This window comes from Cyanobium sp. A1C-AMD (assembly GCF_024346495.1).
GTDB classification, from domain to species: Bacteria; Cyanobacteriota; Cyanobacteriia; order PCC-6307; family Cyanobiaceae; genus Cyanobium_A; species Cyanobium_A usitatum.
Genome location: NZ_JAGQDB010000002.1, coordinates 1 through 55,674 on the forward strand (window position 1 = coordinate 1; position 55,674 = coordinate 55,674).

The 55,674-nt window shown below is 60.0% G+C and carries 57 protein-coding genes, 1 tRNA gene and 1 riboswitch (1 of these 59 only partly in view); of the genes, 22 read left to right on the top strand and 36 right to left on the bottom strand.

Features of this window, described 5'->3' with window-relative positions:
- The first annotated feature begins 134 nt into the window (after positions 1-134).
- Complete coding sequence (gene lptC, locus KBY74_RS00665; protein WP_254941042.1) at positions 135-1,325, top strand: LPS export ABC transporter periplasmic protein LptC; 1,191 nt, start codon at positions 135-137, stop codon at positions 1,323-1,325.
- On the opposite strand, the gene KBY74_RS00670 is transcribed toward lptC, so the two are convergent.
- A complete protein-coding gene (locus KBY74_RS00670) occupies positions 1,228-1,926 on the bottom strand; it encodes a cofactor assembly of complex C subunit B (protein WP_254941043.1) in 699 nt (232 codons plus the stop codon). The two genes, lptC and KBY74_RS00670, sit on opposite strands and share 98 nt — an antisense overlap.
- A 68-nt stretch (positions 1,927-1,994) precedes the next feature.
- On the opposite strand from KBY74_RS00670, the gene psb32 reads away from it, so the two are divergent.
- The 6 genes from psb32 (at position 1,995) to KBY74_RS00700 (ending at position 6,133) form a co-directional block, all read left to right on the top strand.
- A complete protein-coding gene (gene psb32 / locus KBY74_RS00675; protein ID WP_254941044.1) occupies positions 1,995-2,690 on the top strand; it encodes a photosystem II repair protein Psb32 in 696 nt (231 codons plus the stop codon).
- A 4-nt stretch (positions 2,691-2,694) separates the two neighbouring features.
- Positions 2,695-3,840 (top strand): proton extrusion protein PcxA, encoded by a 1,146-nt coding sequence (pxcA, locus tag KBY74_RS00680; RefSeq protein WP_254941045.1) that lies wholly within the window; start codon positions 2,695-2,697, stop codon positions 3,838-3,840.
- Positions 3,827-4,390 (top strand): bifunctional adenosylcobinamide kinase/adenosylcobinamide-phosphate guanylyltransferase, encoded by a 564-nt coding sequence (gene cobU, locus KBY74_RS00685; RefSeq protein WP_396123049.1) that lies wholly within the window; start codon positions 3,827-3,829, stop codon positions 4,388-4,390. Before pxcA ends, cobU begins: the two co-directional genes overlap by 14 nt.
- A gap of 2 nt (positions 4,391-4,392) precedes the next feature.
- Positions 4,393-4,878: a tRNA (cytidine(34)-2'-O)-methyltransferase gene (locus KBY74_RS00690; protein ID WP_254941103.1), complete on the top strand. Its 486-nt coding sequence runs from the start codon at positions 4,393-4,395 to the stop codon at positions 4,876-4,878.
- Between the two features lie 144 nt (positions 4,879-5,022).
- Positions 5,023-6,045: a peptidoglycan DD-metalloendopeptidase family protein gene (locus KBY74_RS00695; protein ID WP_254941047.1), complete on the top strand. Its 1,023-nt coding sequence runs from the start codon at positions 5,023-5,025 to the stop codon at positions 6,043-6,045.
- Between the two features lie 14 nt (positions 6,046-6,059).
- Positions 6,060-6,133, top strand: a tRNA-Met gene (locus KBY74_RS00700).
- A gap of 55 nt (positions 6,134-6,188) precedes the next feature.
- On the opposite strand, the gene KBY74_RS00705 is transcribed toward KBY74_RS00700, so the two are convergent.
- Positions 6,189-6,545 carry a hypothetical protein gene (locus tag KBY74_RS00705; protein WP_254941048.1) on the bottom strand — a complete coding sequence of 119 codons (357 nt, stop codon included), beginning with the start codon at positions 6,543-6,545 and terminating at the stop codon, positions 6,189-6,191.
- 145 nt (positions 6,546-6,690) lie between these two features.
- Between KBY74_RS00705 and KBY74_RS00710 the strand changes: the two genes are divergently transcribed.
- Complete coding sequence (locus tag KBY74_RS00710) at positions 6,691-7,281, top strand: peroxiredoxin (protein ID WP_254941104.1); 591 nt, start codon at positions 6,691-6,693, stop codon at positions 7,279-7,281.
- 101 nt (positions 7,282-7,382) lie between these two features.
- Here the strand turns inward: KBY74_RS00710 and purQ are convergent, their stop codons facing one another.
- Both purQ and purS read right to left on the bottom strand, forming a co-directional pair.
- The gene (gene purQ / locus KBY74_RS00715; RefSeq protein WP_254941049.1) at positions 7,383-8,036 is read right to left on the bottom strand and encodes a phosphoribosylformylglycinamidine synthase subunit PurQ; all 654 of its coding nucleotides are present in this window, start codon (positions 8,034-8,036) and stop codon (positions 7,383-7,385) included.
- Positions 8,033-8,305, bottom strand: coding sequence for a phosphoribosylformylglycinamidine synthase subunit PurS (purS, locus tag KBY74_RS00720; protein ID WP_254941050.1), 273 nt, complete (start codon positions 8,303-8,305; stop codon positions 8,033-8,035). Before purS ends, purQ begins: the two co-directional genes overlap by 4 nt.
- 241 nt (positions 8,306-8,546) lie before the next feature.
- On the opposite strand from purS, the gene KBY74_RS00725 reads away from it, so the two are divergent.
- On the top strand, positions 8,547-8,753 hold the full coding sequence (locus tag KBY74_RS00725; RefSeq protein WP_127431959.1) for a hypothetical protein: 207 nt from the start codon (positions 8,547-8,549) through the stop codon (positions 8,751-8,753).
- A gap of 4 nt (positions 8,754-8,757) precedes the next feature.
- Here the strand turns inward: KBY74_RS00725 and cobW are convergent, their stop codons facing one another.
- The 3 genes from cobW to KBY74_RS00740 all read right to left on the bottom strand — a co-directional run bounded on the left by cobW (position 8,758) and on the right by KBY74_RS00740 (position 11,224).
- Positions 8,758-9,861 carry a cobalamin biosynthesis protein CobW gene (gene cobW / locus KBY74_RS00730; protein WP_254941051.1) on the bottom strand — a complete coding sequence of 368 codons (1,104 nt, stop codon included), beginning with the start codon at positions 9,859-9,861 and terminating at the stop codon, positions 8,758-8,760.
- A gap of 1 nt (position 9,862) precedes the next feature.
- On the bottom strand, positions 9,863-10,492 hold the full coding sequence (locus KBY74_RS00735; protein ID WP_254941052.1) for a HupE/UreJ family protein: 630 nt from the start codon (positions 10,490-10,492) through the stop codon (positions 9,863-9,865).
- A 14-nt stretch (positions 10,493-10,506) separates the two neighbouring features.
- Positions 10,507-10,689, bottom strand: a riboswitch (cobalamin riboswitch).
- A 10-nt stretch (positions 10,690-10,699) separates the two neighbouring features.
- The gene (locus tag KBY74_RS00740) at positions 10,700-11,224 is read right to left on the bottom strand and encodes a pentapeptide repeat-containing protein (protein WP_254941053.1); all 525 of its coding nucleotides are present in this window, start codon (positions 11,222-11,224) and stop codon (positions 10,700-10,702) included.
- Between the two features lie 30 nt (positions 11,225-11,254).
- Here KBY74_RS00740 and KBY74_RS00745 point away from each other — a divergent pair, with 30 nt between their 5' ends.
- The 3 genes from KBY74_RS00745 to ilvD are packed head-to-tail and all read left to right on the top strand — an operon-like array spanning position 11,255 to position 13,943.
- Positions 11,255-11,920 carry a uracil phosphoribosyltransferase gene (locus tag KBY74_RS00745; RefSeq protein WP_315859021.1) on the top strand — a complete coding sequence of 222 codons (666 nt, stop codon included), beginning with the start codon at positions 11,255-11,257 and terminating at the stop codon, positions 11,918-11,920.
- A gap of 24 nt (positions 11,921-11,944) precedes the next feature.
- The gene (locus KBY74_RS00750; protein ID WP_254941054.1) at positions 11,945-12,217 is read left to right on the top strand and encodes a hypothetical protein; all 273 of its coding nucleotides are present in this window, start codon (positions 11,945-11,947) and stop codon (positions 12,215-12,217) included.
- A gap of 55 nt (positions 12,218-12,272) precedes the next feature.
- A complete protein-coding gene (gene ilvD / locus KBY74_RS00755) occupies positions 12,273-13,943 on the top strand; it encodes a dihydroxy-acid dehydratase (RefSeq protein WP_254941055.1) in 1,671 nt (556 codons plus the stop codon).
- Between the two features lie 15 nt (positions 13,944-13,958).
- Here the strand turns inward: ilvD and KBY74_RS00760 are convergent, their stop codons facing one another.
- The 7 genes from KBY74_RS00760 to glpX form a co-directional block, all read right to left on the bottom strand.
- A complete protein-coding gene (locus KBY74_RS00760) occupies positions 13,959-14,345 on the bottom strand; it encodes a hypothetical protein (RefSeq protein WP_254941056.1) in 387 nt (128 codons plus the stop codon).
- The gene (locus KBY74_RS00765) at positions 14,332-14,874 is read right to left on the bottom strand and encodes a CIA30 family protein (protein WP_254941057.1); all 543 of its coding nucleotides are present in this window, start codon (positions 14,872-14,874) and stop codon (positions 14,332-14,334) included. The genes KBY74_RS00760 and KBY74_RS00765 overlap by 14 nt, the downstream gene beginning before the upstream one ends.
- Positions 14,871-15,617, bottom strand: coding sequence for a 6-phosphogluconolactonase (gene pgl, locus KBY74_RS00770; RefSeq protein WP_254941058.1), 747 nt, complete (start codon positions 15,615-15,617; stop codon positions 14,871-14,873). The genes KBY74_RS00765 and pgl overlap by 4 nt, the downstream gene beginning before the upstream one ends.
- A 4-nt stretch (positions 15,618-15,621) precedes the next feature.
- Complete coding sequence (gene gndA / locus KBY74_RS00775) at positions 15,622-17,040, bottom strand: NADP-dependent phosphogluconate dehydrogenase (RefSeq protein ID WP_254941059.1); 1,419 nt, start codon at positions 17,038-17,040, stop codon at positions 15,622-15,624.
- A gap of 130 nt (positions 17,041-17,170) precedes the next feature.
- Complete coding sequence (locus KBY74_RS00780; RefSeq protein ID WP_254941060.1) at positions 17,171-18,466, bottom strand: glucose-1-phosphate adenylyltransferase; 1,296 nt, start codon at positions 18,464-18,466, stop codon at positions 17,171-17,173.
- A 114-nt stretch (positions 18,467-18,580) separates the two neighbouring features.
- Positions 18,581-19,891 (bottom strand): glutamyl-tRNA reductase, encoded by a 1,311-nt coding sequence (locus KBY74_RS00785; RefSeq protein WP_254941061.1) that lies wholly within the window; start codon positions 19,889-19,891, stop codon positions 18,581-18,583.
- Between the two features lie 35 nt (positions 19,892-19,926).
- Positions 19,927-20,931: a class II fructose-bisphosphatase gene (gene glpX, locus KBY74_RS00790; protein ID WP_106501811.1), complete on the bottom strand. Its 1,005-nt coding sequence runs from the start codon at positions 20,929-20,931 to the stop codon at positions 19,927-19,929.
- 202 nt (positions 20,932-21,133) lie between these two features.
- Between glpX and rpe the strand changes: the two genes are divergently transcribed.
- Positions 21,134-21,808, top strand: coding sequence for a ribulose-phosphate 3-epimerase (gene rpe, locus KBY74_RS00795; RefSeq protein WP_254941062.1), 675 nt, complete (start codon positions 21,134-21,136; stop codon positions 21,806-21,808).
- 105 nt (positions 21,809-21,913) lie between these two features.
- Here the strand turns inward: rpe and ccsB are convergent, their stop codons facing one another.
- The 8 genes from ccsB to KBY74_RS00835 form a co-directional block, all read right to left on the bottom strand.
- Complete coding sequence (gene ccsB, locus KBY74_RS00800; protein WP_254941063.1) at positions 21,914-22,828, bottom strand: c-type cytochrome biogenesis protein CcsB; 915 nt, start codon at positions 22,826-22,828, stop codon at positions 21,914-21,916.
- 46 nt (positions 22,829-22,874) lie between these two features.
- The gene (locus tag KBY74_RS00805) at positions 22,875-24,053 is read right to left on the bottom strand and encodes an LptF/LptG family permease (RefSeq protein WP_254941064.1); all 1,179 of its coding nucleotides are present in this window, start codon (positions 24,051-24,053) and stop codon (positions 22,875-22,877) included.
- The gene (gene lptB / locus KBY74_RS00810) at positions 24,050-24,778 is read right to left on the bottom strand and encodes an LPS export ABC transporter ATP-binding protein (protein ID WP_254941065.1); all 729 of its coding nucleotides are present in this window, start codon (positions 24,776-24,778) and stop codon (positions 24,050-24,052) included. Before lptB ends, KBY74_RS00805 begins: the two co-directional genes overlap by 4 nt.
- On the bottom strand, positions 24,775-25,230 hold the full coding sequence (locus KBY74_RS00815) for an LptA/OstA family protein (RefSeq protein ID WP_396123050.1): 456 nt from the start codon (positions 25,228-25,230) through the stop codon (positions 24,775-24,777). The genes lptB and KBY74_RS00815 overlap by 4 nt, the downstream gene beginning before the upstream one ends.
- A 10-nt stretch (positions 25,231-25,240) precedes the next feature.
- Positions 25,241-25,660 carry a DUF309 domain-containing protein gene (locus tag KBY74_RS00820; RefSeq protein WP_254941066.1) on the bottom strand — a complete coding sequence of 140 codons (420 nt, stop codon included), beginning with the start codon at positions 25,658-25,660 and terminating at the stop codon, positions 25,241-25,243.
- A gap of 3 nt (positions 25,661-25,663) precedes the next feature.
- Complete coding sequence (gene typA / locus KBY74_RS00825) at positions 25,664-27,472, bottom strand: translational GTPase TypA (protein WP_254941067.1); 1,809 nt, start codon at positions 27,470-27,472, stop codon at positions 25,664-25,666.
- Positions 27,473-27,579: 107 nt separating this feature from the next.
- Positions 27,580-30,138, bottom strand: coding sequence for a U32 family peptidase (locus KBY74_RS00830; protein WP_254941068.1), 2,559 nt, complete (start codon positions 30,136-30,138; stop codon positions 27,580-27,582).
- On the bottom strand, positions 30,138-30,842 hold the full coding sequence (locus KBY74_RS00835; protein ID WP_254941069.1) for a D-alanyl-D-alanine carboxypeptidase family protein: 705 nt from the start codon (positions 30,840-30,842) through the stop codon (positions 30,138-30,140). Before KBY74_RS00835 ends, KBY74_RS00830 begins: the two co-directional genes overlap by 1 nt.
- 184 nt (positions 30,843-31,026) lie before the next feature.
- Between KBY74_RS00835 and chlP the strand changes: the two genes are divergently transcribed.
- Complete coding sequence (gene chlP / locus KBY74_RS00840) at positions 31,027-32,424, top strand: geranylgeranyl reductase (protein ID WP_254941107.1); 1,398 nt, start codon at positions 31,027-31,029, stop codon at positions 32,422-32,424.
- 32 nt (positions 32,425-32,456) lie between these two features.
- Here the strand turns inward: chlP and KBY74_RS00845 are convergent, their stop codons facing one another.
- Positions 32,457-33,602: a fatty acid desaturase gene (locus KBY74_RS00845; protein ID WP_254941070.1), complete on the bottom strand. Its 1,146-nt coding sequence runs from the start codon at positions 33,600-33,602 to the stop codon at positions 32,457-32,459.
- Between the two features lie 106 nt (positions 33,603-33,708).
- Positions 33,709-35,874 carry a glycine--tRNA ligase subunit beta gene (gene glyS, locus KBY74_RS00850; RefSeq protein ID WP_254941071.1) on the bottom strand — a complete coding sequence of 722 codons (2,166 nt, stop codon included), beginning with the start codon at positions 35,872-35,874 and terminating at the stop codon, positions 33,709-33,711.
- A gap of 82 nt (positions 35,875-35,956) precedes the next feature.
- Here glyS and sir point away from each other — a divergent pair, with 82 nt between their 5' ends.
- Entirely contained in the window at positions 35,957-37,693 is a 1,737-nt protein-coding gene (sir, locus tag KBY74_RS00855; protein WP_254941072.1) for a sulfite reductase, ferredoxin dependent, read from the top strand.
- The gene (locus tag KBY74_RS00860) at positions 37,669-38,037 is read left to right on the top strand and encodes a hypothetical protein (protein WP_254941073.1); all 369 of its coding nucleotides are present in this window, start codon (positions 37,669-37,671) and stop codon (positions 38,035-38,037) included. The genes sir and KBY74_RS00860 overlap by 25 nt, the downstream gene beginning before the upstream one ends.
- On the opposite strand, the gene KBY74_RS00865 is transcribed toward KBY74_RS00860, so the two are convergent.
- Positions 37,995-38,717 carry a M15 family metallopeptidase gene (locus KBY74_RS00865; RefSeq protein ID WP_254941074.1) on the bottom strand — a complete coding sequence of 241 codons (723 nt, stop codon included), beginning with the start codon at positions 38,715-38,717 and terminating at the stop codon, positions 37,995-37,997. The genes KBY74_RS00860 and KBY74_RS00865 overlap by 43 nt on opposite strands.
- 117 nt (positions 38,718-38,834) lie before the next feature.
- Between KBY74_RS00865 and KBY74_RS00870 the strand changes: the two genes are divergently transcribed.
- Entirely contained in the window at positions 38,835-39,827 is a 993-nt protein-coding gene (locus tag KBY74_RS00870) for a sigma-70 family RNA polymerase sigma factor (RefSeq protein WP_254941075.1), read from the top strand.
- 39 nt (positions 39,828-39,866) lie between these two features.
- On the opposite strand, the gene recG is transcribed toward KBY74_RS00870, so the two are convergent.
- From recG to KBY74_RS00920, 10 genes are all read right to left on the bottom strand, one after another.
- Positions 39,867-42,377: an ATP-dependent DNA helicase RecG gene (gene recG, locus KBY74_RS00875; protein WP_254941076.1), complete on the bottom strand. Its 2,511-nt coding sequence runs from the start codon at positions 42,375-42,377 to the stop codon at positions 39,867-39,869.
- Positions 42,326-43,456: a hypothetical protein gene (locus tag KBY74_RS00880; protein WP_254941077.1), complete on the bottom strand. Its 1,131-nt coding sequence runs from the start codon at positions 43,454-43,456 to the stop codon at positions 42,326-42,328. Before KBY74_RS00880 ends, recG begins: the two co-directional genes overlap by 52 nt.
- A gap of 11 nt (positions 43,457-43,467) precedes the next feature.
- Positions 43,468-44,127 carry a translation elongation factor Ts gene (gene tsf / locus KBY74_RS00885; RefSeq protein WP_106501824.1) on the bottom strand — a complete coding sequence of 220 codons (660 nt, stop codon included), beginning with the start codon at positions 44,125-44,127 and terminating at the stop codon, positions 43,468-43,470.
- 53 nt (positions 44,128-44,180) lie between these two features.
- Positions 44,181-44,894 carry a 30S ribosomal protein S2 gene (gene rpsB / locus KBY74_RS00890; protein WP_094559589.1) on the bottom strand — a complete coding sequence of 238 codons (714 nt, stop codon included), beginning with the start codon at positions 44,892-44,894 and terminating at the stop codon, positions 44,181-44,183.
- Positions 44,895-45,036: 142 nt separating this feature from the next.
- Positions 45,037-45,990, bottom strand: a complete 954-nt coding sequence (locus KBY74_RS00895; protein ID WP_254941078.1) for a glycosyltransferase family 2 protein — start codon at positions 45,988-45,990, stop codon at positions 45,037-45,039.
- A gap of 75 nt (positions 45,991-46,065) precedes the next feature.
- Entirely contained in the window at positions 46,066-46,221 is a 156-nt protein-coding gene (locus KBY74_RS00900) for a hypothetical protein (protein ID WP_011129965.1), read from the bottom strand.
- A gap of 35 nt (positions 46,222-46,256) precedes the next feature.
- A complete protein-coding gene (locus tag KBY74_RS00905; RefSeq protein ID WP_254941079.1) occupies positions 46,257-46,949 on the bottom strand; it encodes a DevA family ABC transporter ATP-binding protein in 693 nt (230 codons plus the stop codon).
- Positions 46,949-48,121: an ABC transporter permease DevC gene (gene devC, locus KBY74_RS00910; RefSeq protein ID WP_254941080.1), complete on the bottom strand. Its 1,173-nt coding sequence runs from the start codon at positions 48,119-48,121 to the stop codon at positions 46,949-46,951. The genes KBY74_RS00905 and devC overlap by 1 nt, the downstream gene beginning before the upstream one ends.
- Positions 48,121-49,056 (bottom strand): HlyD family efflux transporter periplasmic adaptor subunit, encoded by a 936-nt coding sequence (locus KBY74_RS00915; protein WP_254941081.1) that lies wholly within the window; start codon positions 49,054-49,056, stop codon positions 48,121-48,123. The genes devC and KBY74_RS00915 overlap by 1 nt, the downstream gene beginning before the upstream one ends.
- Positions 49,053-49,832, bottom strand: a complete 780-nt coding sequence (locus KBY74_RS00920) for a phycocyanobilin:ferredoxin oxidoreductase (protein ID WP_396111412.1) — start codon at positions 49,830-49,832, stop codon at positions 49,053-49,055. Before KBY74_RS00920 ends, KBY74_RS00915 begins: the two co-directional genes overlap by 4 nt.
- Positions 49,833-49,881: 49 nt before the next feature.
- Between KBY74_RS00920 and KBY74_RS00925 the strand changes: the two genes are divergently transcribed.
- Both KBY74_RS00925 and KBY74_RS00930 read left to right on the top strand, forming a co-directional pair.
- Positions 49,882-51,150, top strand: coding sequence for a pitrilysin family protein (locus tag KBY74_RS00925; protein WP_254941083.1), 1,269 nt, complete (start codon positions 49,882-49,884; stop codon positions 51,148-51,150).
- The gene (locus tag KBY74_RS00930; protein ID WP_254941084.1) at positions 51,147-52,451 is read left to right on the top strand and encodes a pitrilysin family protein; all 1,305 of its coding nucleotides are present in this window, start codon (positions 51,147-51,149) and stop codon (positions 52,449-52,451) included. Before KBY74_RS00925 ends, KBY74_RS00930 begins: the two co-directional genes overlap by 4 nt.
- 21 nt (positions 52,452-52,472) lie before the next feature.
- Here KBY74_RS00930 and KBY74_RS00935 read toward each other — a convergent pair whose 3' ends face one another.
- Positions 52,473-52,718 carry an NAD(P)H dehydrogenase assembly family protein gene (locus KBY74_RS00935; protein WP_254941085.1) on the bottom strand — a complete coding sequence of 82 codons (246 nt, stop codon included), beginning with the start codon at positions 52,716-52,718 and terminating at the stop codon, positions 52,473-52,475.
- A gap of 126 nt (positions 52,719-52,844) precedes the next feature.
- On the opposite strand from KBY74_RS00935, the gene KBY74_RS00940 reads away from it, so the two are divergent.
- The 3 genes in view from KBY74_RS00940 to KBY74_RS00950 are tightly spaced (each overlapping or abutting the next) and all read left to right on the top strand, a layout consistent with a single transcriptional unit that may run on beyond the window.
- On the top strand, positions 52,845-53,420 hold the full coding sequence (locus KBY74_RS00940) for a biotin transporter BioY (protein WP_254941086.1): 576 nt from the start codon (positions 52,845-52,847) through the stop codon (positions 53,418-53,420).
- Entirely contained in the window at positions 53,417-53,884 is a 468-nt protein-coding gene (lspA, locus tag KBY74_RS00945) for a signal peptidase II (protein WP_254941087.1), read from the top strand. Before KBY74_RS00940 ends, lspA begins: the two co-directional genes overlap by 4 nt.
- Positions 53,865-55,674: the 5' portion of a transglycosylase domain-containing protein gene (locus KBY74_RS00950; protein ID WP_254941088.1), read on the top strand. 356 nt of this gene lie beyond the right edge of the window; 1,810 of the gene's 2,166 nt are visible here — the first part of the coding sequence; the start codon lies at positions 53,865-53,867; its stop codon lies off the right edge, out of view. The genes lspA and KBY74_RS00950 overlap by 20 nt, the downstream gene beginning before the upstream one ends.

The window sequence follows — 55,674 nt, forward strand, 5'->3', positions numbered from 1 at the left end:
CTGGCTCCTGCCTGCGCCCCTGGCAGCCAAGCTTCTCCTTGGCTGTTGGCCCAGCGATGGGGTCAGCTAGAGCCCGGTCTCGCCCTGATTGAGCCGCAGCCGGTGATGTTGCGACTTGAGCTCGAGTCACCTTTGTGACCACTACTGCTGTGACCACGACTGCCCGGGTGCAGTGGTGCCCCCTGCTGGCCCTGAGCCTGGGTGCCCTGGTAAGCCTGCCTATGCTGCTGGTTGGATGCGGCACCCAGGTCTCTAAGGAGGAGCCGGCCCAGCCTTTTGTCTTCCACTCCCTCAACCTGCGCCAGAAGGATTCCAGCGGACGCCCCCTGTGGGAATTGACCAGCCCGGAGGTCCGCTACGACTTCGGTCGTCGTGTTGCCCAAGCCCGCGACCTGCGCGGCACCATCTATGCAAAGGGCAAACCCCTGTATCGAATAACGGCCAGCAGTGGCACCGTCATTAACGATGGCGAAGTGGTCCAGTTGGAGGGCCCAACCCGGCTGCAGCGCCTTGGGCCCAAGCCACTTGTTGTGACCTCTACTCGTGTGCGTTGGTATCCCAAGCAGGAGCGCATGGAATTGGACCGCAGTCCCCGCGCCTCCCAGGGGGAGTTGCTCGTGTCCGCTCGCCGGGCACGCTTTTGGATCAAGCAGGACAAGTTGGAGTTGAGGGGGGACCCCCTGTTAGAGGGTTCAGGGGCGGTCGGCTTGAAGCTGGCGCTGAGTTCTGCAGATTGGTTCCCAACGACCGGTCAACTGATCGGTCGAGGGCCAGTTCGGGGAGAACGGCGTCTGGCAGCTAGTGGAGTTCAAACACTTTCGGCGCCATCCCTTACCGGTAATTCCCTGCTTCAGCTGATCGACCTACAGGCACCGGTGCAGGTGCTGGATCCTGGCCGCAAGGGCCGTCTAGATGCCAGCCATACCCGCCTCGACCTGGCGCGGGAACGCATTAGCAGTGCCTATCCATTCACCGCTGTGCTGGATCAGTCCCGGCTTAGCGGCACGGGCTTTGAAGCGATTGGTCCTAGTCACATCTTGATGGTTCCCCTTAATTGCCGCCTAAACCAACCAACCGATTCCCTAATCGCCAATAGCTGCAGCTGGAATTGGCAGACAAATAAGGTTGAGGCCCTTGGTGCTGTCGAGCTGCGCCGCAAGGCTCTTGCCCAGGTCACCCGCGCTCAGCGGCTTCAGGGCGTGCTTAATGAGCAGGGGATGGCCGTATTCAGCAGTCCGGGGGCAAGGGTGGAAACTCGGGTGACCTTGCCTCCTCGGGCTCCATCAGGTCCTGATTCCCGCAAGCCGGCTCCATTCGCTCTCTAAGCCGCTGGGACCAACCCTCGAGCCAGGTCAAATCGCTGCGGCTAAAGCAGCGCGGCGACCAGCCAGCAAGCACTACCAAACCCCTTGAGCCAATCGGCTGAACCACTACGGCTGGCACCCCTGGCAGCAGGCTCTCAAATTCAGCACGGCCTGGATAGAGGTTCAGATCTACAAGTGAGATGGCGGAACCTTTTTCTTGGGCTCGCTGGCAGATAGCTCCTGGTTCAAAGGGCACCTGCGCCAGTAGGCCGCGGCGCAGCAAACACTTGTTTTGCCACAGCACCACCACCGCTGCCGCCGGGGTGGCGGTGAGCAACATCTGACTGCCCCAGCCCAATTCTTCCAATAACTCTTCAGGTAGTCCATCTGCGAGCTCCACTCCCTGCACCCCTTCGAGGGCAACTCGGGCAGCCGCTTCGGGCAAGGCTCGGGTCCAGAGCACACCCACCAACATCAGAGCTACCGCCAGGAAGCTGGCCAATACGGCGGCTCGCTCGAGGGCGGGATCGATGCTTCTCGCGGTTGTTTGATTCAGTACAACCAGGGCCAGGGAGGCCACCCCAGAGAGAAAACAGACCCTTGCGGGTGTGGAGGGGGCCATGGGGGTTAAGCAGGAGGCGACAGCTGGGCCCGCAGGCGGCAAACTAGATCCATGTTGGGCCTGAACCGTTGCCCCCTTCCCTGCGTGTGACCCGTCGCATTCCCTTATTGGGAGTGGTGGCAGCCCTGTTTATGGGCTTTGCAGCCTTTTGGATGCCTGCCCCGGCCCTGGCAATTGCCGCAAGTGGTCTACCGGCCTCCGCTCCCCAGGAGCGCATCCTTGACACCGCAGATGTGCTGAGCCGCGCAGCCATCGGCGAGCTCAGCAAAACCCTCGAAAGTTTTTCAGCAGAGCGGGTGGATGCCCACTTGATCACCGTTAACCGCCTTGACTACGGGCTGAGCCTTTCCCAGCTCGGCAATTCAGTGCTGGAGCGTTGGTCCGAGTCGGGGGGCGAGCCCAACCAGGTGCTCTTTTTAATCGACAGCCAGACGAACAGTGCGGCGGTGGTGACCTCTCCAGGCCTGGTTACCCAGCTTGACGCCAGCCTGCTACGCAGCACGGCCCGAACCACGATGGCCCAGCCGATCCGCGATGGTGGTCGCTATCGCCAGGGCAGCCTCGATGCCATGACTCGCCTGCTCACCGTGCTGCAGGGAGGTGAGGATCCCGGCGAACCAATCACTGCTGAGGTTGTCAGCCAGCCCACCAACATCCCCACGAAGGAGGAAACGAAGTCAAGTAATGCCTTCACTTGGATTGTGGTGCTTCTAACGGTTGGCACGATTGTGCCCATGCTCACTTGGTGGGTCTTCTCGCGCTGATCCGATGGCACTAACCAACTGGATGGGGGCATTTGGGCGCGCCCAAGCCCTAGACCTCAGCAACGATCTTGAGCGCGGTTATGAATCCGCCCTGCTCATCCAGAGCATTGAGCTAGAGCACTACAACGACCGGCCCGTACGTCCTGAATTGGACCTGCGTATTCCCAGGTCGGCCCAGGCTCAGTTACTGCGCCGTTTTCGTGCTGCGCTAGAGGTCTGCCGCCAGTCTGTACAAACCTTGCAGACCCACCGAGGCGAGTTGGCCGGTCAGGAAATTCGCCAGTTTCAACTGATTGAGTCTGTAGTTGCCCGCTACGCGGCTAGTAGGGATCCCCTGCCTGCTATCAGTCGCTCCCCGGAGGTGCTGCCCCGCAGCCTGATTGGTGTTGTTGATCAGGTGCGTCGCCAGCTCGACCCCGAGGCGGAAGCGAATGTGGTGGCTGGCTTTCGACGGCGCAGAGACTCCACTCTGGTGTCACTGCGCATCCTGCTACTGCTGATTTTGGTGCCGGTGCTGGTGCAGCAAATCAGCCGCACCTATGTGTTTTCGCCCCTGGTTGATCGATTCGCTCCAGACAACGCTTTTCTTACCTACCCCAAACCAAAGCTTGAGGAGAAAGCCGTAGAGAAATTACGACTTTTCCAGGCGGAGATTGAATTTGATGCCCTCTTGAACGGCAATCCCCTGCCCAGCCGTGATGAGCTGCAGAAGCAGCTGGCGAGCAAGGCTCAGTCGCTCAAGGATGAAGCAGATCTGGAAAGCACCCACGCCATTAAGAACGTGCTTGCCGATCTCGGTGGCCTGGTCGGGTTTGTTTGCGTTTGCTTCTTTGGTCGGCGTGATCTTCAGGTGTTGCGCGGTTTTCTAGATGAGCTTGTGTATGGATTGAGCGACAGCGCCAAGGCCTTCGGAATCATCTTATTTACCGATATTTTTGTTGGCTTTCACAGCCCGGAGGGCTGGACAGTGCTGCTAGATGGCGTTGCTCATCACCTCGGCCTGCCTGCCCAGGAGAATTTCATAATGTTATTTATTGCTACCTTCCCGGTGGTTTTAGCAACCGTGTTCAAATACTGGATTTTCCGCTATCTCAACCGTGTTTCACCTTCTTCTGTGGCCACGCTCCATAACATGAATGGTGGTGGTTGATTCCTACCAGCCATGCACTCTTGTGCTCGGTCCTGCCCGCAGTGGCAAGAGCCGCTGGGCCGAGCACCTCGCCATGCAGTCGGGACTGCCGGTTACCTACTTGGCAACCGGGCCTCAGCCAAGCGCCGAAGATGCTGCCTGGTTGGCGAGGGTTGAGGCCCACGCCGCTAGACGTCCACCGCACTGGAGCGTCTTGGAGGTTGATAGCGCCTTAGCCGGCGCCCTCGACTGTCTCAGCCCCCCTGGCATTGCTCTTGTCGATTCCCTCGGCACCTGGGTCGCTGCTGGCCTTGATCTCGATGGTTCTGCTTGGCAACAGCGCTGTACAGCTCTTGCCCAAAGCTTGAGCAGCTGCAAGGTGCCCGTGCTGCTCGTGAGTGAGCAAACCGGGTGGGGGGTTGTGCCTGTCACTGCGATTGGCGGTTTGTTTCGCGATCGCCTTGGCTCCTTGGAGCAGCAGCTTGCCCCCCTCTGCGCTGGCATTTGGCTTGTGGTTGCGGGCCGCGCCCTCAATCTGAGCAACCTGGGTTTTGCCGTACCAGCTCTTTGATCGTGCCGCGGATCGTTTTGTTTCAGCCCCAAATCCCACCCAACACGGGCAGTGTGGCGCGAACCTGCGCGGCCACCGGCACGGAGCTGCACCTAGTGGAGCCCCTGGGCTTCCAAATTGATGATCGACAGCTCAAGCGGGCTGGCCTCGACTATTGGCCCCTGGTGTCATTGCAGCGCCATGCCGACTGGTCAGCGTTTGCTGATCACCGTGTCCGCAGCGGCGGTCGCCTGATCGCCCTTAGTAGCCATGCAAGCCAGCCCTACACCAGTTGGCAATTTGAACCCGATGACTGGCTGCTGTTTGGCCGCGAAACCGACGGCCTACCAACGGATGTGCTGGCCTCGGCCGATGCGGCTCTCACGATCCCAATGTCAGGTGCCAAGCGGCCCCAGCAGGCCGGAGTGCGTAGCCTCAACCTCTCCGTGTCGGTTGGGGTGGTGTTGTTTGAGGCGCTACGACAACAGAATTTGCTGACATTGGCGTGATCCCCTGAGGTGACAGCGATCTGGTCACCCCATCAGCGCCCTTGGTCGCAACCACCACTTGTGGCGGTGAGTTCCGTCCGCTACTGTCTGGCCGGCTTGGGGATATCGGCTTCTCCACAGGTTTTGTCCGACTGAATGAATTGCATGAAGCCTTTGCAAACGACTCTGCGATTCCTGATCCCCTGCGCCATTGCCCTGCCGGCAGTGGTCGCAGCTCTTGACCCCGCCGATATCGAGAAGGCTTCTGTTGATTCTTTGATCGCTGCCCTACCTGCCCCCAGCATCGACAAGATCTGGGTCAAGGTGCGCCAGCCCATCAGCGTTGAAGAGCTATCCAGCAGCCTCAAGCTCGCTGAAGAGCGATTGGCCAAACTCAACGACGTCAACGAAGACCACCATTTCCGTCAAGGTGACTGGCTTGTTGTTCCCAGCCAGCAGTCGAGGCAAATAAAGCAGCTGGCAGCGATCGATACCAGCGAGCTGCGCCGTACACCTCCTCTCCAGTCCCTTCCTCCTGTGGAGGAGCGTGCTGTTGTCCGCTTTGGCGACACGGTCGTAAAGATTGCTCAGCGCTATGGATTGACCCTGCAGGAGCTGCTGCGTCTCAATCCTGGCCTCGAAACCGCACGCCTTGTCGTCGGTAGCCAGGTACGCCTCGCTCAGGCGTCATCCGGTCGAACCCGCATGGTGCTGGGGCTCAAGCCAACCACTAGTGGCGGTATCAGCTGGCCCGAACTGCCTGGTTTTGATGAGCTCAACCAGCCCTTTTCTGGTCCAAGCTCAGCCCAGGGCTGGATTTGGCCGACCAAGGGAGTTTTCACTTCCGGATACGGCTGGCGCTGGGGTCGCATGCACAAGGGCATCGACGTGGCCAACAACGTGGGGACTCCGATCGTGGCGGCCAAGGCTGGTCGGGTGGTCTTCTCTGGCTGGCACGACGGCGGTTACGGCTACTTGGTAACCCTGGCCCATGCCGATGGCAGCCGTTCCCTTTACGGCCACAACAGCCGCCTAATGGTCCGAGTAGGGCAGGATGTTGAACAGGGATCTTTGATTTCCCATATGGGCAGCACGGGGCGAAGCACCGGCCCCCACCTTCACTTCGAGGTCCATCCTCCGAGCTCCGGGGCTGCCAACCCTCTTTATTTCCTGCCACCTAAGGCCTGATAAACTCAACCAACGGCTCGGTAGCTCAGCTGGTTAGAGCGTGGGATTCATAACCCCAAGGTCGGGAGTTCAAGTCTCCCCCGAGCCATTTCTCTGACTGGGCCTTGATTTTGGCCCTTTTTTAACTACTTTCAATCTCCTAACTAGCGCAACTCGACTGTGTTGAGCCTTGCTCGAAATGAGGCCACATCGTTCTGATCGCTTGCAATGCTGCCCATCAGCTCAGTGGGATCTGGATCAAGCTTTAGCTGTTGAACTTCCGGCGAGGCAGAGGAGGTGCCAGCAGTTGTGGCAGCACCACCCCGTCGTGCACGGCCATAGCCCTGGGAGCGCCCCTCAATCGCCCGAATCAAAGACTTGCTGCGGTTGACCTCGCCAATGCTCTGGCCGTCCTTCGGCCGGACCAATGGGTTGCCCTTCAGTTCAGACCGCAGCTGGCTAAGCAGACGGAAATGCCCAGTCGTGTTGTATTTCCGCAGCACACTCGGCTCCCAAGCCATCGCCATCACTCCCATAGACATCACATGAATCAGCCTATGGCCCCGACAGCCTGGATCATGTGATAAATTGTGAATAGCAACTGGTAGTCGATCCGACTTTGGACTGAAGTCCCCAGTGCGCCCAGCCCTCACTTACTTAACCAGCATGTCCCGGCTAGTTGGCCTGCAGGCTCCAGATTTCACCGCCACCGCGGTGGTGGATCAGGAATTCAAGGAGATCAGTCTTTCCCAGTATCGCGGCAAGTACGTGGTGCTGTTCTTCTACCCCCTCGATTTTACCTTCGTCTGCCCTACGGAGATCATCGCTTTCTCCGAACGCTATAACGACTTCTCCAGCCGCAACTGCGAAGTGCTGGGTGTTTCCGTTGATAGCCAGTTCAGCCACCTCGCCTGGGTTCAGACGGATCGCAAGAACGGTGGTATTGGCGATATTACCTATCCCCTTGTTGCGGATCTCAAAAAGGACATTGCCCGCTCCTACGAGGTACTCGATGAGGAGGCAGGTGTGGCTCTACGTGGTCTGTTCATCATTGACCCTGATGGCGTGATCATGCAGAGCACAATCAACAACCTGCCCGTCGGCCGTAGCGTGGATGAGACCCTGCGTCTGCTGCAGGCCTTCCAGCACATCCGCAACAACCCAGACGAAGTCTGCCCAGCAAACTGGAACCCAGGGGATAAGACCATGAATCCTGACCCAGTCAAGAGCAAGGAGTTCTTCGCCGCCGTTAACTGATTGCTATCAGGGCTGGAATTGTTTGATCCTCTGCTATCAAACCGGGGGGCCTTTGGCCCCCTTTTTTGCGACATCTTGCTGAGAGTCGAGTTCGCCAGGCTTCAATTACTCAGGCTGGCAAGCAGCCTCAAGCCATCGAGCCCCCCCGTGAGCGGGTCGCAGGCGCGCTCCGGATGGGGCATCAGACCCAGCACATTGCCTCCTGCGTTGGTCAGGCCCGCCACATCACCAACCGAGCCGTTGGGATTGCATGCGTAGCGCAACACCACCTGACCGTTTGCTTCGAGCTCAGCCAATTGCTCGCTCTCGCACTGGTATCGCCCCTCCCCATGGGCGATTGGAAGCACGATCGCTTCTGCCTCGCTATACCCTTTCAGCCAGCGACAGTTGCCAGGATTAACGCTCAGCGGGGTTGGTTCACAGAGAAAATGCAGCCGAGCATTGCGGGTGAGAGCACCTGGCAATAAACCCATCTCAGTGAGTACCTGAAAGCCATTGCAGATACCCAATACCGCACCGCCTGCTTCAGCGAAAAGCCTCACCGACTCCAATACGGGGGCAAACCTGGCAATTGCACCGCAGCGCAAATAGTCTCCATAACTGAAGCCGCCAGGGATAACCACTGCGTCTAGGCCGCTCAGATCGCGCTCCTCATGCCAAAGGAAGCGGGTCGGTAGACCGACGCAACCCTCCAGGGCCCAGCGCACATCCCGGTCACAATTTGAGCCTGGGAACACCACGATGCCAATGGTCATTGCTGTTGCTCCCCGGCTTTTTCAAGCAGCTCTAGCTGCCAATTTTCGATTACTGGATTGGCAAACAAGCGGTCACTGAGTAGTTCCAGCTGGCCTTGGGCGGTAGTTTTGTCCGGAGCCTCCAATTCCAGCTCGATTGCCTTGCCGATGCGCAGGCTGCGGACGCCGTCGACGCCGAGTTGGGCCGCTGCAGCCCTGGTGGCCTCGCCAGCCGGATCAAGCACCGAGGGCCGAAGTGAAACCTGAACGCGAGCGCGGAAGAGTGGCACCAGAGGAGCGGAAGGTTTGTTAAATCTTGGCAGCCCGGTGGCCCGCTGACGTCACTTTTGGTCAGCTTGAAAGCAGCCCGCTGGCATTTCGGCCGTGGTTTGGCGCTTCAACTCAGTTCCTATTGGCGTCTGGCCAGCCTGCAGAGCTCTGCTGGCTGGCTTGATAGCCCTTTGTGTGCCAGCTGTGCTTTCCCAGCCGTTGCAGTGCCGTTTGGCTGATGGGCCTTGGCAGCCATGCACGATGCTCGTTCAAGCCCCGGCAGCAGAGCTGCCTATTCGGTGGACGATTGAGCTCGGCCCGCGTCGAATCGACTTCCGTAACGACGGCAGTGGCACGGTGCAGATGCTTGATTCCACAGGGTGGTTGCCGGTTGAAACCAGCTGGATTGCGGGGCCTGCGCTCTGCTGGAACGGGCTATGCGCCCAAGGGGATATCCCCTTGGATTGATCAGCTAGTTAGCAGCTGCCAGCTCACCGGTCCGGGCCTGGTCTAGGCAGGCTTCGATGGCAGGGCGATCCAGTTGGAAGCCAAGCAAAACCAGCTCTAGGCCTGGGGCCTGCTGGGTGACTGAAGCTTGCCCAGCCCCTGGTTCATACCAGCACTCCAGCCTCGGTCCTACAGCCTGGATCTGAAGCGGTCGGTTTTTACCTGAAAGCCAAAGTCGCCCCTTGAGCCGAATTAGGGCGCTATCACTCACCAGCTGAAGCAGTTGTTGCTCAAGGGCAACCCGGCAAAAATCGCCAGCCAGCTCGAGGGCAAGCGTCTCGATGGCAACATGGCTGTGATCGTGATGCTCGTGATCGTGGTGATCATGGTCGTGGTCATGCTCGTGATGGGCATGGCCTGTGGTGTTTGGCTGCCGGCTCTCAAGGCCCAGCACGAGCTCTGGGGATACCACCCCCCTGCCCATCGACAACAGCACAGCTCCCGGCTGCAGCTGGGGGGTAAGGGCCTTATGCACCAGATCAATCTCGCCTGCAGATAGGCAGTCGGCCCGGCTGATCAAAACCAGATCGGCAGCCTCAAGCTGCTCGGCAAACAGTTCATCGATAGCCGAAGCGTGATCCAGGCTTGGATCAGCGAGCCGCTGGGCCTCGAGAGCGGCTGGATTTGCCACCACACTGCCTGCTGCAAGGGCTTCGCCATCAACAACTGCCACCACGCCATTGAGGCGAATGCGAGTGCGGATTTGCGGCCAATTCAGGGCTGCAATCAGTGGTTCGGGCAGGGCCAGGCCACTGGTTTCCACCACGATCCCATCGAGGCTTTCTGCTCGTGCAAGAAGCTTCTCCATGGTTGGCAGGAAGTCGTCTTGGACCGTGCAGCAGAGGCAGCCATTTGCCAGCTCCACCAGGCGGGTGTCTAGCTCATCATCCGGGCAGAAACCACAGCTGCGGAGTAGGTCTCCGTCGATACCCACCTCGCCAAATTCATTTACCAGCACAGCTAAGCGCTGACCGCTGTGCAGTAGCAAATGGCGCAGCAGAGTTGTTTTGCCCGCACCGAGAAAACCTGTCACCACGGTGACAGGCAGCCTTCTACTTTGTGTCGTCATCTCAGGCCGCCAAACCGGCCAGGGCCCACGTGCCGCCAAGAGCCATTAGGGCAAAACTAAGCCAGCGCAGCTGGGTTGAAGAAAGGCGTGTCCCCAAGGGTCGCAACGCAATAAGTGCCATCGCAAGCAGGCCTGCCTGGGAAAGAAACAGGCCAGTGCCGTAGGCCACTACGGGCATGGCGCTCCAGCCAAAAACGGGGCCGCTTAATACATAGCCGTGCAAGGCCATGGCGGGAAGCAGCAGCAGGGACGGCAAGCGCCTTAGCAACACCAAGGCCTCAACAATCAGGGTGCAGGCCACCAGAGATTCAGCGCCTGGCATCCCTGGCCACAGCAGTCCAGCGCCACTACCAAGCAAGCCAACAGCGAGAAGTCCCAGGCTCCAGCTAAGCCGTTTTTGCAGCCCTATCAAAGAAAGTGCCAGCAGGAAAAGCAGATGATCTGGGCCCAGCACTGGGTGGGCGAGGCCACTCAGCACGCCATTGAAAATGGTTGGCTTTAGCTGGCCGATATCGGCAAAATGATGGGCCTGGACTGGGCTAAGGGCGCCAATGCCGATTGATGCCAGGCCAGCAACTAGGAGCCAGCGGACCAGGGCTTGGCCGTTGGATGGTGTTTTGATCAAATTCATGGGCCGGTCCGCGCCGTAGGAGGAACAAAACCGGCGGGCGTTCTGACTTGGTAATGGATCGCAAGCAGGCCCCAAAGTTGGAGCAGATTTGCGGGCCATAGCCTTCACAGCTGCGGGACAGTGCCGGATTTTCACCGACCTTTCCCCCTTACCTCCAGTGGCTGATCCCCACTGGAACCGGAAATTAGATGCTAAGGGCAAGGGGCCCTACCGGCACGCCAGGCTCTCTTTAGTGGCGACTCCGGTGCTCGGATTGACACCGGCAGCTCGTTTACAGAGTGCTTTCTGCTCAGGCAGATCGAGCACTGCATCACTGAAGTCGGCTCCTTCAATGGATGCCCCTTTGAAATGGCTTTGCATCAACATGGCGTTTCGCAGCACGGCACCACTGAGGTCAGTGTCTTCAAAGTGACTTGCGAAGGCCACCGCGTCTTCCAGGTTGGCGTCCTTCAGGTTGGCTCCCCGTAGGTCGCTGCTGTTGAAAACAGCTCCGCGCAGATCGGTGCCGCTCAGATCGAAGCCAGCCAAAGTCGCCTTCAAAAACTCCTGCTGTTGAAGGTTGCGGCCGTGCATGTCTGGTTGGAGGTCTTGTAGCGAACGCTGGCTGCGCAGCTCAGGCGCGGTGATCGCTGCGGCCGGAGAGACCCCAAGGCACCAGGTCAGCACCAGGGCCAGTGCGGCCAGCAGCCAGCCACCAGACCAACTCGCTCGGCTTTCAGATCTCGAGCTCATGGGCGCGCACTTACGGTGAATCATCAAGTTATGGCAACCATGGTGATGGCTTTGCGGGTGGTGGTTCCCCCCCACCCCCTGATTGGCCACTGGCTTGGCGTACTGCGCGATCGACACACGCCTAGTTCGCTTTACGCCTCCGCTACTGCCGAGCTAGGGCGCTGGCTCACCTATGAGGCTGTGCGCGATTGGCTGCCCCACAGGCGCATCCAGTTGGAATCACCCCTTTGTGCGGCGGAGGCAGACGTGGTGGATCCAGCGGTTCCCCTGCTGGCCCTGCCTCTCCTAACCGCTGGGCTTGGCCTTTGGCAGGGCGGCCAAACAGTTCTTCCCTCGGCCCAGGTGCTCCACCTACAAGAAAGCCTGGGCGTGATAACCCCTCCAGCCGGGCCAATCCTCCCCCGCTGCGGAGTTTTGCTGTTTGTAGCGGAACTGGGAGACGGCGAATCCCTGCTCCAACTCCTCGATGACCTTTCAGCCCTAGGCGTGACCGGTGATCGCCTACGAGTGATTACATCCCTGGCCTCTGGTCCAGGACTCAAGGCTTTGGGGGAGCGGCACGGCAGCCTCACCATCTACGCCGCTGGCATCGATCCAGATTTGAACGAAGTCGGGGCGATCGTGCCTGGTATCGGCGATGTGAGGCAGCGGTTGTTCGGTGGCACGGTGCTGGATGAAATGCCCACCGATACTTAGGCTCGCTACAGAAGGGCTTGATTTATGGGCAATCACAACGACGGCACTCCAGCCGGTGGCAGTTCCAGCCTCAGCGTCTTGGCTGGGGCTGTTATTGGTGCTGCTGGCCTTGCCTGGTGGTTGCTTGCTGAAGCAGAGCGACGCCGGCACCAAGGCCGGCCTACCCGGGCCGCTGGAATCGCAGCCTCGCCGGCGGCTGTCAGGACGGATCGGGACCTTCACGATCGGGTCCATGAGCTCAACCAGGCGATCGACGATGTGCGCCGTCAACTGGAGACCATGACCATCCAGGGTTAGGGCTTCGGGGTCATTCGGCCCGGTGGGTAGGTTTCTTCAAGCCCAACCCGTCACCATGCTCCGCTCCGCAGCGATCACGCAAGGCATCCAGCGCTCTCCTAACCGTGCCATGTTGCGGGCGGTTGGCTTTGGCGATGGCGATTTCAACAAGCCGATTATTGGCATTGCCAATGGCTACAGCACAATTACACCCTGCAACCTGGGCTTAAACGAGCTGGCCCAGCGCGCCGAGACGGCCCTTCAAACAGCCGGTGCCATGCCCCAGATGTTTGGCACCATCACGGTGAGCGATGGCATATCAATGGGCACGGAGGGTATGAAGTATTCCCTGGTGAGCCGCGAGGTGATTGCCGATTCGATTGAAACTGCCTGCAACGCCCAAAGTATGGATGGCTTGCTGGCAATTGGTGGTTGTGACAAAAATATGCCAGGAGCCATGTTGGCGATGGCCCGCATGAATATTCCCTCGATCTTTGTTTACGGTGGCACGATTAAACCTGGCAAGCTTGGTGCCTGTGATCTCACGGTAGTAAGTGCTTTTGAGGCAGTCGGTCAATACAGCGGTGGTCGTATTGATGAGCAGGAGCTCACTGCTATTGAAAAAAATGCCTGTCCAGGTGCCGGTAGTTGCGGTGGCATGTTCACCGCCAACACCATGAGTGCCGCCTTTGAGGTGTTGGGGTTAAGCCTGCCATACAGCTCCACCATGGCAGCTGAGGACCCTGAGAAAGCAGAGAGTGCTGCTCGCAGCGCTGAGGTTTTGGTTGATGCTCTTGAGGCAAATATCTTGCCTAGCGACCTACTCACCCGCGAGGCCTTCGAAAATGCGATCAGCGTGATCATGGCGGTAGGTGGCTCTACCAATTCCGTGTTGCACCTACTGGCGGTCGCCCGCACCGCTGGAGTAACCCTAACCATCGACGATTTTGAGACGATCCGCCAGCGGGTGCCAGTGATCTGCGATCTAAAGCCCAGTGGCCGCTATGTGACCGTTGACCTCCATCAGGCCGGTGGCATACCCCAGGTGATGAAGCTGCTGCTCGATGCGGGCTTACTGCATGGTGATTGCCGCACCATTGAGGGCAAAACTCTGGCTGAGTTGTTGGCGTCTGTTCCTTCCGAGCCCCCCTCTGGTCAGGATGTGATCCGTCCTCTTAGCAACCCCCTTTATCCCAAAGGGCACCTGGCGATACTCAAGGGAAACTTGGCTGAAGAAGGTGCGGTGGCCAAGATCAGTGGTGTTAAAAACCCTGTAATTACTGGCCCAGCAAGGGTTTTTGAAAGCGAGGAATCCTGCCTGGCCGCAATCCTTGATAAGCAGATCAGCCCCGGTGATGTGGTCGTTGTGCGCAATGAGGGCCCGGTGGGTGGCCCTGGGATGCGGGAGATGCTTAGTCCCACGGCGGCAATCGTGGGGCAGGGCATGCTCGATTCGGTGGCCCTGATCACCGATGGTCGCTTTTCAGGTGGCTCCTTTGGTCTTGTTGTGGGTCACGTTGCACCCGAGGCTGCTGTGGGCGGAACAATCGGCTTAGTGGAGGAAGGGGACAGCATCACGGTGGACGCCATCGAACTGCTGATCCAGCTCAATGTGCCAGATGCGGAAATCGCTCGGCGTCGCTCCGCCTGGGTCAAGCCTGAGCCCCGTTATCGCACCGGGGTGCTTGGAAAATATGCCCGCCTGGTTGGCAGCAGCAGCAGGGGCGCTGTGACCGATGAGATCTGATAGTTGAGCTAAGACTCAGTCAAGCGGCATCAAAAGCGCCCTGAGCCTTCGTGCCAAAGCCTCCAGGGGGGCACCATCAACTGGTCGCTCGCAGCGGAGCCCTGACTCCGGCTCCATCCACACCGGATGGCTCCCCTGCCAAAGCAGGGGGCGTTGCTGGTCGTGGCACCAGGCCAGGGTGAGGTTGAGGTCATTACCGCTGCGATAGATCTCAATTTCGAGATCGGCGGCGGGATAGCGCTCCCCATCAGCCTGTCTTACCTCAAGTCGCAGGTTGCAATCGTCGCAGCGCTGGGCATCATCCAGGGGCAGCACGGCATGTCGCCATGGCTTGCGGCAGAGATCGGCGGCGGCTGCCACCAGCTGTTGCAGGTTGCTATTAACTAGCTCAGGGGTAGCCACGTACAGCGCGAAGTTGTAGGTAGATCGGACCGGCGCGGAAGCCAGCATTTAAGCCGCCATCATCGGCGAAGCGTGAATGCAAAAGCTGCAGTCTGTTGATCCGACTTGGGTCAAAGTTCAAGGGCAACCCCACCGGCTTAGCGCGCACCGAGGCTCTTAGATCCGCGAAGGGAATCCTCACGAGGCTGGGCCCCTCAGGCTCCGTAGCGAATTCGATCACCCAGCGCAGGCCCCCCGGGATCAAGTTGGTGAGACCGGCCAGACCGTCAGCGCAGGCAACCGCCAACTTGAAGCGTCTGCCAGCACCAAGCAGCTCAAGTTCGAGCCCCTCACAACTCGAAAGATCGAGAGGGGGAGAAAACAGAGGCGAGCGGCAACTGATGAAGCCCCCTCCTTCCTCAACGAGCGTGCCTTCAAACTCAAGGCCTGTTGAGGCGATCCGGCAGTTGCCCTGGCTGCGCCCACCCATCACGGTGTCGTTTAAGGCATGCCAGCCAATGAAGCCGTCGCCGCTGGCGATGGGAATCACTGGCCAACTCCAGCAGCTGCTGCTTGGTCAGCAAATATCAGCACCTCAGTCTCAGTGGTGGGCTGCACCAACTTGGCTGGGGTGCGCAGGGGCGATTCTTCGGGATCGAGTAACCGTTGCAGGGCCTGCACCTTGCCGGCCCCACTCACTAGGAAGATCACCCGCCGCGCCGCTGAAAGGGTTGGGGCTGTAAGGCTGACCCGGGGCAGACCCTTGCCCTCCCCCAGGGTTACGGAGCGGTCCTTCACCCCCGGTGCAACGGTGCCAGGAAACAACGAGGCGGTGTGACCATCGTCGCCGAGGCCCAGCAGCACCACGTCCAGCACCGGTGGGAAGTCGCCGCACAGTTGTTGCAGCAGGTCTGCGTACGCTGCCGCTCCTAGCTCCGGGCTGGCGAGCTGGGTGGGAACCGCATGCAAGCAGGCCTTGCTACCGGGGAGCTCCGCCATCAAGGTTTCCCTAAGCATGCGGGCATTGCTGGAGGGGTCTTCGCTTGGCACCCAACGCTCATCGCCGAGGAGCACATCGACCCGATCCCAGGGCAGGTGTTGCTGACCGAGTAGGCGATAGGTCGCCTTTGGTGTCTCCCCGCCGGCGAGTGCTATCTGGGCGCGGTCGCGCTGGGCAAGTACCTGATCAATCTCAGAGGCCAGGGCTTGGGCCGTCTGACGGGCGAGCTCACCTGCCGACTCAGCCACCACCAGGCGATAGCGAGTGGTGGAGCCTGGAGTGATTGGGGTCATTGGCTCAGTCCAGCCACTCGGTGTGGAAGTTGCCAGGCTTGTCGACCCGCTCGTAGGTGTGGGAGCCAAAGCAGTCGCGCATGGCCTGGACCAGGTTTTGGGGTAGGCGGGCGCTGCGGTAGCTGTCGATGTAATCGAGGGTGCTGCTTAAGCAGGGCACGGGAATCCCCGCCAGGGCAGCGCCGGCAACCACCTGCCGCAGCCCCGGTAGACGCCTGTTGATCTGCTCGGCAAACCAGGGGTCGAGCATCAGGTTTGCCAGGCTGGGGTTGGCGCCATAGGCATCCTGAATTCGCTGCAGCAAGCGGGCCCGGATGATGCAGCCCCCTTTCCAGATCTGGCCGATGGCCGAAAAATTGAGGTTGTAATCGTGCAGCTTTGAGGCTTCCTGCAGCAGGGCCATGCCCTGGCCGTAGCTGACGATGCAGGCGGCAATGCAGGCATCGCGCAGGGGAGCCATGGCATCTGCCGCGCTGCCAAGATCGAAGCTATGGGGGGCAGGCTCTGGCAGCAGGGCGCCCGCCTCGAGGCGCTCGGAGCGCAGCGAGCTCAGCACTCGGGCATTTAGGGCGGCATAGATGGTTGGCACGGGAACACCCATCTCCAGGGCACTCACCACGGTCCAAAGACCAGTGCCCTTTTGGCCAGCCGCATCCACGATCGCCTCCACCAGATCGGCACCGGTTTCTGGATCCTTGGTGCGCAGGCATACCTCGGTGATCTCCACCAGGAATGAGGCCAACTCCTCGGTTTGATTCCAGCTGGCTAGGACGTCGGCCATCTGGTCGCCGTTCAGTCCGCCAACCCGCTTCATCAGGTCGTAGGCCTCAGCCAGGATCTGTTCAATGCCGTACTCGATGCCGTTGTGCACCGTTTTGACGAAGTGGCCAGCGCCCCCGGGGCCGATGTAGGTGACACAGGGACCATCGTCTACCTGGGCTGCCATCTTGCGCACCAACGGTTCAATGGCGTCGTAGGCCGCCTTGGTGCCACCGGGCATCATGCTCGGCCCTTCGAGGGCGCCTTTGGCGCCACCGGAGACGCCCATGCCGATGTAGCCGAAGCTCTTGCTCTCCAGCTCGGCAACGCGGCGTTCCGTATCGGCGTAGAGAGAATTGCCGCCGTCAATCAGCAGGTCACCCTCTTCAAGGAAGGGGGAGATTGCCGCAATCGTGTCGTCAACGGGCTGTCCCGCTTTGACCATCATCAGGATGCGGCGTGGACGCTCCAGGGTCGCCACAAACTCCTCAAGGGTCGCGGCACCAACAATGTCCTTGCCGGCGCCACGACCAGCCAGAAACTCATCGGTTTTTGCCTTGGTGCGATTGAACACAACGGAGGAGTAGCCGTTGCGCTCAGCATTTAGGACGAGGTTTTCCCCCATCACTCCCAAACCGATCAGGCCGAAATGCGCCTTGCCCATGACTGAATTTGAAGCTTTTGGCGACAGTGTGGCGAAGCGTGCTGGTCAGCCCAGGCATCCGTCACAACTTGGTGGCAAAGGTGTCAGCAACTCCTGGTTTTTGGCCTGACACCTTGGCAGCTTTCCCTGCTCAGATCACCGTGCCGTCGGCGATGGTCCCATTTTTGACAACCACCACAATGCCGTTGCGTATGTAGAAACTGAGCTCGGGCCGGTCAGCTTCCTCCACGTGGTCCTTGTTGACGATCGTGACGTTGTCTCCGATCCGCACGTTCTTGTCGATGATGGCCCGTTTAACGGTGCTGCCCCTGCCCACGCCGATGGGGATGCCCCCACGTTCACGTAGTAGAAGGCGTTCCTCAGAGGACTCGAAGTAGTCGGCTCCCATCACCAGGGTGTCCTGGAGCACTACCTCGTCTTCAACTCGGGAGCGCACGCCCAGTACGCAGTGATGAATGCTGCAGGCCTTGAGCAAGGATCCCTCACCGATGATCGAGGCGGTTACCTGGGCGTCCTGCAACTTGCTGGGCGGCAAGTAGCGAGGCCTGGTGTAAATCGGGAACTTCTCGTCGTAGAAGGAGAAGGCCGGGTTGGGTTGATCGGTAAGCGCCAGGTTGGCTTCATAGAAGGCGCCGATAGTACCGATGTCCTCCCAGTAGTCGTCAAAGAGGAAGCTTTGGAGCCGGTCGCCGCGGGCCAGTGAGGCGGGGATGATCTCCTTGCCAAAGTCTGTTGAGGACGGGTTGCTGCTCAGCAGGTCAAAGAGGGTGTCGCGGCTGAACACATAGATGCCCATCGAGGCGAGGTATGGGCGCTTGGCCGCCTCCTCCGGCGACAGGCCAAGGGCCTGGGTGTCAACCCGCATGGTCTCCAAGGCTTCACCCTTGGGCTTCTCCCGAAATTCTTGTATACGGCCATCACTGCTGGTGCGCATCAGGCCAAAGTCCTGAGCCTGGGCAGGATCTACGGGGAGGGCGCCAACGGTGAGCTGGGCGCCGGTGTCGATGTGGTGCTGAACAAAACGGCTGTAGTCCATCCGGTAGAGCTGGTCACCGGAAAGAATCAGGTAGTGGTCCACGTCCCATTCGTGGAAAAGTCCTTGGTACTTACGGACTGCATCGGCGGTGCCCTCAAACCAGCTTGGGCTTTCTGGGGTCTGCTGGGCTGCCAAAACCTCTACAAAGCCTTGGCCGAATCCAGCCGAAAGGTTGTAGCTCATCGTCAGGTGACGATTCAGCGACGCACTGTTGAACTGGGTAAGTACATAGATTTTATTGATTTCCGAATTAATGCAATTGCTGATTGGAATATCAATTAGCCGATATTTACCTGCCAGTGGCACAGCTGGCTTGGCCCGCATTTTGGTCAATGGGTAAAGGCGGGTACCAGCACCACCTCCCAGAATTATTGCCAGTACACGCTTCATAAATCCTGCTGCCAGCGGTTCTCGGGGCTGACCGTACTTGAGCGTCCTGCTATTGGGCGAGCCTTTTGATCCCCTGCGGCACGAACTGTTGCAGTGCCCAAGGCTGGGGCTGGTTCAAGGCTCTGGCGGACGCTCCTGCAGCTCAAACAGATCCTCCAGGACCCTCATGGCGCTGTGTCGCTGCTGGCGCGGTTGGGGGGCCCGCAGGTTGGTAACAGGGGTGTGCAGGATCTTGTTGATGATGCCCTTGCTGAGGGCTTCAACCACCTTGCGCTCCCTGGCTGATAGGTCTGGACCCATGCGGCTTAAGGCCTTCTGGAGCTCCTGCTCACGGATGTCTTCCAGCTGGCGCCGGAGCCGGTTTACAACCGGAACGGCTTCAAGCCCGTCCCACCATTCCAGGAAGGCACGAGACTCCTCCTGCAGCAGCCCTTCGGCCTCAGCTGCCATTTCGCGCCGAGCCTCCTGGTTGCGATTTACCACCTCCTGCAAATCATCAACGTCGTAGGAGTGCACGCCGGGCAGGCCAGCCGTATCCGCCGAAATGTTGCGGGGCACGCCGATGTCAACCAGCATCAAGCTGGAGCGGCGATTCAGTCCGCTGAGGCGCTGAGCCGTGATGATTGGTGTGTCGGCAGCGGTGCTGGTGAAAACCAGCGAGCAGGTGCTGAGGCAATGGTCCAGGTCGTCAAGGGGACGGCACTGAACGGGCAGAGCTGGAAAGTCAGCGGCCAGTAGTTCCGCCTTGCTAACCGTGCGGTTGAGCAGCACAAGGCCCTTACAGCCTTTGGCCTGAAGGTGTTGAAGCAGCAGGCGAGCCATGCGCCCTGCCCCCACCACTGCCACCTGCTCCTGATCAAGGGGCACCAGCTCATCGAGGCCTCGAGCTTGGCCCACCTTGAGCTGAGCCAGCTCCACAGCCGCTGAACTTATCGAGACAGCGCCGGTGCCAAGGTTCGTTTCCGTACGGACCCGTTTACCGGTACTAACCGCCTGGGTAAGCAGCCGATTGAGGATTGGCCCAACGGAGTGGTGCTCCTGGCCAAGCCTCACCATTTTTTTTACTTGAGAGAGGATTTGCCCCTCCCCAAGCACTAGGGAATCGAGGCCTGCTGAAACCCTCAGCAGGTGGCTGATTGCCTCCTCGTGATGAAAGGTAAATAAATGTGGTGTGAGCTCCTCGACCGCCAGGCCGGAGAGCTGGCTTAAAAAAGCTCCGACAGCGGAAATACCCCGCTCCGGATGACGGAGCAGGGTGTAAATCTCCAGCCGATTGCAAGTGCTGAGGATGGATGCCTCCAGCACCTGGTCGTCGGCTCGCAGCTGCTGCAGCGAAGCCTCCATGGTTTGATCCGGGATGCTGAGACGCTCCCGGATCTCTACTGGAGCCGTGCGATGACTGAGGCCGACGACGGCAATGTGCATGGAGGCTGGCTGGGGTGCTCGGACTGGGGCGGGCGTCAGCTCAGCGCAATGCTCTGGGCCCCATCCTTCATGTGAATGGTATTGGTAAAGCGAGCGGTGTTGTCCAGGTTGCTGATCACCAGGGAGCTGGTGCGGGTGCAATCCTTCTCAAACTTGACACCGTGGAACAGGAGGCCATCGGTGATGCCACTGCCAGCGAAGACCACGTTTTCACCGGAGGCAAGCTCCTCTGCCTCATAGATTTTGTCTACGTCGGTGATACCCATCTCGTTAAGACGGGCAATGTTGCCTTCCTTGGTGTAGTCAGCCCACTCAGAGGTCTGAGCCACGGCCGGGTCGTACACGAGCTGGCCCTGGAAGTGACCGCCAAGGGCCCGCATGGCTGCGGCGGAGATCACGCCCTCGGGGGCTGCGCCGATGCCCATCAGGCAATGGGTGCCAGTGCCTGCAAAACCGCAGGCGATGGCGGCCTGAACGTCGCCATCCGAGATGGGTTGAATCCTGGCGCCAGTGGCCCGGATCTCGGCGATCAGATCCTTGTGACGAGCACGGTCCATCACGACGATGGTCAGTTCGCTGGCTGCAAGACCAAGGCACTCGCTGAGAATCTTGATGTTCTCGGTAGCCGACTTACGGATGTCCACCTTGCCCTTGGCTGCAGGGGGTGCAGCCAATTTCTTCATGTAGAAGTCGGGAGCGTTGAAAAGTCCACCGCGATCAGAAGCGGCCAGGACAGCCATGGAGCCTCGCTGGCTGTTGGCGCAAAGGTTGGTTCCCTCGCAGGGATCAACGGCGAAATCCACACCGGGGCCGGTGCCACTGCCAACTTCTTCGCCGATGTAGAGCATGGGAGCTTCATCGCGCTCGCCCTCACCGATAACGATGCGGCCCTGCATCTGGATTAGGCCCATGCGAGTGCGCATGGCCTCGACTGCTGCAGCGTCAGCTTCATCCTTCTTGCCAAGGCCGGTCAGTTCGGCAGAGGCGATGGCAGCTTGCTCAACGACCTCGAGAATTTCCTGGATGAGGGTGCGATCCACGTTGATCCGGCAGGGGAATGGGCTTCAGTAATGGCGTCGGCCTGGCGGGACACGAGGTCAGAAGCCTGTTGCTGCCAAGCCTTTCGAAGATGAAGCGGCCGCAACTGTATCAGTGCTCGCGGCCATGGGACCTGGGGACCACCCAAGGCTTGTTTGCAGACCACTTCCTACAATCCAAAGCCACCCGATCGGTTGATCCAGCATGAGCACCAAATCCCTGGTGATCTCCCCGTCAATTCTGTCCGCCGATTTCTCCCGTCTCGGCGAAGACGTTCGTGCTGTCGATCAAGCTGGTGCCGACTGGATCCACGTTGACGTGATGGATGGCCGGTTCGTGCCGAACATCACCATTGGACCCTTAATTGTGCAGGCGTTGAGGCCTGTAACTACCAAGACCCTCGACGTTCACCTAATGATCGTTGAGCCCGAGAGATACGTGGCTGATTTTGCCAAGGCTGGCGCTGACATCATTTCTGTGCAGGTTGAGGCTTGCCCGCACCTGCATCGCAACCTTGCCCAGATCAAGGATCTTGGCAAGCTCGCTGGTGCAGTGCTCAACCCCAGCACACCTCTAGACACGCTGGACTACTGCCTGGAGCTCTGCGATCTTGTGCTGATCATGAGTGTCAACCCGGGCTTCGGTGGCCAGAGCTTCATCGACAACCAGGTGCAAAAGATTCGCGACCTGCGCCGCATTTGCGATGAGCGTGGCCTCGATCCCTGGATCGAGGTGGATGGCGGCATCAAGGCTGAAAACGCCTGGAAGGTGATTGAAGCGGGCGCCAATGCCATTGTTAGTGGTTCTGGTGTCTTCAACCAGCCTGATTACGCCGCAGCAATCACCGGTATTCGCAACAGCAAGCGTCCCGGCGCATGAGCATCTGACTAGTTCAAAATACCCCCTCGCCCGTGTTCGCGGGGGGGGCGGGGGGGGCAGATAAGGTTTCACACTTTATATATTTTGAATAGGCGCGCTTAGGCTTTAGCTATCAAAGAACCACCCATAGCTGTGCAAGCCAATGCCCAGCAGATTTACACCGATATAGCAAACCACGATCACGACCAAACCCGCTGCGGCTACGAGCGCGGGCTTGCGGCCCTGCCAGCCACGGATCAAGCGAGTGTGCAGATAGGCGGCGTAGACGAGCCAGCAGATCAGGGCCCAGGTTTCCTTCGGATCCCAGCTCCACCAGCTGCCCCAGGCCTCGTTGGCCCACACCGCTCCACTTACCAGACCAACCGATAGCAGCAGGAAGCCCACTGTGATCGTGCGGTAGCTGAGTGAATCAAGCTGTTCAACCGCAGGCATGGCCACGCTGCTTAGTTGTAACTGGGGTGTAGCCAGCTGGGCCTGGCGATAGCCGCCACTACCAATGGAGCTGCTGCGCAGTTCCATTGAATTGCCGCGGTCAGTGAATAGCACCGCTAACGAAAGCAATGACCCCACCAGCAGGGCCGCATAGCTGATCATGATCACGCTCACGTGCATCACTAGCCAGCTAGAGCGCAGGGCCGGCACCAGGGGCGAGGCTTCCTGGAGCCGATCCGGCAGAGCGAAGCTTGCGAAAGCCACACAGCCGAGGGCCATGGGGGTAGCCGCTGCAGGCACCAATGGCGAAGGCCAGGTGCGCTCCACCAGCAGCTGGGTGAGGGTGCAGCCCCAGGCGAGAAAGCAGAGGGATTCGTAGAGGTTGCTGATCGGGAAATGGCCCGATTCCCACCAGCGCAAGACCAATTGGGCCGTGAGGCAGAGATTGGCGCCGGCAACCAGCAAGCGGACCGCCGTGCTTGATCGGCCGCCGCTAAGGGACCAGAAGGCCAGCGGCAGGGCGACTAGCAGGAGGGCAAACGCCGTCAGACCCAGTCCAAGCACTGGGTCGTTCAACAGGGCGGGCACGGGCAACGACTCGATATCTGCTCAGTTTGGCGAATGGCAGGTGCTGTTAGCGGCTGGCCTGGCGTAACAGATACACGCCGCCACCCAAACCGATCACCACTGGCAGCCAGGCGGAGAAGTAGGGACTCAGCGTTCCCTTGACCCCGAGCGAACTGAAAACAAACGCCACCAGGTAGTAGCCAAAGATCAGCAGGACGCTGAGCCCGAAACCCTGGCTACGGCTGCGGCGCGAATGGGGGCGCACTCCAAGGCTGCTACCGATTAAGCCAAACACCAAGCAGACCGCGGGGAAGGCAAACTTCTCCTGGATGCGAACTCGAAGCTTGCGGGCACCCTGCAGATCACTGGCCTCTCTGAGCAGGCGCTCGGCGGTTCGCGCTTGGCCGATTGTCATTGAATTGGAATCCTTTGGCAGCTTGGCAACCTGGAGTGGCTGACTACCAAGGGGATATAGATAGCGGTCGAAATCAGCTGAAGTGGTGGAGCTGTCCGATCCCTCCGTGACTCCAAAGACATGGCCATCAAGGAATTCCCACTGGGCCTCGGCCTCGCTCCAGCGGGCCCGATCGGCACTGAGCAGCACCCGTTGACCTCGGCGTGAAAGGTCAAGCAGGGTGACCCTCTCCATCACCCCTTTATTGAAGCGTTGGGCGTAAAAAAAGTGGGTAAGGCCCCGCTCCGTGCTGCCGTCTTCAGCCTGTATCTCGCCGTATTTAGAGAACATGACGTTGTCTTTCTGTTCGCCAGCCACGGCACGGCCAATCGCTCTGTTGAGGGTGTTTTTAGCCTCGAACAAGGTGCGCGGCACGATTGCCTCGTTGAAGGTGAAGGTGAGCATGGTCATCACAAGAGCGATGGCTACGGCGGGCACCACCATTCGCCAAGTGGCAACACCAACACTTCGAAGGGCGGTGAGCTCACTGTTGCCTGAAAGCTTTGAATAGGTGAGCAAGGTGGCCATCAGCGTGGCCATTGGGAAGGAGAGCACCAGAAAGGAGGGCATCTCCAGCACCAGCACCCGCACGGCCACATCTAGGGGCAACCCCGATTCCGCAACCCGGCGGACAAGCTCGAATACGGCACCCACTGAAAGGGATACGGCGGTGAATGCGGCTACACCGAAAATCAGGGGGCCGATCAGTTCGGCTAGGAGCCAGCGATCCAGCAGGGGTAGCTGGCGCCAAGGGGTCAGCAGCTGCTGGCGTGCGCGGTGTGACCAACTCATAGCTGGAAGGATTCTCCGAGGTAATGGCGGCGGACCAGGGGATCGGAACCCACCTGCTGAGAGCTGCCGGCAGCCAAAATCGATCCCTCAGAAAGGATGTAGGCCCGATCGGTGATTGCCAGGGTTTCTCGCACGTTGTGGTCTGTAATCAGCAGACCCATGCCCCGCTCCTTGAGCTGGTGGATTAACTGCTGCAGATCCGACACCGCGATTGGATCGACTCCCGCAAAAGGCTCATCAAGTAGCAGGTAGCGGGGACCCTCAATACCCACGGCCAATGCCCGGGCAACTTCGCAGCGCCGCCGCTCGCCTCCGGACAACTGATATCCCTTGCGGTTTTGAAACTCGCTGAGGTGAAAATCCTCGATTAAGCCATTGAGGCGCTGACGCCTCAGCTCCTTCGGGGTGGCACTTTCCTGCAGGGCAAGGCTCAGGTTGTCACGCACACTCAGCTGGCGAAAGACGCTGGGCTCCTGCGGCAGGTAGCCAATACCTAGGCGGGCCCGTTGGGGCATGGGCAGTTTTTCGATTGCCTTGCCATCCATCAACACCTGGCCGGAGTCGGGGCGCAATAAGCCAGTCACCAAACCAAAAGTGGTGGTTTTGCCCGCCCCGTTGGGACCAAGCAGGCCCACTACTTCACCTGGCTCAAGCTGTAGGGATACGTGGTTGACCAGCAGTCGGCCGCCGATGGCCAGCGCCACATTTACGAGCTCAAGACTCATGGCATCAGGCCTTCCTTTGCTGTAGGAGCATTGATTCGGTAGTGGGTGATCACTTGCTGACCAGGGGCCGGCTCAGCCACGATCCGCTCCCTCTCCACCAGATACACCAGCCTTTCAGCCTGGATGCTGTGACCCGCATCTTGAATTACATCCACATCACCGCTGAGCACCAGCCTGCCCTCACGACTGAAGTATTGGGCCTGACGGGCCGTCGCTACAACCTGTTGGTCGGGGTAAACGATGCGCACATTGCCGGTTGCTGTCACAACCCCGGTGCTGTTATCGGCCTTTTGGAGGTCGGATTCAATTGTTACCAGCCCGCTGGTGGGTGTCACCACGGCGGGGGCTGCAAGCGCAGGGGGCAACATTGCCGAGAGGAAAATGGGCAGGGCCGTCAGCCGCAAGAGCGCGGAGCGCACAAGGGGATTTAGCAACAGTTGGGTATGGGACATGGCGTAATTTTTAATCTACAGAAGGGTTTTGGGGCGCTGTCCCAACCAATCTGGGCGATTCCAAGCCCTCAATTGACCTCTCTTGCTGCAACGCCACCAGACGCTGCATAGATGAGTCGATCAAGGCGGCTATATCTATGCCTAGGGAGTTAGGCGGACAAGCCTTAAGGCGGCCGAGACCCTCACCCATCAAAATTGTGGCTCCGCGGTAGTTACCCCGTTCAAGGTGCAGTTCAGCCACGGCGATCTGCAGAATTCCTTGCAAAACCGGCCTCATAGGGCCAGCGGTCTCATGCCAAAGGGCTTCGAAGCCGTCGTGGCAGGGATACCACTCAGCGCTGTTAAAAAAGCATATGGCCTCGCCCAAGCGGGTGTCGGCCAATAATTCCTGCTCTTCGCTTAAAAACTGCTGCTCAGAATTCGGGAGCACTGATCAGCGCTTAGCGGCCTTTTTGGAAGGCAGTTTGCGAAGCCTGATCGATTGGGGTGTGACCTCAAGCATTTCATCGGGTCCGATGTACTCAAGAGCACGCTCCAGGGTCATCTGGATAGGTGCCTGCAGGGTGTCGAGCACCTCTGCACCAGCTGAGCGGATGTTGGTCACCTGCTTTGCTTTGCAAACGTTGAGCTCTAGGTCGGGTGGTCGGTTGTGTTCACCAACAATCATCCCCTTGTAGACTTTGGTACTAGGCGTAATAAAGAACTGGCCGCGATCTTCCGCGCCCTTCAGTGCATAGAAGGTGGCTGTGCCTTCTTCAAAGGCAATCAACACACCATTCCGGCGGTTTTCCATGTCTCCCTGCATCGGCCTGTAGTCGAGGAAGGAGTGGCTCATGATCCCCTCGCCCCTTGTGGCTCGAATGAATTCGCCTCGGAAGCCAATCAGGCCACGAGCTGGCACCACAAACTCAAGCTGGGTGCGTCCGTCGTTTGTATTTTCCATGTTCTGCATCTCGGCCTTGCGGACGCCGAGCTTTTCAATGCAGCCGCCCACAGATTCCTCAGGCACATCCAAAACCAAGGTTTCGTAGGGCTCTGATGGGGTGCCATCAATGGTGCGGAAAATCACTTGGGGCTGAGATACTTGGAACTCATAGCCTTCGCGTCGCATCGTTTCGATCAGGATGCCCAGGTGTAATTCACCACGGCCGCTGACCGCCCAGCGATCCGGTGAGTCGGTGTCCTCTACCCGTAGGGCGACGTTGGTGAGCAGCTCTTTCTGTAGGCGATCGCGCACCTGACGGCTGGTCACGAATTTGCCCTCCTTGCCAGCGAAGGGAGAGTCATTGATGACGAAAGTCATCTGCAGGGTGGGTTCGTCAACCCGAATCAGCGGCAGGGCCTCAGGGTGATCGGGGCAGGCAATCGTCTCACCAATATTGACCTCGTCAAAGCCGGCCACGGCCACGAGATCGCCAGCGCTGGCCTGCTCAATCTCAACCCGCTGCAGTCCCTGGAAGCCAAGCAACTTGCTGATACGGCTGCGCTTGATGCTGCCATCGTCACGGATGAGGGCAGCCGGTTGGCCAGCCCTGATTGTGCCGTTGTGGATGCGACCAATCATGATCCGACCCAAAAAGTCGGAGTAGTCCAAAGTGGTGACTTGAAGCTGTAGCGGCTTCTCGGGATCGCCAACCGGGGGCGGAACGTGCCGCAGGATTGCATCGAAGAGCGGCTTCATATTGTCACTCTCAGTTTTCATGTCTGGCTTGGCGTAGCCGCCCATGCCACTCCCAAACAAATAGGGGAAATCGCACTGATCGTCGTCGGCACCCAGCTCAAGGAACAAGTCGAGAACCTTGTCGACAGCCACCTCGGGGTCAACTCGGGCCCGGTCAATCTTGTTTACGAAAACGATTGGACGTAGCCCTTTCTCGAGGGCCTTTTTAAGCACAAATCGGGTCTGGGGCATGGGCCCCTCGTTGGCATCAACGATCAGCAGGCAGCCATCAACCATGCCGAGAACCCGCTCTACCTCGCCGCCAAAATCTGCGTGCCCAGGGGTGTCAACGATGTTGATACGAATTCCTTCGTAATCGACAGCGGTATTTTTGGAAAGAATTGTGATCCCGCGCTCACGCTCAAGATCGTTCGAGTCCATCACACAGGTTGGAACCGCCTCTCCCTCGCGGAAGATGCCCGATTGGGTGAGCATGGCATCCACCAATGTGGTTTTGCCATGGTCAACGTGGGCAATGATCGCAATGTTGCGAATCGGCGTACCTGGGTGTGCACCGCTCATACAAATAAAACCCTACTTTTACGTTGAATGGAATCTGTTGACTTGAAGTTTATGTAGACGGAACGTTTGATGGAACGTTTACGCAGACTTAAAGCCATGATCCAACTCTATCCCACACCCCTACCGCTTTTGAGGCTGCCGCGGGTCACGCCAAGACGGCTGTCCAACTGTTCCTGCTGCCAGAGGCTGCGTCCGCTGATCTCACCACGCAGGGCCGCTGAATATTGCTGCACCCGATGCTGGCTCTCGGCCGCTGATTCCTGCAGCAACTCAATTCGGAACTGCCTCACCCCAGCACGCATCAACTGCGGCAGGGCCTCAGCAGCTGTCTGAGCTCGGCCATTAAACAAGGTGTTACGGCAGCCAAGATCAGCCCGCAGCGGGTGCTCACTGCCGCTGCGATCACGCAGAAGCACCGTGTGCTTTTCGCAAGGGCGGCCGCAGTCGGTGTGGTCGTGCCCGTCGGATAGGAAGGCGCAAAACAAGCAGTGCTCCATGTGGAACAGGGGCATGTGCTGGTGGGCCGTTACCTCAACCTGCCCGGGGGGGCAGCCCCGCACCAGGGCCAGCATTTGCTTGAGGTCAAGGTCGTAGCTGGCGGTGATTCGCTGCAGCTTCCAATGGTCCAGAAACCACGCGGCGGAAAGTGGATTGGCGACATTCAAAGAAAAATCGCCACAGCAGGGAGCAAGGGGTGTGAGCACCTCGAGCTGGTCGGCATTGCGCACCAGGTAGCCATCGGGAGCCGCCCGCACCAGGGGCTCCAGGGTCCAGCGCTCATCAGTCCGTGTGATCCGAGCCCCAGCCAGCCAGATTCCTCCAGGCCAGCAGCCACGGCCGATTGCCACGGCCTCGCGCAGTTCGGCCGGTTGATCTAGGTCAGCAACCACTGACGCAACTGGTTGATCCCGCAGGGCCTTCAATTGCTCAAGGCTGCGCACCAGCACAACCAACTGCGGCTCCGAATTCACAGCCGTGCCCGAACCAGGCCCAGATAGGGGCGAAGCATGGGCAGGGATTGAAAGAACCTGCAGTAACTCGGTGAAATCAGTTGTGTCCCCTGCCAAGGGGGTCTGCGAGCCGCCGAGGCCAGGCTCAATTGCGGCTAGCGCCTCAACTAGCTCGCGGCGCAACTTGTTGAGCTGGGCTATCGGCAGAAAAAGCGCTCCCTCGAGAGCAGGCTCAAGGCGCTCCAACTTCCAGCAGGTGCCGCCAAGGCGCCCCAGCTGGGTTTGAAGTCTGGGGGTGTCTAGCGCTTGCTCGCTGGCTGCCTGCAGGACCGAGGCGGAGAGCAGCTTTATTTGCGCAGTTACTGCTGGATCGAGCCCCTCTGCCCACTCAACCAGCAGCTCCAAGGGCTCGCCAAGCCTTCCTTGCAGGCGAAGCCTCAAGCCTCGGCTGCATTCCGGAGTTGCCTGGCCGGCCATCCGCTGCCATTGACCTTCAAGGGCGGGATCGCTGGTGAGCCAGCAGAGGCTACCCGCTGACAGCCCACGGGCTTCGATCCGTCCAGGGCCAAGCCGTACGGCTAGCCGGCCCATCGGGCGCTGCTGCACAGCCATCAGCCGGCCGCCAATTTCGGCTGGTGCCTCCAGGGGGCCATATCCTGGGGCCTCAAACACCAGGCCATCGCCTGGTTTCAGATCCGCCTGCGTCTGGATGATCCACCAGCCGTCTGAACTGAGGCGCTCGAATAACCCAATCTGCGGGCCACGCTTCTTGCTCCAGCGGCCGTGCACGAGCGCCTGGTGGTCGAGGCCCCCCAACCACCCTGTGGAAAGCCCCCGCGAGAAGCTCAACTCCAGGGATCGCTTCTGCTCAGCTGACTGGGGCGCGCTGGGTAGGCCCTCGGCTAAACGATCGAGTCCTTGCCGGTAGGCATCGGTAACTGCTGCCACGTAGGTGGCGTCCTTAAGACGCCCCTCGATCTTGAGGCTGGCGATGCCGATCTGCTCGAGCTGGGGCAAAAGCTCCCAGGCTGATAGATCCTGGGGTGAGAGCAGATATCGCTGGTCTTGAAGATCGCGTTCTTCGCCGTCAACAATCAGCTGGTAGGGCAAGCGGCACGCCTGGGCACGCTCGCCCCGGTTGGCACTGCGCTGGCCCAGGGCTTCGCTGGTGAGGCACTGGCCCGAATAGGCAACGCACAGTGCGCCATGCACAAACACTTCTAGGGGCATGGCTAACTGGCGCTGCTGCAGCTGACTTTGCAAGCGGCCTAGGTCGGTGAGAGTCAGCTCCCGTGCAAGCACGACCCGGGCACAACCAAGCTCCGCGGCCATGGCAACCCCTGCGGCGCTGGTGATCGACATCTGGGTAGATCCGTGAACAGCCAGTTCGGGCGCCACCCTGCGCGCCAAGCGGGCCAGGCCAACGTCCTGAACAATTAGGGCATCGACATGGGCCGCAGCCGCAGCCCTGATCAAGCTTGCCGCCTCAACCAGCTCATCGCTGAACACGAGCACATTGAAGGTGAGAAATCCCTTCACACCCCGCCGATGCAGCCAGTGCATGAGTTCTGGTAATTCCTCCTGCTCAAAATTGGCGGCCCGCATGCGGGCGTTAAATGTCTCCACACCGAAATAAACAGCGTCGGCGCCATTTGCTACCGCGGCGCGCAGGGCCTGCCAATTACCCGCAGGGGCCAGAAGTTCCGGAATAGTCATCAGCGCGCCAACCGCTGGGCGGGCTCAAACAACTGCAGGGCCTCGGCGCTGCCCTCGAATCGCCAATGCCAGGGCTCGTAACTCACCCCCTGGGAATTACCCCTGGGGAAGGAGAGGGTGAAGTGATAGCGAGCAGCATTGGCCTGCAGCCAGGCATAGGCTGCGGTTTGGTCGAAGCCTGGTGAGAGGTTGGTGGCTGGTGCCAGGCCATCGCCGAGATCGATGGCGAAGCCGGTGCTGTGCTCAGAAAACCCTGGCGGGGCGCTAACCATCGCCCTTTCTCGAGCGCTCTGGTTGCGATCCGATTTCACATCAAAAAAGAGTTCTTTTTGAAGCGTATGGGATCGGAAGGCGCTCAGCACCACTAACTCGACCCCGCTACTGGCTGCATCACGCTGCATGGACAGAAGCGCTGCTGCTGCGTCGTGGTGCAGGCTTAGCCCAGGGGCAATCGCCACACGTTTGGAAGCGGCCAGCTCGGCGTAGGGAAAATGGCCCAGCAGGCGCCCATCAAGGCCTGTGCGGGCGTTTAGTCCCCTTACTGGCGGTGGGGCTAACAGGCGCTGCAGCGGCCCTGGGCGCCAAAGCACAACTAGGGCAAGGGCTATCAAAAGCGAACCTGTGCCCACGCTGACCCCTAGTAGCCAGCGGTTTGCTTTGGCTGAAGGCGGGCTGGTGCGGCGGGCGACAGGAATGTCCCCCATGGCTAGGGGTTGGCCTGGCCTGCGGGAATTGCGATGCGTCACGCGGGTTCCCTGCCTGGCACCGATCAATCTTCCTAAACACAAGCAATGAAGATCCTAGGCGGGGAGGTCGGATTGCCCACCACCCGACCGGTTATCGGTGTTAGCTTCCAAGAAGAATCCATCTTGGCGGAGCGTTTTTTTGATGTTGCGAGTCGCGGTTGTGGGTGGCGGCCCCAGTGGATCCTGTGCGGCTGAGGTGCTTGCCAAGGCCGGTATTCAAACCTGGATTTTTGAGCGCAAGCTCGACAACGCCAAGCCATGCGGCGGTGCCATTCCGCTATGTATGGTTGAGGAGTTTGACTTGCCTGAGTCGATCATCGACCGCAAGGTGCGCAACATGAAGATGATCTCCCCCTCGAATAGGGAGGTAGATATTAATTTAGAAAATGAGAATGAGTATATTGGCATGTGCCGCAGGGAGGTTATGGACGCCTTTCTCCGCAACCGAGCTGCCGAACTAGGTGCCCAGCTTGTGAACGGCTTGGTTACCAAAATTGATACGGGTGCTAAACGACAGGGCCCCTATACTCTTACTTACTCCGATTATGGTGCCGGAGAAGCAACTGGAGAAACCAAGACTCTTGAAGTTGATTTGATTGTGGGGGCTGATGGAGCCAACAGTCGAGTTGCCAAGGCTATGGATGCCGGCGACTACAACGTAGCCATTGCCTTCCAGGAGCGCATCAGGCTGCCTGCCGAGGAGATGAAGTACTACGAAAACCTGGCTGAGATGTATGTGGGTACTGATGTATCCCCTGACTTTTATGCCTGGGTGTTTCCCAAGTACGACCACGTGGCGGTTGGTACTGGAACCATGCAACAAAACCAAGGGCTGATCAAGGGACTTCAGGAAGGCATCCGCGAACGGGCCAAAAAGCGGCTGGTTAATGGCGAAGTGATCAAAGTCGAAGCTCATCCGATCCCGGAACATCCCCGTCCCCGTCGGGTGGTTGGCCGCATGGCTCTAGTTGGCGATGCTGCTGGCTATGTCACCAAGAGCTCTGGCGAGGGCATTTATTTTGCAGCCAAAAGCGGCCGCATGTGCGCAGAACAGATTGTTGAATCTAGTGCCGGTGGTGCCAAGGTTCCTACGGAGGCAGATCTCAAAAAGTATCTGAAGAAATGGGATCGCCAATACGGCGCCACCTATAAAGTGCTTGAGATTCTCCAAAATATTTTCTACCGTAACGATGCTGCTCGTGAAGCATTTGTCGAAATGTGCGACGACAAGGATGTGCAGCGACTCACCTTCGACAGTTACCTCTACAAGCGGGTGGTAATGATGAATCCGTGGCAGCAGCTGAAACTCACTTTGCTCACCTTGGGCTCGGTGCTTAGGGGCAATGCCCTTGCTCCCCAGGGCTACAAGCCTGTAGATAGCGCAGTGCGCGGCGATGCTGAAGTCAATGCCATGTTGGCTGTCAGCACCATTAAAGGTGGCATCAGGGTTGGGGTTAAATCTCGCAAAACTAACGCAATTTCTACAAATAACGCAGAGCTTGACCAGGATCGCGAACCGGCACTTGCTGCAAAGGATTGATTCCGATTAGATTATTTACTTAGGAATTTTGTTTAGTAGTTTGCAACGCTCACATTGGCTTCGGTTAATGTGAGCAATTTTTTTGCATCTGAATTCCACAGAACGTATCTAAAGCTGCTGGGGAAATCTTCTAGGCGTAATCGCGTGCAATCCTCAAGTAGCACCGCATTGGCTTCGTGGCAAGCCCGCAGGCGGTAATTAGGAATTCTTTCGCAGAGGTGATGAATGCTGTGGAAGGAGATGTCTGCCCAAAACCAGTTGAGTATTGCTGGCATTTCCAAGTTACTACTACCTTCTAGGGCGCCGCGCTGATAGTCCCACCTTTCGTTGCCGCTGGCATAGGAATCTGCAAAATTGTGTTGGACGAAAAAGATGCAGAGAAATAATGCTGCCGACAAAGTCATTACAAATAGATAGCAGCTCCAAAACAGGCCATGGCCAAGCCAGGATCCCATCAGCCACCAACTAGTGAGCACCACCAGATTATTAGCAAAAAGATCTATGCACTCAGCCGATGTGTACCAATGGCTGGAGCGAAAATTACGGCTCAGCTCTGGCAGCTCGGCAAGGCCAGCTAGCCCATTTTGGCCTAGGTGGGCTGCCATAGATGTCAGCCATTCAGCTACACCGAGCACAAGCTCAAGCCTTGGCCGAACCAGTAGGTAGTAGCAACCACCTGGAAAAAGCATCAGAGGGTGGCGACTAAGTCCATAAAACCAGCGTTGGCTTGGTGATAGGGCCAGGTAGTCGCTAAGGGTCAGCAGCGCAGATGGGCCCCGGTAGCGATCCCAGTTTCCATTATGTTTATGGTGAAAAGCGTGGCCACGGGACCAGGGATGTTGGGGGATTGCATTTAAGCAACCCAGGAGAAAACCAACGGGCCTGTTTAACCAGCGAGTTTTGAAAAGAGATTCGTGACCGCAATCGTGCATTAGCGCGAATGAGCGCGCCGAAAAGAGGACTAGTAGCAGCAGCACTGGCAGCAGCAGTAGTCGTAGGGCAGGCCCGGCGGCAGCGAGCGTGGGTACGGATACCCAAAGCAGGGCTGTCGGCAGGAGGGTATTGATCAGCTGCCAGCTGGCGATACGGTCATCGCCTTGGCGAAAGGCCTCGAGCTGAAAATCTCGGCGGCGGGGGGAAATCGCGGGCGTGGCCTGTGGTGAAGGTGTCAGTCCCAATTGAGCCTGTGGCGATTGGGCCTGTGGCGATGGAAGTAAACTCAATTATTACCCTCAATTTGGAGAGGCATTTTGTTCAATAACAGGCCAACACTCTACGGGAATCTCATCCCATGATGCGACTGAAGTCAGCCAATACGGCAGCTTGATTGCGCAGCACCCCCAGCAAATGGAGACGGTTTTTGCGTACCGCTCCATCTTCAGCCATCACCATCACGCTCAGCTCGCCATCAAAGAAGGCCGCCAGGGCTGGGGCGCCAGCCGAAAGACCGCTAGCCAGGTTGCGGTAGCGATCGTTGGCGCTACTGGTGGCGAAGGGCTCAAGCTTGTTGAGCACCGCCAACATGGCTGCCTCACTGCTTTTTTCGAATAGGTCAGGATCGACTACTGCCGCGGCACTGAGCACGCTGCTTGGCAGATCGGCCTGGTTTGCGAGCCGCGCAGCACGGGTAACTACCGCCTGTACCGCTGCCAACTGACCCGAGCTGCGCAGCTCCATAAGCAGGGCAACACGTTGGCGTGCATCCTCTGGATCGGAAAGCACCCGTCCTTGATCTCCCGTTTGCCCTGCCACCGCTTGTACTAAGTCGATATCCATCCCACCTTCCTCAAGCAGGCTCACCAGTCGCTGGCGCAGAAAGTCGGCGAGCTCAGTGGTTAATCCCTGCGCATCCACGGTGAAGTGGGGCAGCAGCTCAGCCCAGTGCTGACATGAGCGCTGCAACAGGGCGAGCAGATCCAGGCGCCAGCCCTTCTTCCACAAAATCTGCAGCAGGCCTTGGCCCGCACGGCGCAGGGCGTAGGGATCGGAGGAGCCGGTAGGACGTTCGCCCTTGGCGTAAATGCTTAAGAGCAACTCCAGACGCTCAGCTAAGGCGACAACAGCTCCCGCATCGGAGCTTGGTAAGGCGTCGCCCGCACCACGGGGTAAGTAGTGCTCCAGCACAGCTAGGCCTACCTGATAGGGCTCTCCCTCTGCCACCAGGTATTTGCCCCCCATTGCCCCCTGCAGCTCTGGGAATTCACCCACCATCTGGCTGACAAGGTCGTGTTTGCAGAGATGGGCCGCCCGACGGGCATGGCTGCCACAACTAGAGGAGAGCTCGAGCTGCTCAAGTAGGACGTCGGTGCACCATTCGAGCCGCTCAGTGCGATCTAGCAGGGAGCCCAAGCCCTCAGCGAAGGTGACACGCTCTAGCTGAGACCTGCGATCAATACTGGCGATATTGCGGTCAGCCCTTACAAAGAATTCAGCGTCGGCCAGACGAGCCTTCAGCACCCGCTCGTTGCCACGCGCCACGTTGGCAGCGGCTTCGGGCAGGGCGTTGCTGACGCACAAAAAGCGTGGCAGCAGGCTTGCTCGAGCATCAAGGGCCAGGGGATCAAGGTTATGGCCCTTTGCATAAAGGGGCACATAGCGTTGGTGCGAGCGCATCACGGTGCTGAGCACCTCGGCTGGTAGGCCTAGATAGTGCTCGTCGAAATGACCCTCCAGCAAGGTGGGTGATTCGACCAGGTCAATCAGTTCCTGGAAGAGCGCCTCGGGCAGATCGGCATCGGCGTTGTGGGTTGAGGCTGCAGCCTCAACAGCGCTGCGGATCAGAGCTCCACGGCGATCGCGATCAACCTCCACCCCGGCTGCGGCCAGCAGATTGGTATGGGCCTCGGCGCTAGGAATGGTGACACTGGCCTTATGCAGGCGGTGGCCCCGGCTCTCCCGGCCCGCCGTCACTACCGGATCACTGCCCATGAGGCTTACTGGCACCAGCTCGGCATCGAGCAGAGCCACAAGCCACCGAACTGGCCTGGAGAAGCGACTCTCCCCCTCCCCCCAGCGCATGAAGCGGCGTCCCTGCAGGGCCTCAATCCAGAGGGGTACCTGGGTTGCCAGCACATCGGTGGTGGACTGCCCTGGTTCGAGGCAGCTGGCAAATAAAAAGGGCCCCTTAGGCGTGTCACGAATTTCCAGGGCCTCTGGAGCGACGCCACAGCGTCTCGCAAAGCCAAGGGCTGCAGCAGTTGGCTCGCCATCCTTTAGTGCCTGGGCCTGGGGAGGGCCCTTGCGCTCCTCCTCCAGGTCTGGCTGGCGATGCGGCAGCCCAGTCACGCTGACCACCAACCGGCGGGGCGTACTTGTGCAGTAGATGCCGGCGTGACTAAGCCTCAAGGTGGCGAGATCGCGGCCCACTAACTGCTCCAGCTGGGGCAGGGCTAGCCGCGCAAAATCGGCCGGAAGTTCCTCAGTGCCGATTTCGAGCAAAAAAGTCGACACGGCGGCAGGGCAACACAGGACGACTGTATTGAACGCCGTTCGCTAGCTTCATTGATGTGCTGAGCGTTGTGCAAAGGACCTGATGCCCGAAGTCAAGCCGGCCGCCTCCAAATTTGAGCAGCTCAAGGCCAGCAGTGGCCACCTGAAAGAGCCATTGCTGACGGAGCTCGGCAACGACTCCGCCAATTTCACGGAAGGTGCTGTCCAGATCCTGAAGTTCCACGGCAGTTACCAGCAGGACAACCGCGAAAACCGACGCAAGGGCGCGGAGAAGGATTGGCAGATGATGCTCCGGCTGCGCAATCCCGGTGGCCGAGTACCTGGGACTCTCTTTCTGGCGATAGACGAGCTTGCAGACCGGCTGGGCAACGGCAGCTTGCGGGTCACCACTCGCCAGGCATTTCAAATGCATGGCGTCCGAAAGGAGAACCTCAAAGAGGTGATTGGCACGATCGTGCGCGAGCTGGGCTCGACCCTGGCTGCCTGTGGCGATATCAACCGCAATGTGATGGCCCCGGCAGCACCCTTTGAAAAGGGGGCTTACCCGGCAGCTCGCAAGCTTGCCGACGACATCGCTGATTTGCTCGCTCCCCAGGCGGCTGAGGGTTCCTACCTCGACCTCTGGGTTGATGGTGAGCTCAGCTACAGGATCAAGCCCAGTCCGGCGGTAGCCAAAATCAAGGCACTGCAGCAGGAGGGTGCTGTCTTCAGCGGTGATGCGGCCGAACCGCTCTATGGCGGCACCTATCTGCCAAGAAAATTCAAGGTTGCGGTCACCGTTCCCGGCGACAACTCGGTGGACCTGCTGACCCAGGACATCGGCTTGGTGCTGTTCTGTGACCCCCAAGGCAGCCCCCTCGGCTGCAACGTTTACGTAGGTGGTGGCATGGGCCGCACCCACAACAAGGAGGAGACCTTCGCTCGTACAGCGGACCGCCTCGGCTATGTGGCCTATGGGCACGTGCTTGAACTGCTGCAGGCGATCGTCGCCCTCCAGCGGGACCACGGCGACCGGGAGCAACGGCGTCATGCCCGGATGAAGTATTTGATCCACGACCGGGGTGTCGACTGGTTTCGTCAGGAGCTGAAGGAGCGCTATTTCGCCCACCCGATCAAGGCGATGCGGCTAGAGCCAAAAACCAAACTCGAGGATTACCTCGGCTGGCATCGCCAGAGCCGTGGCCTCTGGTTTGTGGGCCTGCCGGTGCTGTGCGGACGCCTTTCCGGTGAGTTCAAGAGTGGTTTACGTCGACTGGTCGACACCTACAAGCTGGAGGTGCGACTCACCCCCAACCAGGATCTGCTGCTCTGCAACATCGGCACCTCCCAGCGTTCCACCATCCGTGCTGCCTTGGCAGAGCTTGGTATGGGCGCACCGGAAGCACCTGCACCGCTGCAGCGGCACGCACTGGCCTGTCCGGCCCTGCCCCTATGTGGTCTCGCTGTTACGGAAGCTGAGCGCATCCTGCCAAGCGTCCTGGAGCGGCTTGAAGCCCAGCTCAAGCGCCTTGAGATTTCCCGGTCGGTGCTAGTGCGCATGACCGGCTGCCCTAATGGCTGCGCCCGCCCCTATATGGCTGAGATCGGACTGGTTGGCAGTGGTGTCGACCAATATCAGTTGTGGCTGGGGGGCACCCCCAACCTCAGCCGATTAGCGGAGCCCTACCTAGAGAAAATGCCGCTGGATGATTTAGAAACAACTCTCGAACCGCTTCTGAAGGCTTGGCAGAGTGCTGGCGGCCGCCGCAGCTTTGGTGATTTTGTGGTCAACAGTGGCCGTGACACCGTGCAGCAATGGCTAGAAGCAGCGGCTGGATGAGCTGGGCCCGCTTTGCCCTGTTCCTCCCCTTCATATTTCAGGTGGCCTTGATAAGGGCTCCCCTCTTGGCTCAGGGCCGCCAACAGTCACCACCACCTGCCTCACGCCAAACGCTCTACGACCCCGATCTGAGCACTTGCGATTCGGAGCGGATTCGAACCGCCTTTCAGCAGCAACTGCAGCCCTTTTCGGACCAGGGTGATGCCGTGCTGGCACGCCTACGCCAGATTCAGCTGGAGATGACAGCCAAAACCCTCAGCCGCTGCGTAAGCCGCCAGTTGCTGAGCCCGGAACAGGCCGCTCAGCTGAGCCGGGAACTGGCCGAATCACCTACTCGTCCATAAAAGGCCTCCCTGGCCCCGCTACGCCAGGCCCACAGCTGATCCCCCCAGCTGAAGTGCCACCACTCGTTGGGGTGCTGCTCAAATCCTGCCCCAGCCATCACCCTGGCCAGCAACTGGCGCCGCTGGTGCCAGGTAGCGGCAGGGCTGCTGGAATCAGCCAAGGCGGCAGCTTGATGAAATAAGGGTTCGGAAACCCTGCCAATTGCATCGATCTCTCCCCCCATCGCCAGGGCCTGGCCGCCAGCATCAGCAAGGGTGAGATCCACGGCGGCTCCGGTGCTGTGGGGTGGTGGGGTGGCCGGATCATCGCTGGGAGGGGCCCAGAAGCGGCCCACGGCAGCCTCTGCCCGATCTCGCTCTGGGGAGGGATGGTCGGGGTTGATGCCGATTCGGCCACACTCGGCCACTAGGGAATGGCGCACCATGAAGCGCTGCACGGCCACGGGCCTCCAGGCATCAAAAATCGCCAAGCTCCAGCCAGGCTGCTCCTTCTGCAGCTCCTGCTGGGCTTGCAGCAGACGGGTGACCACCCCCTGCCGCAGCCGAAATGGAGATGCATCAGGCCCATAAGGCGCTCCCAGGGCTGCGTAGGGATGGGGTTCGAGCCGCAGCAAGGCCGTTGGAATTTTCTGCAGCGGCTCATCAACCTCAGTAATCGGAATGGAATTCCAGGGGCGCAAAGGAGCTGCAGTCAGGCTTTGCCATTCAAGCTGGGCAGCAAAGCCAGAGGTGACCGGCAGATCAGGGTATCCAGCTCTTAAGGTTTCGAAACTCTGACGATCACCCAGACCTCGCCCATGCCCACTCGCTTCGTTTTGAGCGGCGATCACCCCCTAGATGGCAGCCATGGCCGAGATTTGTTGCGCTCCTACATGCGCGACATCAGCAGGGTGCCGTTGTTGAGCGCCGAGCAGGAGATCACCCTTGGGCGCCAAGTTCAACAACTGGTCGCACTCGATGAGGTTCGCGAGGAGCTCACCTTGAGGGCTGGCGGGGTTGCCCCAAATGACCAAGAGTTTGCTGTTGCTGCCGATCTGGAAAAAGATGAGCTTCAAGCCAGGATCCGAGATGGCAGGCAGGCCAAGGAAAGAATGGTGTCGGCGAATCTGCGCTTGGTGGTGTCAATCGCCAAGAACTACACCAACAGCAGCTTTGAGCTTGCAGATCTGATCCAGGAAGGCACGATTGGCCTGGTGCGAGGCGTGGAAAAATTTGATCCCAGTCGTGGATATAAGTTTTCTACCTACGCCTACTGGTGGATACGGGAGGGGATCACTCAAGCAATCAAGAACAAGAGCCGCACGATTCGCCTACCAGCACCAATCACGGCCGCCCTCAGCAAACTCAAGCGCTGCCAGCGTGAGCTGACCCAGCTATTAGGCCGTCCGCCCAGGCTTCATGAGCTTGCTTCAGCCGTAGGCATGTCTGAACTGGACGTAGAGGAGCTGATGTTTCGAGCCGTTCAGCCGCTCAGCTGCGATTACACCACAGCCGAAGGGGAAGCCATCAATCTGCTTGATAAAGTAGCCTGCGATGGGGTTCAGCCAGATCAATTAGCCCTAGAAAATTGCCTCAAGAGCAATATCCGTAAGTTGCTGGATCAGCTGCCTGAACAGGAAGCCCAATTACTGAAGATGCGTTACGGCATCGACCAGGAGACGGCTTTGAGCTTGTCAGCGGTGGCCCGCGAACTTGGTATCAGCCGTGATACTGCCCGCGGTCTAGAGCGTCGGGCTGTTGCTTCTATGCGTGATTTATCAGGGCAGGTTTCCGACTACCTATCCGCCTAGGTAGGCAGCTCGCCATCTCATCCTGGGGCGTTTTGGTGGCTAGTTAAGCCGGGCCGCTTGATCCATCTGGCGGCGACGCTGCTCAGCCAGGGCATGGGCTAACCCCTGATGCTGCTGTAATTCCGGATCAGCGGCTGTGATCATGCGGGCTACGTCGCGGGCTTCTTCGAGCACAGTTCCATCTTCGGTGAGACTCGCTAGTGCCAAATCAGGCAAGCCGCTCTGGCGTGTACCTAATACCTGGCCTGGCCCCCGCAGGCGCAGATCCATCTCGGCTATTTCAAAGCCATCGCTGGTGCGCACCAGCACCTCCAGCCGCTGGCGGGCCAGCACGTTGCTGCTGTCGTTGATCAACAGGCAGTAGGAGGAGGCAGCTCCCCGCCCCACTCGACCCCGCAGCTGGTGCAACTGGGCAAGGCCGAAGCGTTCAGCATGTTCAATCACCATCACGCTGGCCTCCGGCACATCAACCCCCACCTCCACGACCGTGGTGCTTACAAGCACCTGGGTTTGTCCGCTGGCGAAGGCGCCGATGGCAGCCTGCTTCTCAGCGCTGCTTAGCCGGCCATGCAATAGCCCCACCGCTAAATCCGGAAACTCCTCCTCACTTAGCTGGCGGTGCACCTCCACAGCCGAGCGCAGCTCGAGCTTCTCCGACTCCTCCACCAGCGGCAACACCACATAGGCCCGCTGCCCAAGGGCCACTTGCTCGCGGATCAGCTCATAGCCCCGCTGGCGCTGACTGCCTTTGATCATGCTGGTGCTGATTGGCTGGCGTCCTGGGGGTAATTCGTCGATCTGGCTGACATCCAGATCGCCATGAAGAGACAGAGCCAGGGTGCGAGGAATTGGTGTAGCCGTCATCGTCAGCAGATGGGGCTGCAGCCCTTTGGCCAGTAAGCGATTGCGCTGGCGCACCCCAAAGCGGTGCTGTTCATCAACGACAACCAAACCAAGTCGATCGAACAGCACTGGGTCCTCCAGCAGGGCGTGGGTACCCACCAGCAGTTGCAGCTGACCGTTGACTAGATCCTGCAGCAGCTGGCGCCGTCGCGGAGCTGGGGTGGAGCCAGTGAGAAGAGCTGAAGTGACGTGCAACTGGGGCAGCCATTCAGCCAGCTTGCGGTAGTGCTGTTCGGCCAGCACCTCGGTAGGGGCCATAAGAGCCCCTTGGCAGCCCGCCTCGATCGCAGTGAGTAGGGACGCCAGGGCAACAACGGTTTTGCCACTGCCCACATCCCCTTGCACCAAACGGGCCATGGGCTGGGGGCGGGCCAGATCGGCGCGGATCTCAGCCAGCACCCTTTGCTGGGCACCGGTAAGGCCAAAGGGCAGGATGGTTAGAAATTGCTGCACCAGGCCCTCGCCACCAGGGGGCAAAGCCAGGGGTGGAGCAGGTCTCAGGCTCAGTTGGCGGCGCCGTTGGGCCAGGCCCAACTGCAGCAGCAAAAACTCATCAAACACCAAGCGGCGGCGGCTTGCCTGCAGCTGCTCCTGGCTGCTGGGCCCATGGATCTGGGTAAGCGCTTCGGAGCGGCCCATCAGCTTCTGGCTGCGGCGCAGGGCCTCAGGCAGGGGATCTGGCCAGCTACTCACTAAGGGAATCACGGCTTCGACCACCTGGCGCAGCCGGTCTGCACCCAATCCTTCAGTGAGGCCGTAGACAGGCAGGAGCCTGCCGATCGTTTCGGAGCGCACCGGTGACTGGGGCGACTCCAATACCTCCATTAATGGATCCTGAAACGCCGGCCCATAGGGGGTTTCCTTGACCAGACCACTGACGGCCACGGTGGCTCCAACTGGAAAAAGGCGTTGCTGGGATTGCAGCCAACCAGGACTGGAAAAGCGCTGCCCGGCAAAAAAGCGAGTCACCTTGATCCGCCCAGTGCAATCGACTAGGTGAAGTTCGAGAATCGAAAGATTGGGATTGCGCGGGCTGGCAAAGGCATGGCTGCGGCGCACCGTTGCCACAATCGTTGCGGTGGTTCCCGGTTTGAGCCCGTTGATCCGCACGAGATTGGCGTAGTCGAGATAGTCACGCGGGTAGTAGTGCACCAGGTCGCGCACCAGCAGTAAGCCGAGCTGGGCTAAACGGCTGGCGGTCTTGGGGCCAACCCCGCGAACTTCCGAGAGTGGCGTATCGGCATTGAGGCTGGCTGAATTGGGGGCCTTGCCGGCGACTGTTGAGTTTGATACCAGCCGCAGCCGGGGTGGCGCCATCGCCAGCACTGGCTGCTGGGCCTGGCGTAGGGCATGCAGCCTTTCCCTAGCCGTTCGCACCAGGCTCTGGCGCCTGGCTAGAGGCAACTCGCCATAGGACTGAAAACCAGCTGAAAGATCAAGTAAGCGCTGCAGGGCTTCGGCAGGCAGATCCTGCGGCCGCAGTTGCAATTGCTGCACCACAAAGCTGCTGAAGCAGGTTTGACGGCCCTTCAGGTCGATAAATCCCCGGTCGGCCTCCACCTGCAGGGCTTGCTGCAGAGCCCGCAGCCAGGCCTCTAGTCCGGGCAGCTCGGCAGGCTCTGGGCTGGGTTGATGTCCTGCAGCCACAGCTGTTCCGCCTCTAATGCCTGAGCCCGCCGACTGAGACGGCGATAGTGCTGTGCCATTCTGCGCACCTCCTGCCGGTGCTGCTGGATCCGGGTTCGACAGGTGTGCAATTTGGGCAGGGAATGCTCCAGGTCAGCAGGCCGGAGCAGCACCGCTATAGCTTCAAGGCGACCGGCTGCAGGCTCCGGGCCGAAGGGCAAAGGCAAGCGCAGCAGATTCGCTGGAGCTTCAAGGCTCTCCAGTTGCGCTGCAAGAGCAGCATCAAGCAGGCTGACAGGCAACAAGGTTGTGGTTATCCCAAGTCGCATTAGCTCAACGTTGAGAGCGTGGGAGAGATTACGCAGACGGCGGCTGAGAGCCTGCTCAAAGCCGGCGATCCAGGCGAGCAGCAGCGCAGGGTCTGAAGGTAGGCGCCCTCCGTCCCATGGCGTAGGAGTCCGGTTGGACGGCTCCACCAACCATTCGCTGAAGGCTTCCGCCATGGCCCGCATCGTCACCTCACGGTCTTGCTGGCCATCTACCTCTTCAAGTTGCTCGTCCACTTCCTCAATCTCAGCCCCTGGGTGATTGCTATTGGGCTCCGCCAGCTCAACCGAGCGGCGGAGGGTGAAGCTGGAGGGGCTGAGAAAGTCAGCTCCAATCGGAAGGGCCATCCCAAGGTTTATTGATCCCCTTGCTGGAGTCTCCTCAGCCTGGTCGTGCTCCTCTGATTCAGAGTCGTCCCCTCCCAGGGCCGCCAGCAGCCTGCTGCGCTGGCGGCTGCGTTGCTTGTTGTGTTCGCTGGCTATCTGAGCGGCTAGGTGGGCGGTCTGCTCAACTGTGAGCAAGCTGCTAGCCCTCTGCACCAGGTTGCGGATGCGCCGATGCAGCACCCGGCGCTTGTTGCCATCCAGATCGCTGTAACGATCAGGATGCACTTGGGTCGCAACATGAAAACAAGCCTGTTGAACACTGTTCAACAGGCCGTCTCTGAGCACCTGGAGATAGAGAGCCAAGTGGCGATAGAGCTGGGGGTTGGAGGCCCCCAGCTGGGATTCCAGATCCTCAAGCTGCTGATGGGCAGCCTCCAATGGGGTCACTAGCTTGCTGATCAGGCCGTCTGGCTCATGGCTGCCACTTCGGCCGCGAAATCAGATTTCTCCACCTCAATGCCCTCACCAAGGGTGAAGCGGGTGAAGCGACGCACCTGGATGTTTTCGCCTACCTTGCCGGCCACCTGCTTCACCATCTCCGCCACGGTGACAGCGCTGTCTTTGATGAAAGGCTGATCTAGCAGGGCTAGTTCCTTGAGGCGCTTGCCAATTCGGCCCTCAACGATCTTGACCTTCATCTGCTCTGGTTTGCCCTCGAGATCATCACGACCCATCTCGATGGACTTTTCGCGCTCAGAAATCTCAGCAGGAATCTGATCGGTGCTTACGTACTCCACACCAGGACAGGCAGCGATCTGCATGGCCACATTGCGCAGCAATTCCTGGAAGACGTCGCCACGGGCAACGAAGTCGGTTTCGCAGTTGACCTCCACCAGCACGCCCACACGAGCGCCAGTGTGGATGTAGCTGCCCACGGCACCTTCAGCGGCGGTGCGTCCAGCCTTTTTCTCAGCGGTCGCAATGCCCTTCTGGCGCAGCCATTCGGTGGCTTTGGTGGCATCACCACCACATTCAGAGAGCGCCTTCTTGCAGTCCATCATTCCTGCGCCGGTTTTATCGCGCAGTTCTTTAACCAGCTTTGCCGAAATCTCAGCCATGGGTTGGTATGGGGTACGGGTTACTAAGTTGTGAACGATAAGAGGGAAGGGGATCAACCCTCGTCGTCACGGCCCTGATCTTGAGCTCCGTGGCGGCCTTCGTTGATGGCATCGGCAAGGCGGCCAAGTACCAGCTGCACGGAACGAACGGCGTCGTCGTTGCAGGGGATTGGCACGTCGCAGAGGTCGGGATCGCAGTTGGTGTCGAGCATGGACACCAAGGGAATATCAAGCTTGCGAGCTTCGAGCACGGCGTTGGTTTCACGGCGCTGATCGACCAGCACGACAACGTCGGGCAGGCGGCGCATGTTCTTCAAACCACCCAGATACTTCTGCAGGCGCTCCAGTTCACGGCGCAGCACAGCTGCTTCCTTCTTAGGACGCATAGCGATGGCGCCAGAACTTTCCATGCGCTCCAGATCCTTGAGCCGATCGATGCGAGCACGCATCGTGGTCCAGTTGGTGAGCATGCCGCCCAGCCAGCGCTGATTGACATAGGAGGCGCCGCAACGGGTGGCCTCCAGGGCAATCACTTCAGAAGCCTGCTTCTTGGTGCCAACAAACAGAAAGCGCTTGCCACTGCGGGCCGCACTGCGAGTCCACTTGTAGGCGTTGTTCATGCAGACGGCGGTCTGCACCAGGTCAATGATGTGAACCCCGTTGCGCGCGCAATAGATGTAGCGCGACATCTTGGGATTCCACCGGCGCGTTTGGTGCCCAAAGTGGGCACCTGCCTCCATCATCTCGGCAAGAGTTACAACAGCCATAATTTGGGGTTGGGGTTTCGGGTTTGCCTCCACCTGCCAGGGATCCAGAACAACCCGTACGACCAGAAGGGCCGACGGGCATTGCTGCTCGGATCACCCGAAACACGCAGGTGTGCGGTGTGATTTGTACTTAGGCACCCTATCAAATAGGGCTAGGGGCTGGACCTGAGCCCTTGAGTGCTTTGGCTTCTGCAAACAGGGCCCGCACTCCCAGCCGGTTGAGTGGCACTCGCAACAGCTCCATTGCCACACCGGGATGGCCGCGGCGGATCAACCAGGCCAGCAGGGGCCGCAGGCTGTGTTCGTTGAGCAGGCCGCCCAAGGTGAGCGCCTCCCAGAGCAGGCGATGCAGCCAAGTGAACTGAATGATCAGCCGCACCCGCCGGGTTGGGTGCTTTTGGTAGAAGACCAGTCCCATTTTTGCTCTCTCCCGCTCCACCCGAATCAAATCAGGTATCTGTTCCAAATTCAGCGCCGGATGCCAGTGATAGCCAACGGCCTCCGGGCAGCGCACCAGGACAACTCCAAGCCGCCTCAGTCTTTCGCCGAGCTCCAGGTCCTCCCAGCCATACAAACGGAAACGCGTATCAAACAGGCCAGCCTGCTCAAGCAGCTGCCGATCAATCGCCACGTTGCCGGTGGCGAAATAGGCAAAGGAATGATCCTGAAGCTTGTGTGGTTCGCTGCAGGGATCCTGGAAATTGGCGGTGTTTATGACGGCCCCATAGGTGAAACAGAGGCGATTGCCGCGCCGCTGCCACTCGCGCTCTAGGGCTACAGCGTGGCAACGCAGAAAGCTGGGGGTGACCACCAAGTCGCTGTCTATGAAAACGACCACGTCGCCGCGGGCTGCCTCCACACCCCGATTGCGGCCCTGAGCCGGCCCACCGTGTTCCTGCTCGATCAGTCGCAGGTGCGGCAGCTGCAGGCTGTGCTGCCGCAGCCAACTAACGGTGGCATCGGTTGAGCCATCGTCGACGAGTACAACCTCATAGCCCGTGATCTCCGCTGCAGGATCCTGGGCCTCAAGGGCCAGCAGGCACTTCTGCAGGATCGGCAGGCGGTTGTAGGTGGGGATGACGACGCTGAGGAACATCGGGGTCGCCGCGAGGGTCTAAACAGCAAAAAGGGGATCCTTCCGGATCCCCTAAGCGATGCAGGGCTGCACTGATCAGTCGGCGGCGCCACCGTTGTTGGCTGTGCCGGTCACACCATTGCCGGCGCCTTCACCGCGGCCGTCGTTGCGCAGCTTGCGCTTCTTGAATTTGCGCGCGTAGGAGCGGTTCCGCTCTTGCTTTTCTTTCTTGAGATTCCTGCGCTTAGCCATGCGAGCGGCGTGTTGGAGAGATGCGAATCTCCACCCTACTCAATTGCGAAGGCGCCGTTGCTCAACTGACCGTCCTCCATCTGCACAAGACGGTCTGCCACATCAAGAATCCGGGGGTCGTGGGTCACCATCAACACACCGCATCCCTGGTCCTTGGCTAGTCCCTTAAGCAGCTCGACCACCTCACGACCGGTACGGGAGTCCAGAGATGCCGTGGGCTCATCGGCCAATAGGAGCTGGGGCCTGGCGGCTAGAGCCCGGGCAATCGAGACCCTTTGCTTCTGCCCGCCGGAGAGATCATGGGGAAGCTTGCCGAGATGGTCGCTCAACCCCACGGCGCGCAACCATTCCCGAGATCTATCCCTGCGGGCTCGATAACTGAGCCCTTTCAGCAGGTCTGCACCCATCTGTACGTTTTGCTCTGCCGTAAGGCACCTGAGCAGGTTGTGGCCCTGAATGATCATGCCGATCCTGCGGCGCAACTTGAGCCGGTCGGTGCGGCTTGCACCCTTGAGCTCTTCGCCAAACACCTGTACCGAGCCTTCCTGCACCTGGCGCAGAGCCCCAATCAGTGTCAACAGGGTTGTTTTGCCGCAGCCGGAGGGGCCGGTAAGCAGCACCACTTCACCGGGATCGACGCAAAGGCTGATGTCCTGGAGCACCTGGCGGCGATTGACGCCACTGCCAAATGAATGTCTCAAGCCTTCCAGGCGCACCATCGCAGCCATCAGAAAATCTCCGCGGGGTCGGCGTCACCAAGGCGCCGCATCGCCAGGGTTGCCGAGCCCATACACATCACCAAAATCATGATGAACACCGTCAATGCCCGGGTCAGATTCATAGATACCGGGAGCTGGGTGGCGTTGCGCACCAGTAAATAAAGACCCTGGCCGGCGGCGTAGGCAGGCAGATATCCAAATACAGCCAGCAGGATTCCCTCCCTAGCTACGACTCCAAGCAGGGTGGGGAGCCGGTAGCCCATCGCCATCAAGGTGGCGTATTCCGGCAGATGATCGCTGACGTCCGAATACAAGATCTGGTAGACGATTACGCAGCCCACCACGAAACCCATGGCAGCACCGAGGGTGAAAATGAAACCGATCGAGGTGCTGGATCTCCAGTAGTTCTGCTCAAAAGCGATAAAGCCTGCTTTGGTCAGCACGCTGACGTCATCTGGTAAATCCCGCTTCAGCCTTTCGACCACCTCATCGGCATCGGCCCCTGCTCGCAAGCGGATCAGGCCCACCTCAATGCTGCCTGGAGGAGTATTTGGCAGTAGCTGGAGATAGGTCTCCTGGCTGGTTAGCAGATTGCCATCAGCGCCAAAGGAGGTGCCGAGCCCCACTAGGCCGGCCACCCTTACTTTCTTGCCATTGATTTCGCTTTCGACGGTGCGTCCGCCGCGAAACCATTCGGCTACAGGCCCAAACTCTGGCCTGGAGAGCTCATCAAACAGCACTCGGCCCCGATCCTGCAAAAGCTTTGCCTTAGGCGCGAGGCTGGGGTCGGTGAATAGGGGATCGGCAGGTTCAAAGCCCAGGGTGAGGATTGAGCGGGTTGCCTTGGTGTCTGGGTTGCGCCAAAGCAGCAAATTCCAGTGAACCGGAGTAATCCCCTCCACATCTGGATCTGCCATGGCCTGCACAAGACGGCGGCGGGGAAAGCCGGCCATGCTCACCGAGCTGCTGGAACGGGGGCTGATTAACACCAGGTCGGTGTCAAAGAGGCGGTGAATAGTGACGCTGGCATCAAACAGGCCGTCCCTGAAGCCCAGCTGCATAAACATCAAGATGCCGGCGAAGGCGATGCCAGCCAGGGCGACAGCCAGGCGCACGGGCTGGCGAGTTAACAGCAGCCAGGCAAGGGGAATGCGGCGGCCCTGCCAGATACGGCCAAGCATCAGGGCTGCCCAGGCGCCTTGGTGGCAGCGAGGCGCGCAATCACCTTTAAGCCCGTCAGATCACGCACCCGCTGGCTATCAGCAGGATCTAGGGCCACCCGCACCTCCACAACCCTGGCATCGGCGTCTCCGGTGGGATCGGTCGAAAGCACTGAACGCTGCCGCACCTGGGGACTAATGCGAATCACCTCGCCAGTAAGGGTGCCTTGATAACCACCGTTTTCGCTAATCAAAGAGACGCTCTGGCCAAGGCGCACTCGGTCGATGTCACTTTCGTAGACCTCAACCAAGGCCTGCATGCGGTTGCTGGCGCCGAGTTCAAGTACGCCTGTTTCAGTCGGGCGCTCTCCAACTCGTGCATGGAGTTTGAGCACGGTGCCAGCCATGGGCGCCCGTAGTTCGGTAAGCAGCAACTCAGCTTTGAGTTTCTCGCGTTCAGCCCATGCCTCGTTGCGATCCCCCTGAAGTTTGAGCAGGTCCGTCTCGCGGTTGTCCAGCTCACCGCTAGGTATGGCGCCGGAACGACTCAGCTGGCGGTAGCGACGGACGTCGCGGGTTTGTACAGCCAATCTGGTGTCAAGGTTGCGAAGACGAGCCTCGATTAGACGTTGTTGGGCCACAAGGGTCGGAGCTGTGTCAAAGCGAGCCAGCAGCTGGCCACTGCTCACGCGGTCGCCTTCCTCAACCAAAAGCTCGGAAATACGGGGGCTACCGCCAATGCCGCTGATGGGGGCCGCCAGCAAGCGCACATCACCAGCCGGCTCCAGCCGGCCAAGTGCTGCCACCGCTTCCTGATTACTAGGAGTGACGGCAACCACCGGTTCAGTCACTGGGGATGGTCGCTGCTGGCGGACTAGGGCGACAGCCAAAATCAACACCAAGGCCGCTCCGCCGACCCACCAAAGCCGGTTAATTCCCAGCAAGACGCTCTTCACGGTGCTGGCGGATCGTCGAACAACAACTCCTCGATGTAACGATCGGCCCACTCCGGGTTGAAGGCCTTCTCCAGCACCCGGCGAGTCTTGTCGTTTTGTTTCTGTTGCTTGCAATACCGGTGCTGACCCTGCCATCTGGCAAGCGTAGCTGGGTGGGTTGGTGCCTGAGCCTCGCTGGTGGCTATGGCCGACGCCAGCACATCGAGGTAGCCGCTGACCTCATCTAGAAACCCGGCCTCCTCAGCGGCGCTCGTGGGTCTCACAAAGCGAACGTAGGGCGAAAAAATTGACGCCCAGCCCGGCAGCTCCCGTTCCTGTTCAAAGCTGATGCGGGGCATGGCAGCAAGAGCTTCGGCGATAGCAATTGGTAGCTCCCCGCAAACTGGCGACAGGTCGACGATGGCGGCGGAGACCCCGGCCGGGCCGGCCACGATGTCTGCCCCAAAAACAGGTAGGTCGAAGCGGGGATCCGGGAAGAGTACGCAGTGCAAAATCTGCAATCCCGCTCCAAGGCGAGCGGTTTCTAGGTGCAGCTTGCGCAGTCCTAGGCAGCGACGCAGCTCATTGCGTATGAATAGCGATTCGCCATCGAGGCTGCCACTGATGGCTTCGAGATCGGGAGAAACCGCAAACGCTTCCAATTCTGGCAGGCCCTGCCAGAACGTACGAATCCGCGCCGCTAGGGCCTCCATCAGGGGGTGAATCGCGCCGCTTTCGGCGCCAAAGCCCTCGGGGCCAGCGTCGGGACTCTGAGACGAAGCGGGGGCGGAACTCACGACAGGAGGTGCAGCCAGCAGAATGCAGATCCTGCCACGCATCTGAGCCTTGCCCCTGGCCCCATCCCAGCCCCTGCTGCCAGGGCTGGCTAATCCCAGCGACCAACTTCTTGCCAACGGCGCCACCGTGGTCAGCCTGTCCTTGCCCGACTCGCCGCTGGTTTGCCTCGACTTTTGGTGCCGGGCAGGCAGCGTTTTTGAATCTGCCGCAGAAAGCGGCATGGCCCATTTCCTTGAACATATGGTGTTCAAGGGCAGCGAGCGGCTTGGGCCTGGTGAATTCGACCTTCGCATCGAGGCGATGGGTGGCAACAGCAATGCCGCCACCGGCTTCGACGACGTTCACTACCACGTTTTGATCCCACCGGAGGCGGCTGCAGACGCCCTCGACCTACTGCTTGATCTGGTGCTGCATCCCCGCCTCGATGCCGCAGCCTTCGACATGGAGAGGCAGGTGGTGCTCGAGGAGCTGGCCCAAAGCGAAGATCAGCCCGATGAAATCGCTCTGCAGCAGTTACTTCGACTTGGCTGCCCAAAGCATGCCTACGGCGAACCGATCCTGGGCCAGCGCGAACTGCTGCTTGAGCAGACACCCGATGCCATGGCCGCCTTCCATCGGCGTCTTTATGGCGCCAACCGTTGCGTGCTGGCCATGGGCGGCGCCCTCGAACTGGAGACCCTGGCCGAACGCATCGACGCCAGTGGCCTGGCCCAATTGCCGCTGTTGGAGGAGCCCTGCCGCCGACCAGCCCTTTTAGTGCAGCCAGGGGAGCACCGGATCGAAGTGCCGCGGCTCGAATCGGCGCGCCTACTGATGCTCTGGGGTCTGCCTCCCGCCTCTCATTTGCACGACGTGATGGGCGCAGACCTTCTCACAACCGTGCTGGCCGAGGGGCGCCGCAGCCGCTTAGTGGAGAGGCTGCGAGAGCAACTGCGCATCGTGGAAAGCATTGATCTCGATCTGCACGTAATGGAGTTCGGCAGCTTTGCCCTGCTGGAGGCGATCTGCGAAACGGAAGAGCTGGCCTCCGTTCGCAAAGCGATTGATGCGGTCTGGTATGAGCTGTTGCAGGAGGGTATGGCTGAGGCGGAATGGCAGCGAGCCCAGCGGCTGGTGGCCAATGGCTACCGCTTTGGTTTAGAGGCCGCTGGCAGCGTGGCTGGCCTGATAGGCAACAACCGCCTCTGGGGGCGCCACCACAGGTTGGAGCTGCCACTAGAAGAGATTGGTCGCTGGAGTGCGTCCGAATTGCTGCAGCAGGCCGTTCCCCTGCTGGATCCGAGCCGGGCCTGCGTGCTCGAGGCGGTGCCGGCATGACCAGCACCAGCACCCATCCATCCTCTGCCAACTGGCAGCACACCAGCCTTCAGGGCGGCCTACCGCTGATCTGGCAGCGCCGGCCTGGACCGGCGATCGTGGCCTGCCGGCTGTGGATACGGGGAGGCAGCAGTCAGGATCTGCCGGGCCAGCGCGGGGCTGGTCAATTGCTGGCGGGCTTGATGACCCGCGGCTGCGGCAACTATGGGCCAGAAGCCTTGGCCGACCTAGTGGAGGGTCGCGGGGCGGCCCTGCGTGCTGAAGCCGCCGAAGACTTCCTGGTGATCAGCCTCAAGTGCGCCAGCAGCGACACGAGCGAGCTGCTGCCCCTGTTGCTGTCAATGGCCAGGCAGCCCTGGCTCAGCCCTGACCAACTCGAGCTAGAGCGGGACCTGAATCTCCAGAGCCTGCAGCGCCAGCGGGAAGATCCGTTCCAGCTAGCCCACGACCAGCTGCGCCACATGCTCTACGGCGATGGGCCCTATGGCCACGATCCCCTCGGTGTAGATGGGGAATTAGCTGCCCTGCACACCGAACAGATAGGGGCGTTGGTGCCTGATCTCGGCCAGAACGGCGCCCTTTTAGTGGCCTGCGGCGATCTGAATGACGAACTACCCCAGCTGCTCAATCCCCTGCTGAATCAGTGCCCTTGGAATACGGCCCCGCCAAGCCCCGGCGCCGGACCGGGAGCAGCATCCGGGCAGGAGCGCTTTGGCTCCTTGGAGCAGGACACTGAGCAATTGGTACTGATGCTGGGTACGGCTACCGTGCCCCTGGGCGATCCGGATGGTCTGGCCCTGAGGCTGCTTCAGGCCCACCTGGGCATGGGCATGTCCAGCCGTCTTTTTGTGACCATGAGGGAGGAGCGGGGCCTGGCCTACGACGTTGGGGTCCACATGCCGGCGCGGCGCGGCGCTACTCCCTTTATCTGGCACCTCTCCACTTCCGCTGAGCGAGCAGAGGAGGCCACCACCGCTCTTCTGGAGGAGTGGCAACGAGTACTAGATCAGCCCTTGAGCGTGCCTGAGCTCGCTTTAGCTAAGGCCAAATACCGCGGCCAGGACGCCATGGGGCGCCAGACCTGCGGCCAAATCGCCGATCGTCAGGCGCTGGTGCTGGGCCACGGCCTGGGCTGGAGTTACGTGGAGGACAGCCTGGAGCGGGCTCAGCATCTGGATGCAGGCACCTTGCTGGAGGCAGCTCGCCGCAGGCTTTCTGCTCCCTCCCTCAGCATCTGTGGTCCCGCGCCAGCCCTAGCCGCCGCAGAACTGGCCTGGCAAAGCCACGATCTCAGTTCCTGATAGGCCGTTCCCAGTGCCTGATTAAGGCGCGGCAGCTTGTAGTTGGTCAGCTTCCAGCAAAAAGGTGCCGCGACGAAAGCGAACAGCCAGTTGATTGCGCGCCTTAATGGCCAGCACCTGACCCTGCTCATCGCTGTCCACCAGGTCTGGCGGACGCAACATCGGCATGGGATCAGCTGTTTTCAGGTAGTTAGGCCGGCCCTTCAGCTGCACCGCATCTCCCACGGCAAATGGCAGTGGCCCCACGCCAAAAGGGAGTTGCCCCACGGCAAAAGGGAGTGGCTCCAACGACTCGGCTCCTAGCGGCTCGTCCATAGCTTCTCTTGATATCTAGAAGTTAGCGGCCCCATTGGCACGACCCCCCAAAATGGGAGCCAGAAACGATGTGATCAGTTGAGGGCCCTAGCCACTTGGAGCGGCGCAATCGCCGGTCTGCTGCTGATCTTGGTAGGCGGGCTGATTCAGGCCGCCGCTCCGCTTCCGGCCGCCAGCGGCGGCTGGAACCTCACGACCCTGCCCATCACCCTGCAGGTGCCGGCACTGCTGCTAACCGCCTTGGTCTGCGGCCCCCGCAGCGGCATGCTCGCAGCAGTTGCTTACCTGAGCCTGGGCCTGTTCCAGCTGCCTGTGTTTCAGGGCGGGGGAGGTGCCGCCTACCTGTTGGATCCTGGCTTTGGTTATCTGGCTGGCTTCATCCCGGCAGCCTGGCTCACCGGCAAGCTCGTGCGCCAGCAGGGCATGGACGACCCGCTGAGTTTGTTTGGCGCCGCAGTGGTCGGGCTGGGAGTCCTGCAGGTCTGCGGCATAGCCAACCTGTTACTGGGAGCACTTGCTGGCCGCTGGGGACCAAATCTTGGAATCCTGCTGTTCAGCTACAGCCTGGCGCCCCTAATACCACAGTTGCTCCTTTGTTGCGCCGTAGCCCTGATGGCCCTGCTGCTGCGCCGTCTGTTGCTGGTGGAGTCATGAGTCGGCTGCGCAACCTCGCCTACGCCAGCGCTGCCTTGGTGTTGCTGCTGGACCAGCTCAGCAAGGCTCTAGCCGTTGCCAATCTGCCGCTAGGAAGCAATTCAACTTTTCTGCCGGGGCTCCTTTCACTGCAGCTTGTCCGCAACACCGGAGCTGCCTTCAGCCTGTTTAGTGGCAACCCCCAATTACTCGGCCTGGTGAACCTTCTGGTCTCCATTGGTGTGGCTGTCTGGATTCAGAGGCAGGGTCAGTTGACCCTCACCCGCACCCTTGGGATAGGGCTGCTGCTGGGGGGAGCGCTCGGCAACGGGCTCGATCGCTGGCGTCTTGGCTATGTGGTGGATTTTTTAGCCCTGGTGCCGGTTTCCTTCCCGGTGTTCAACCTGGCCGATGTGGCCATCAACCTGGCGGTACTTTGCTTCGCCATCGAGCTGCTGGGTAACCATGGCCAAGCCGGCGTTTGAAGCCCTAGGCCGCCGTTGGCAGCGGTTCAGCCAGCCCGGGCAAGCCCAACTCCAGGTGCATCTACCGGGCCAAGCCTCGCGCCTGGTGCCCCTGCACCCGGGCATCTACCGCATCGGGCGCGACAAAGACTGCCAAATTTGCGTTGACCATCCGGCGGTCAGCCGCCAGCACGCCCTGCTGGAGCGACGCGGATCCCACTGGTTGCTAAGCGACGACAGCTCAACCAACGGCCTCTGGTGGCAGGGCCGGCGGGTCCAGCAGTTGTTGCTTCGCGACGGCGACAGCCTGCGCTTCGGCCCCAGCCAGGAGGCGGGACTGCCTGAGCTCGATTTTCAGATCCGTCCCCTGCCCCAGCTGCAAAGGTTGCTGCGAGCAACGAGCTTGATGCTTGCGGCGGTGGCCCTAGGCGGCCTTGGCCTGCAGGCCATCTCCGGCCTCCAGGTGCCCATACGCGGCAGCCTCGCCACGGTGAGAGGGCCGCTGGTTCTCTACGACCGGCAGGGCAAAGCAATCGCAACAGCCCAGGCCAAAGAGCATCGGGAGCTCAAAGCCTTGCAGGGCTATCCCCGGGTGTTGATCGATGCCCTGCTTGCCAGTGAGGACAGCCGTTTCTGGTGGCATCCCGGCGTCGACCCGGTTGGTACGGGCCGAGCCCTTGTTACCAACGTGCTCGGAGGACGGGTACTGGAGGGGGGCAGCACTCTCACCCAGCAACTGGCCCGCAGCTTGTACCCCGATCAGGTGGGTCAAGGTGAAACCCTGGGCCGTAAGTGGCGTGAGCTGCTGGTGGCGCTACAGCTTGAGGCCCGTTTCAGCAAGCGGGATCTTCTACTGAGCTACCTCAACCGGGTTTATCTAGGTGTTGGCTGGGGTTTTGAGGATGCCTCCCGCCACTATTTCGGTAAGCCCGCCAGCGACCTAAAGCTTGAGGAGGCCGCCCTACTGGTGGGCCTGCTTCCCTCGCCCAATGGCTACGACCCCTGCTTCGATCCCCAGGCGGCCCTGAGCTCTCGCAATGCCGTGCTCAGCAAGATGGGAGATACGGGCCGCATCAGTGCCGATCAGGCCCGCAGCGGCCGCCGTAGCCCAATCCGGCTTTCGCCCCAGGCCTGCCGCAGCAGCACCTCCCTACGCGGAGTCCCCTTTTATTCAGATCAGGTGGGCCGCGACCTCGATCAGCTGGTGGGGGCAGAGGTGGCGGCCGAGGGCAATTTCCTGATCGATACCTATTTGGATCGCCACCTGCAGGAGCAGGTGGAACGGCTGCTGCGTCAACGACTTAGCGACAGCAAGTCACTGGGGGTTGGGGAAGGGGCCGTGGTGGTGCTCGATTCGCGCACAGGCGGCATCCTGGCCCTTGCCGGCGGTCGCGACTACCGCCAGAGCCAGTTCAATCGAGCCACGATGGCCTTGCGCCAGCCAGGCAGCACCTTCAAGCTGATTCCCTATTTGATCGCTCTCGAGCGGGGCGGGAAGCCCAGTGATCCAATCAGCTGCTCACCATTGCGCTGGCGCGGTCAGAGCTTTAGCAGCGGTTGTGGTGGCAATTTGAGCCTGGTATCTGCCTTTGCCATCAGTAGCAACACGGCAGCGCTGCGTCTGGCCCAGCGGGTAGGCCTTGATGCCTTGGTGCAGAAAGCCCGTGATCTTGGCTTCACCAGCCCCCTAGCGGCCGTGCCTGGATTGGCCCTCGGCCAGAGCGAGGTAACCCTGCTGGAGCTCACAGCTGCCTACGCGGCGATCGCCAACGGTGGCGTTTGGCACTCCCCCAGCACAATTCGGCGCCTTA

Coding starts and splice junctions, on each gene's coding strand:
- KBY74_RS00670 (WP_254941043.1), bottom strand. CDS start 1,926: ATGGCCCCCTCCACACCCGCAAGGGTCTGTTTTCTCTCTGGGGTGGCC.
- pxcA (WP_254941045.1), top strand. CDS start 2,695: ATGGCACTAACCAACTGGATGGGGGCATTTGGGCGCGCCCAAGCCCTA.
- cobU (WP_396123049.1), top strand. CDS start 3,827: ATGGTGGTGGTTGATTCCTACCAGCCATGCACTCTTGTGCTCGGTCCT.
- KBY74_RS00695 (WP_254941047.1), top strand. CDS start 5,023: ATGAAGCCTTTGCAAACGACTCTGCGATTCCTGATCCCCTGCGCCATT.
- KBY74_RS00705 (WP_254941048.1), bottom strand. CDS start 6,545: ATGGCTTGGGAGCCGAGTGTGCTGCGGAAATACAACACGACTGGGCAT.
- KBY74_RS00710 (WP_254941104.1), top strand. CDS start 6,691: ATGTCCCGGCTAGTTGGCCTGCAGGCTCCAGATTTCACCGCCACCGCG.
- purQ (WP_254941049.1), bottom strand. CDS start 8,036: ATGACCATTGGCATCGTGGTGTTCCCAGGCTCAAATTGTGACCGGGAT.
- KBY74_RS00725 (WP_127431959.1), top strand. CDS start 8,547: ATGCTCGTTCAAGCCCCGGCAGCAGAGCTGCCTATTCGGTGGACGATT.
- cobW (WP_254941051.1), bottom strand. CDS start 9,861: ATGACGACACAAAGTAGAAGGCTGCCTGTCACCGTGGTGACAGGTTTT.
- KBY74_RS00735 (WP_254941052.1), bottom strand. CDS start 10,492: ATGAATTTGATCAAAACACCATCCAACGGCCAAGCCCTGGTCCGCTGG.
- KBY74_RS00740 (WP_254941053.1), bottom strand. CDS start 11,224: ATGAGCTCGAGATCTGAAAGCCGAGCGAGTTGGTCTGGTGGCTGGCTG.
- KBY74_RS00745 (WP_315859021.1), top strand. CDS start 11,255: ATGGCAACCATGGTGATGGCTTTGCGGGTGGTGGTTCCCCCCCACCCC.
- KBY74_RS00750 (WP_254941054.1), top strand. CDS start 11,945: ATGGGCAATCACAACGACGGCACTCCAGCCGGTGGCAGTTCCAGCCTC.
- ilvD (WP_254941055.1), top strand. CDS start 12,273: ATGCTCCGCTCCGCAGCGATCACGCAAGGCATCCAGCGCTCTCCTAAC.
- pgl (WP_254941058.1), bottom strand. CDS start 15,617: ATGACCCCAATCACTCCAGGCTCCACCACTCGCTATCGCCTGGTGGTG.
- gndA (WP_254941059.1), bottom strand. CDS start 17,040: ATGGGCAAGGCGCATTTCGGCCTGATCGGTTTGGGAGTGATGGGGGAA.
- KBY74_RS00780 (WP_254941060.1), bottom strand. CDS start 18,466: ATGAAGCGTGTACTGGCAATAATTCTGGGAGGTGGTGCTGGTACCCGC.
- KBY74_RS00785 (WP_254941061.1), bottom strand. CDS start 19,891: ATGCACATTGCCGTCGTCGGCCTCAGTCATCGCACGGCTCCAGTAGAG.
- rpe (WP_254941062.1), top strand. CDS start 21,134: ATGAGCACCAAATCCCTGGTGATCTCCCCGTCAATTCTGTCCGCCGAT.
- KBY74_RS00805 (WP_254941064.1), bottom strand. CDS start 24,053: ATGAGTTGGTCACACCGCGCACGCCAGCAGCTGCTGACCCCTTGGCGC.
- lptB (WP_254941065.1), bottom strand. CDS start 24,778: ATGAGTCTTGAGCTCGTAAATGTGGCGCTGGCCATCGGCGGCCGACTG.
- KBY74_RS00815 (WP_396123050.1), bottom strand. CDS start 25,230: ATGTCCCATACCCAACTGTTGCTAAATCCCCTTGTGCGCTCCGCGCTC.
- typA (WP_254941067.1), bottom strand. CDS start 27,472: ATGAGCGGTGCACACCCAGGTACGCCGATTCGCAACATTGCGATCATT.
- KBY74_RS00830 (WP_254941068.1), bottom strand. CDS start 30,138: ATGACTATTCCGGAACTTCTGGCCCCTGCGGGTAATTGGCAGGCCCTG.
- KBY74_RS00835 (WP_254941069.1), bottom strand. CDS start 30,842: ATGGGGGACATTCCTGTCGCCCGCCGCACCAGCCCGCCTTCAGCCAAA.
- chlP (WP_254941107.1), top strand. CDS start 31,027: ATGTTGCGAGTCGCGGTTGTGGGTGGCGGCCCCAGTGGATCCTGTGCG.
- sir (WP_254941072.1), top strand. CDS start 35,957: ATGCCCGAAGTCAAGCCGGCCGCCTCCAAATTTGAGCAGCTCAAGGCC.
- KBY74_RS00860 (WP_254941073.1), top strand. CDS start 37,669: ATGGCTAGAAGCAGCGGCTGGATGAGCTGGGCCCGCTTTGCCCTGTTC.
- KBY74_RS00870 (WP_254941075.1), top strand. CDS start 38,835: ATGCCCACTCGCTTCGTTTTGAGCGGCGATCACCCCCTAGATGGCAGC.
- tsf (WP_106501824.1), bottom strand. CDS start 44,127: ATGGCTGAGATTTCGGCAAAGCTGGTTAAAGAACTGCGCGATAAAACC.
- rpsB (WP_094559589.1), bottom strand. CDS start 44,894: ATGGCTGTTGTAACTCTTGCCGAGATGATGGAGGCAGGTGCCCACTTT.
- KBY74_RS00895 (WP_254941078.1), bottom strand. CDS start 45,990: ATGTTCCTCAGCGTCGTCATCCCCACCTACAACCGCCTGCCGATCCTG.
- KBY74_RS00900 (WP_011129965.1), bottom strand. CDS start 46,221: ATGGCTAAGCGCAGGAATCTCAAGAAAGAAAAGCAAGAGCGGAACCGC.
- KBY74_RS00905 (WP_254941079.1), bottom strand. CDS start 46,949: ATGGCTGCGATGGTGCGCCTGGAAGGCTTGAGACATTCATTTGGCAGT.
- devC (WP_254941080.1), bottom strand. CDS start 48,121: ATGCTTGGCCGTATCTGGCAGGGCCGCCGCATTCCCCTTGCCTGGCTG.
- KBY74_RS00930 (WP_254941084.1), top strand. CDS start 51,147: ATGACCAGCACCAGCACCCATCCATCCTCTGCCAACTGGCAGCACACC.
- lspA (WP_254941087.1), top strand. CDS start 53,417: ATGAGTCGGCTGCGCAACCTCGCCTACGCCAGCGCTGCCTTGGTGTTG.